The 56,151-nt window shown below is 73.4% G+C and carries 50 protein-coding genes and 1 pseudogene (2 of these 51 running past the window's edge); 20 read left to right on the top strand and 31 right to left on the bottom strand.

What is annotated here, in order from left to right:
• Both ACFVQG_RS31945 and ACFVQG_RS31950 read left to right on the top strand, forming a co-directional pair.
• A protein-coding gene (locus ACFVQG_RS31945; RefSeq protein WP_383390109.1) for a vanadium-dependent haloperoxidase crosses the window boundary here: on the top strand, positions 1-57 show its end. The gene continues 1,374 nt to the left of window position 1, outside the view; only the last 57 of its 1,431 coding nucleotides appear in the window; the start codon falls outside the window, past its left edge; the stop codon is at positions 55-57.
• A gap of 121 nt (positions 58-178) precedes the next feature.
• Positions 179-883: a hypothetical protein gene (locus ACFVQG_RS31950; protein ID WP_383390110.1), complete on the top strand. Its 705-nt coding sequence runs from the start codon at positions 179-181 to the stop codon at positions 881-883.
• A 4-nt stretch (positions 884-887) separates the two neighbouring features.
• Here the strand turns inward: ACFVQG_RS31950 and ACFVQG_RS31955 are convergent, their stop codons facing one another.
• A complete protein-coding gene (locus tag ACFVQG_RS31955) occupies positions 888-1,349 on the bottom strand; it encodes a flavodoxin family protein (protein WP_383390113.1) in 462 nt (153 codons plus the stop codon).
• Between the two features lie 150 nt (positions 1,350-1,499).
• Between ACFVQG_RS31955 and ACFVQG_RS31960 the strand changes: the two genes are divergently transcribed.
• From ACFVQG_RS31960 to ACFVQG_RS31975, 4 genes are all read left to right on the top strand, one after another.
• Positions 1,500-2,102: a hypothetical protein gene (locus ACFVQG_RS31960; RefSeq protein ID WP_383390115.1), complete on the top strand. Its 603-nt coding sequence runs from the start codon at positions 1,500-1,502 to the stop codon at positions 2,100-2,102.
• 246 nt (positions 2,103-2,348) lie between these two features.
• Positions 2,349-3,500 (top strand): hypothetical protein, encoded by a 1,152-nt coding sequence (locus ACFVQG_RS31965; protein ID WP_383390116.1) that lies wholly within the window; start codon positions 2,349-2,351, stop codon positions 3,498-3,500.
• A 235-nt stretch (positions 3,501-3,735) separates the two neighbouring features.
• Positions 3,736-4,629: an ion transporter gene (locus ACFVQG_RS31970; RefSeq protein WP_383390119.1), complete on the top strand. Its 894-nt coding sequence runs from the start codon at positions 3,736-3,738 to the stop codon at positions 4,627-4,629.
• A 105-nt stretch (positions 4,630-4,734) separates the two neighbouring features.
• Positions 4,735-6,099, top strand: coding sequence for an FAD-dependent oxidoreductase (locus ACFVQG_RS31975; RefSeq protein WP_383390121.1), 1,365 nt, complete (start codon positions 4,735-4,737; stop codon positions 6,097-6,099).
• A gap of 66 nt (positions 6,100-6,165) precedes the next feature.
• Here ACFVQG_RS31975 and ACFVQG_RS31980 read toward each other — a convergent pair whose 3' ends face one another.
• The 4 genes from ACFVQG_RS31980 to ACFVQG_RS31995 all read right to left on the bottom strand — a co-directional run bounded on the left by ACFVQG_RS31980 (position 6,166) and on the right by ACFVQG_RS31995 (position 8,400).
• Positions 6,166-6,540: a hypothetical protein gene (locus ACFVQG_RS31980; protein WP_383390124.1), complete on the bottom strand. Its 375-nt coding sequence runs from the start codon at positions 6,538-6,540 to the stop codon at positions 6,166-6,168.
• A gap of 128 nt (positions 6,541-6,668) precedes the next feature.
• On the bottom strand, positions 6,669-7,181 hold the full coding sequence (locus tag ACFVQG_RS31985) for a roadblock/LC7 domain-containing protein (RefSeq protein WP_383390126.1): 513 nt from the start codon (positions 7,179-7,181) through the stop codon (positions 6,669-6,671).
• Between the two features lie 38 nt (positions 7,182-7,219).
• Complete coding sequence (locus tag ACFVQG_RS31990) at positions 7,220-7,999, bottom strand: hypothetical protein (RefSeq protein ID WP_383390129.1); 780 nt, start codon at positions 7,997-7,999, stop codon at positions 7,220-7,222.
• A complete protein-coding gene (locus tag ACFVQG_RS31995) occupies positions 7,996-8,400 on the bottom strand; it encodes a hypothetical protein (protein WP_383390131.1) in 405 nt (134 codons plus the stop codon). Before ACFVQG_RS31995 ends, ACFVQG_RS31990 begins: the two co-directional genes overlap by 4 nt.
• A 245-nt stretch (positions 8,401-8,645) precedes the next feature.
• Between ACFVQG_RS31995 and ACFVQG_RS32000 the strand changes: the two genes are divergently transcribed.
• From ACFVQG_RS32000 to tgmB, 4 genes are all read left to right on the top strand, one after another.
• Positions 8,646-9,725 (top strand): hypothetical protein, encoded by a 1,080-nt coding sequence (locus tag ACFVQG_RS32000; RefSeq protein WP_383390133.1) that lies wholly within the window; start codon positions 8,646-8,648, stop codon positions 9,723-9,725.
• Positions 9,726-9,838: 113 nt separating this feature from the next.
• Positions 9,839-10,165 (top strand): DUF1232 domain-containing protein, encoded by a 327-nt coding sequence (locus tag ACFVQG_RS32005; protein WP_383390134.1) that lies wholly within the window; start codon positions 9,839-9,841, stop codon positions 10,163-10,165.
• A 276-nt stretch (positions 10,166-10,441) separates the two neighbouring features.
• Positions 10,442-10,633 carry a putative ATP-grasp-modified RiPP gene (gene tgmA / locus ACFVQG_RS32010; RefSeq protein WP_376733294.1) on the top strand — a complete coding sequence of 64 codons (192 nt, stop codon included), beginning with the start codon at positions 10,442-10,444 and terminating at the stop codon, positions 10,631-10,633.
• A 16-nt stretch (positions 10,634-10,649) separates the two neighbouring features.
• Positions 10,650-11,633 carry an ATP-grasp ribosomal peptide maturase gene (gene tgmB, locus ACFVQG_RS32015; RefSeq protein WP_383390136.1) on the top strand — a complete coding sequence of 328 codons (984 nt, stop codon included), beginning with the start codon at positions 10,650-10,652 and terminating at the stop codon, positions 11,631-11,633.
• A gap of 37 nt (positions 11,634-11,670) precedes the next feature.
• Here the strand turns inward: tgmB and ACFVQG_RS32020 are convergent, their stop codons facing one another.
• From ACFVQG_RS32020 to ACFVQG_RS32035, 4 genes are all read right to left on the bottom strand, one after another.
• Positions 11,671-11,889 carry a hypothetical protein gene (locus ACFVQG_RS32020; protein ID WP_383390138.1) on the bottom strand — a complete coding sequence of 73 codons (219 nt, stop codon included), beginning with the start codon at positions 11,887-11,889 and terminating at the stop codon, positions 11,671-11,673.
• 165 nt (positions 11,890-12,054) lie between these two features.
• Positions 12,055-12,303: a DUF5133 domain-containing protein gene (locus ACFVQG_RS32025; protein ID WP_383390141.1), complete on the bottom strand. Its 249-nt coding sequence runs from the start codon at positions 12,301-12,303 to the stop codon at positions 12,055-12,057.
• Between the two features lie 183 nt (positions 12,304-12,486).
• Positions 12,487-14,253, bottom strand: a complete 1,767-nt coding sequence (locus ACFVQG_RS32030) for an ABC transporter ATP-binding protein (protein ID WP_383390144.1) — start codon at positions 14,251-14,253, stop codon at positions 12,487-12,489.
• Between the two features lie 142 nt (positions 14,254-14,395).
• Positions 14,396-14,944, bottom strand: a complete 549-nt coding sequence (locus ACFVQG_RS32035) for a hypothetical protein (protein WP_383390146.1) — start codon at positions 14,942-14,944, stop codon at positions 14,396-14,398.
• A 329-nt stretch (positions 14,945-15,273) separates the two neighbouring features.
• Here ACFVQG_RS32035 and ACFVQG_RS32040 point away from each other — a divergent pair, with 329 nt between their 5' ends.
• Positions 15,274-15,504, top strand: coding sequence for a DUF397 domain-containing protein (locus tag ACFVQG_RS32040; protein WP_383390149.1), 231 nt, complete (start codon positions 15,274-15,276; stop codon positions 15,502-15,504).
• A 120-nt stretch (positions 15,505-15,624) separates the two neighbouring features.
• Entirely contained in the window at positions 15,625-16,545 is a 921-nt protein-coding gene (locus tag ACFVQG_RS32045; protein ID WP_383390152.1) for a helix-turn-helix domain-containing protein, read from the top strand.
• Positions 16,546-16,593: 48 nt separating this feature from the next.
• Here ACFVQG_RS32045 and ACFVQG_RS32050 read toward each other — a convergent pair whose 3' ends face one another.
• The 10 genes from ACFVQG_RS32050 to ACFVQG_RS32095 form a co-directional block, all read right to left on the bottom strand.
• Positions 16,594-17,451 (bottom strand): aldo/keto reductase, encoded by an 858-nt coding sequence (locus tag ACFVQG_RS32050; RefSeq protein ID WP_383390154.1) that lies wholly within the window; start codon positions 17,449-17,451, stop codon positions 16,594-16,596.
• Positions 17,452-17,602: 151 nt separating this feature from the next.
• Positions 17,603-19,003 carry a condensation domain-containing protein gene (locus tag ACFVQG_RS32055; protein WP_383390156.1) on the bottom strand — a complete coding sequence of 467 codons (1,401 nt, stop codon included), beginning with the start codon at positions 19,001-19,003 and terminating at the stop codon, positions 17,603-17,605.
• A gap of 179 nt (positions 19,004-19,182) precedes the next feature.
• Entirely contained in the window at positions 19,183-20,466 is a 1,284-nt protein-coding gene (locus tag ACFVQG_RS32060; RefSeq protein WP_383390159.1) for an ABC transporter substrate-binding protein, read from the bottom strand.
• The gene (locus ACFVQG_RS32065; protein WP_383390727.1) at positions 20,463-21,536 is read right to left on the bottom strand and encodes a branched-chain amino acid ABC transporter permease; all 1,074 of its coding nucleotides are present in this window, start codon (positions 21,534-21,536) and stop codon (positions 20,463-20,465) included. Before ACFVQG_RS32065 ends, ACFVQG_RS32060 begins: the two co-directional genes overlap by 4 nt.
• A gap of 40 nt (positions 21,537-21,576) precedes the next feature.
• Positions 21,577-22,476, bottom strand: a complete 900-nt coding sequence (locus ACFVQG_RS32070) for a branched-chain amino acid ABC transporter permease (RefSeq protein WP_383390162.1) — start codon at positions 22,474-22,476, stop codon at positions 21,577-21,579.
• Positions 22,473-23,303, bottom strand: a complete 831-nt coding sequence (locus tag ACFVQG_RS32075; RefSeq protein ID WP_383390165.1) for an ABC transporter ATP-binding protein — start codon at positions 23,301-23,303, stop codon at positions 22,473-22,475. Before ACFVQG_RS32075 ends, ACFVQG_RS32070 begins: the two co-directional genes overlap by 4 nt.
• A complete protein-coding gene (locus tag ACFVQG_RS32080) occupies positions 23,300-24,085 on the bottom strand; it encodes an ABC transporter ATP-binding protein (RefSeq protein ID WP_383390168.1) in 786 nt (261 codons plus the stop codon). Before ACFVQG_RS32080 ends, ACFVQG_RS32075 begins: the two co-directional genes overlap by 4 nt.
• A gap of 452 nt (positions 24,086-24,537) precedes the next feature.
• Positions 24,538-25,812, bottom strand: a complete 1,275-nt coding sequence (locus tag ACFVQG_RS32085; protein WP_383390169.1) for a PucR family transcriptional regulator — start codon at positions 25,810-25,812, stop codon at positions 24,538-24,540.
• A 143-nt stretch (positions 25,813-25,955) separates the two neighbouring features.
• Positions 25,956-28,997, bottom strand: coding sequence for a LuxR C-terminal-related transcriptional regulator (locus ACFVQG_RS32090; protein ID WP_383390172.1), 3,042 nt, complete (start codon positions 28,995-28,997; stop codon positions 25,956-25,958).
• 216 nt (positions 28,998-29,213) lie between these two features.
• Positions 29,214-30,146: a serine aminopeptidase domain-containing protein gene (locus ACFVQG_RS32095; RefSeq protein ID WP_383390174.1), complete on the bottom strand. Its 933-nt coding sequence runs from the start codon at positions 30,144-30,146 to the stop codon at positions 29,214-29,216.
• Positions 30,147-30,403: 257 nt separating this feature from the next.
• On the opposite strand from ACFVQG_RS32095, the gene ACFVQG_RS32100 reads away from it, so the two are divergent.
• Positions 30,404-31,291: a Gfo/Idh/MocA family protein gene (locus tag ACFVQG_RS32100; RefSeq protein ID WP_383390177.1), complete on the top strand. Its 888-nt coding sequence runs from the start codon at positions 30,404-30,406 to the stop codon at positions 31,289-31,291.
• 16 nt (positions 31,292-31,307) lie between these two features.
• Here the strand turns inward: ACFVQG_RS32100 and ACFVQG_RS32105 are convergent, their stop codons facing one another.
• Positions 31,308-32,192 carry a GNAT family N-acetyltransferase gene (locus tag ACFVQG_RS32105; protein ID WP_383390179.1) on the bottom strand — a complete coding sequence of 295 codons (885 nt, stop codon included), beginning with the start codon at positions 32,190-32,192 and terminating at the stop codon, positions 31,308-31,310.
• 347 nt (positions 32,193-32,539) lie between these two features.
• On the opposite strand from ACFVQG_RS32105, the gene ACFVQG_RS32110 reads away from it, so the two are divergent.
• The gene (locus ACFVQG_RS32110) at positions 32,540-32,746 is read left to right on the top strand and encodes a hypothetical protein (RefSeq protein WP_383390184.1); all 207 of its coding nucleotides are present in this window, start codon (positions 32,540-32,542) and stop codon (positions 32,744-32,746) included.
• Positions 32,747-32,940: 194 nt separating this feature from the next.
• Here ACFVQG_RS32110 and ACFVQG_RS32115 read toward each other — a convergent pair whose 3' ends face one another.
• From ACFVQG_RS32115 to ACFVQG_RS32135, 5 genes and pseudogenes are all read right to left on the bottom strand, one after another.
• Positions 32,941-33,432 (bottom strand): DUF5709 domain-containing protein, encoded by a 492-nt coding sequence (locus tag ACFVQG_RS32115; protein WP_383390185.1) that lies wholly within the window; start codon positions 33,430-33,432, stop codon positions 32,941-32,943.
• Positions 33,433-33,518: 86 nt separating this feature from the next.
• Complete coding sequence (gene prcB, locus ACFVQG_RS32120) at positions 33,519-34,376, bottom strand: proteasome subunit beta (RefSeq protein ID WP_383390188.1); 858 nt, start codon at positions 34,374-34,376, stop codon at positions 33,519-33,521.
• Between the two features lie 138 nt (positions 34,377-34,514).
• Positions 34,515-35,187 (bottom strand): annotated as a pseudogene (locus tag ACFVQG_RS32125) (hypothetical protein); the annotation flags it as partial.
• A 21-nt stretch (positions 35,188-35,208) separates the two neighbouring features.
• Positions 35,209-37,554 carry a glycoside hydrolase family 65 protein gene (locus tag ACFVQG_RS32130; protein ID WP_383390191.1) on the bottom strand — a complete coding sequence of 782 codons (2,346 nt, stop codon included), beginning with the start codon at positions 37,552-37,554 and terminating at the stop codon, positions 35,209-35,211.
• On the bottom strand, positions 37,551-38,291 hold the full coding sequence (locus ACFVQG_RS32135; RefSeq protein WP_383390193.1) for a beta-phosphoglucomutase family hydrolase: 741 nt from the start codon (positions 38,289-38,291) through the stop codon (positions 37,551-37,553). Before ACFVQG_RS32135 ends, ACFVQG_RS32130 begins: the two co-directional genes overlap by 4 nt.
• A 111-nt stretch (positions 38,292-38,402) precedes the next feature.
• Here ACFVQG_RS32135 and ACFVQG_RS32140 point away from each other — a divergent pair, with 111 nt between their 5' ends.
• The gene (locus ACFVQG_RS32140; protein WP_383390196.1) at positions 38,403-39,089 is read left to right on the top strand and encodes a nucleoside/nucleotide kinase family protein; all 687 of its coding nucleotides are present in this window, start codon (positions 38,403-38,405) and stop codon (positions 39,087-39,089) included.
• A gap of 12 nt (positions 39,090-39,101) precedes the next feature.
• Here ACFVQG_RS32140 and ppdK read toward each other — a convergent pair whose 3' ends face one another.
• From ppdK to ACFVQG_RS32155, 3 genes are all read right to left on the bottom strand, one after another.
• Positions 39,102-41,786 (bottom strand): pyruvate, phosphate dikinase, encoded by a 2,685-nt coding sequence (gene ppdK, locus ACFVQG_RS32145; protein WP_383390199.1) that lies wholly within the window; start codon positions 41,784-41,786, stop codon positions 39,102-39,104.
• 13 nt (positions 41,787-41,799) lie between these two features.
• The gene (locus tag ACFVQG_RS32150) at positions 41,800-42,696 is read right to left on the bottom strand and encodes a universal stress protein (RefSeq protein WP_383390202.1); all 897 of its coding nucleotides are present in this window, start codon (positions 42,694-42,696) and stop codon (positions 41,800-41,802) included.
• Between the two features lie 185 nt (positions 42,697-42,881).
• Complete coding sequence (locus tag ACFVQG_RS32155) at positions 42,882-45,599, bottom strand: cation-translocating P-type ATPase (RefSeq protein ID WP_383390203.1); 2,718 nt, start codon at positions 45,597-45,599, stop codon at positions 42,882-42,884.
• 197 nt (positions 45,600-45,796) lie between these two features.
• Between ACFVQG_RS32155 and ACFVQG_RS32160 the strand changes: the two genes are divergently transcribed.
• The 3 genes from ACFVQG_RS32160 (at position 45,797) to adhE (ending at position 49,947) form a co-directional block, all read left to right on the top strand.
• Positions 45,797-46,624 carry a universal stress protein gene (locus ACFVQG_RS32160; protein WP_383390205.1) on the top strand — a complete coding sequence of 276 codons (828 nt, stop codon included), beginning with the start codon at positions 45,797-45,799 and terminating at the stop codon, positions 46,622-46,624.
• 22 nt (positions 46,625-46,646) lie between these two features.
• On the top strand, positions 46,647-47,012 hold the full coding sequence (locus ACFVQG_RS32165) for a hypothetical protein (protein WP_383390208.1): 366 nt from the start codon (positions 46,647-46,649) through the stop codon (positions 47,010-47,012).
• Positions 47,013-47,298: 286 nt separating this feature from the next.
• A complete protein-coding gene (gene adhE, locus ACFVQG_RS32170) occupies positions 47,299-49,947 on the top strand; it encodes a bifunctional acetaldehyde-CoA/alcohol dehydrogenase (protein ID WP_383390211.1) in 2,649 nt (882 codons plus the stop codon).
• 80 nt (positions 49,948-50,027) lie between these two features.
• Here the strand turns inward: adhE and ACFVQG_RS32175 are convergent, their stop codons facing one another.
• The 3 genes from ACFVQG_RS32175 to pflB form a co-directional block, all read right to left on the bottom strand.
• Positions 50,028-50,708 (bottom strand): helix-turn-helix domain-containing protein, encoded by a 681-nt coding sequence (locus ACFVQG_RS32175; protein WP_383390213.1) that lies wholly within the window; start codon positions 50,706-50,708, stop codon positions 50,028-50,030.
• Positions 50,709-50,804: 96 nt separating this feature from the next.
• Positions 50,805-51,554: a pyruvate formate-lyase-activating protein gene (pflA, locus tag ACFVQG_RS32180; protein WP_383390730.1), complete on the bottom strand. Its 750-nt coding sequence runs from the start codon at positions 51,552-51,554 to the stop codon at positions 50,805-50,807.
• A 5-nt stretch (positions 51,555-51,559) separates the two neighbouring features.
• Positions 51,560-53,812 carry a formate C-acetyltransferase gene (gene pflB / locus ACFVQG_RS32185; protein ID WP_383390216.1) on the bottom strand — a complete coding sequence of 751 codons (2,253 nt, stop codon included), beginning with the start codon at positions 53,810-53,812 and terminating at the stop codon, positions 51,560-51,562.
• A 165-nt stretch (positions 53,813-53,977) separates the two neighbouring features.
• Between pflB and ACFVQG_RS32190 the strand changes: the two genes are divergently transcribed.
• Together ACFVQG_RS32190 and ACFVQG_RS32195 are read left to right on the top strand one after the other, a co-directional pair.
• Positions 53,978-55,588: a phospholipid carrier-dependent glycosyltransferase gene (locus ACFVQG_RS32190; RefSeq protein WP_383390219.1), complete on the top strand. Its 1,611-nt coding sequence runs from the start codon at positions 53,978-53,980 to the stop codon at positions 55,586-55,588.
• A 90-nt stretch (positions 55,589-55,678) separates the two neighbouring features.
• Positions 55,679-56,151: the 5' portion of a MurR/RpiR family transcriptional regulator gene (locus ACFVQG_RS32195; RefSeq protein ID WP_383390221.1), read on the top strand. It continues 451 nt past the right edge of the window; the window shows 473 of its 924 coding nt (coding positions 1-473); the start codon lies at positions 55,679-55,681; the stop codon falls past the right edge of the window.

A 56,151-nucleotide genomic window follows, 5' to 3' on the forward strand; every position in this document is an offset into this window, starting at 1 on the left:
CTGGAGGACGCGTACTTCAGCCTCACCCGCTTCGACGGCACCACGATCTCCATCTAGTCGCGGGGCCCTGCGCACGCGGACGACCGTCCCGGCCGGTCAGGTCCCCCGGCCGGGACGGCCGTCCGCGCCCTGACGGGCAGTAAGGTGCCGGTGATTCCGGCGCACTTCGGGGGACGACATGGATCCACTCATCAGCTTCACCACCCTGGCCGCCTCCAGCCTGGCCTCGGCCGCGGGCAGCGACGCCTGGCGGGCGGCCGTCGAGCGGTTCCGCTCCCGCCAGTCGGAGGGGCAGCAGCCGGGTCAGACGGGGGAACCCGGTCAGGAAACCCCGATCGGCCTCCCCGGCACGCCTTCCGGCGCCTCCGCCGACCCCGCCGCGACGGCGGCGCCCAACCCCAGCCAGGCCGCCCTGTCGGACGTACTGGAGAAGTACTACAAGAAGGTCGGCCGACGCGCCGACATCAGCTTCTTCGCCGCGATCGCCGCGGCGGTCCTCGGCTATCTCATCATCGCCGCGGGCATTCTCGTCGGCGTCTACCACTCCGACGACCTGGCCCTGGCGGTGGTCATCACCGCGTCCGGCATCTTCTCCCAGGTGCTGTCGTTCTTCTTCTTCCGCAACCGGGCCGAGGAACGCAGGATGATGATCCAGGCTCTCGGGGACCTGCGCCAGGACGCCGAGCGCAACGCGCGCGCCACCCGCGCCCTGGACCTGATCTCCCAGGTCCAGCAGCCGCTGCTGCGGGACAACCTCGCCGCCGCCATCGCCCTGGAGCTGAGCGGTGTCGCCCCCGACCTGAAGAACCTGCACGGCTCGCTCCAGCTGTTCGCCACACCGACCGTGTCCCCGGCGCAGCGCAACGGAGAGCAGCCGGTCTGACGCCTCAGACGCCCTCGCCCATCAGCCCGGCGGCGAGCGTCGCCCCCAGCTCCCAGCACGCCTCCACATCGGACTTGGCCGGTTCACCCGTGACGGTCACGGGATCCGCCGCACGCCGCCAGCCGAGGCCCGTGGTGATCGACTCGATGGCCCGGACGGCGCCCGTGACGTCGTTGCCGCCGTGCACGTAGTAGCCGAACGGCCTGCCCCGGGTGGCGTCCAGGCAGGGGTAGTACACCTGGTCGAAGAAGTGCTTGAGGGCACCGGACACATAGCCCAGGTTCGCCGGGGTGCCCAGCAGGAACCCGTCGGCGGCGAGCACATCGGACGCCGTCGCGCCCAGCGCGGCCCGCCGCACCACCCGCACCCCCTCGATCTCCGGCGCGCTCGCCCCGGAGACGACGGCCTCGAGGAGCGTCTGACAGTTCGGCGAGGGCGTGTGATGCACGATCAGCAAGGTGGCCACGGTCGAACCCTGCCGCCTCGCCGCCACCGGTCGCAAGCCGCCTCCGCTGTGACAAAGCTGTGGCACGGGCGGAGCACAACGAAACCGGCCCACGGCGGGTCGTACGAGATGCAGGACCCAAACCCGCACCAACGCCCCAGGGGGATCACCATGAACGTCCGTACCCGAGGTGCCCGGCTCGCCGTCGCCGCGCTGGCCACCGGAGCCGCTGTCGCCGTGGCCGCGGCACCGGCCACCGCCTCCGCGCCCCGCTTCCTGAAGCCGGCCGAGCTGCCGCCGCACCCGTCCTCGCCCTGGTACGCCGGACCGGTCACCGCCGGTCAGCCGGACCCGCTCCCGATGTGCGTCGGCCAATCCCTGCCGTCGATCGCCAGTCACCGCGCCTACTGGACCGAGATGGACACCAACGCGCTCCAGGTGACGGTCGTCGAGCGGGACGCGCGCCGGGCCAAGACGTTCGCGGCACAGCTCCGCAAGGACCTCGCGACCTGCGCGCAGAAGCTGGAAAAGGAGTACCCCGACATCACCGCGTCCCAGAAGTACTACGGACGCCTCAAGGTCGAGGAGGGCGCCCATGTGTACGGCGTCCACACCGAGGCGTCCTGGGGTGCCTCCGACATCGCGCTGTTCTCGGTCGGCCGGGACGGCAGGACGGTGACCGTCGTGCGGTGGGCGCAGCTGGGCGACTTCCGGCACGCCCAGGTCGCCGACTTCAAGGCCACCACGGTGACGGCGGTCAACAAGCTGTACTGAGCCGGGGGCGCGCGGGTGTCATACGTGCGCCTCACCCGAGTGGCGCTGCCTCGGCGGGGGGCCTAGTAATGGGCAGGGAAAGCACCACGTGCCGCCTTCGGAGGGGCAGGGGGCGGCCGGACCACTCCCCCTGGAGCGCGCATGACCACGCCCTCGACACCCAACCCTTCGAACCCGACCGCCACGGCCCCCACGGAACCGGTCCCCGGCACGCAACCGGTAGCCAGCACGGAACCGGTGCCCACCATGGAACCGGTCCCCGCGGCCGAACCGCCGCCGCGCCCCGCCCACGCCCCGGCCATGGGCGAGGGCGAGGGCGGGGCGGAGCGGCCGGACAGCAGGGCGGCGGTACCGGAGAAACCCGTGGCGCCGCCGACCCTGGTCCCCCTCGAACCGCTGTCTCCCCAGCCCGAAGACCCGACGGCCAGGGCGACGGAGGCCGACTACGGCGGCGCGGTCGGCGAGTTGGTGCACGCGGCCGTCAGCGACCGGCCGCTGGAGGAGGTCGTACGGCTCGTCACCCTGCTGGAGGCGTCGCCCGAGCACGCGGCGGCCGTCGTCGACGTCCTGCGGGCGGTCGCGGTCGACCGGTCCGTGGACGACGTCGCCCTGCTGATCACCGAACTGACCCGCCCGCCCCGCAAGCCCGACAGCGCGGACGTCGCGATCCGTACGGCGGTCGAGACCCGCACGGTCGAGGAGGTGTCGCGGCTGATGGAGCTGCTGCACCAGACGCCCGTGCAGCCGCACTGCGGACAGGAGGCGGTGCACGCCGCCGCCACCGGCCGCCCCGTCGAGGAACTCGTGGAGCTGATCGGACGGCTGGCCCGGGAGAAGCACGCGGACACGACCGGAACGGACCAGGGACCCGGATCCTCCACCCCGGTCGGCATGCCGGACCTCACCGCGTCCCCGCCGACGGCCGGTCACCGACCGGTGCGGGTGCTGCGCGAACGCAACCGCGAGCGGACCGGCAGGCCCGCCTTCTGGCCGAGCTGGCTCGCCGCCGCGGCCCTGCTGGTGTGCGGCGCGGCGCACTTCCCGCTGCACAGGGCGGGCGTCTCCCTCAGCGTCTACACGGCGACCCTCGCGGTGTCGGGACTGTGCGTCGTACTGGCCGTCGTCGTGGCCTGCCGGGCCACCGCCACGGTGCTGCTGGCAGGCGTGCTCGTGCCCGCCGCGCTGGCCGCCGCGGTGATGTCCGAGGAGTGGTTCCGCGCACCCCAACTCACCCAGGCCCTCGGCATCATGGTCGCCCCGCCATGGAGCGCGGGCCTGACCGCGGTGTGCGCCTCGCTCGCCTCACTCGCCGCGCTGCTCCTGCTGCTGATGGTGCAGGTGGCGGACCGGCATCCGGGGGCACGACGGACGTACGAGGCGGGCCGGACGGCCGACTGAGCCGGTCCCGGCGCGGCGCCTCCCGTGGGGGCGGGGGCGCGGAGACCCTGGCCGGGAGTATTCGAACGGTCGACCAGAGGAACGCCCGGCGATCTTCGTGGACGGCCGCAGCCCCGGGGCCGGTTCGCACGTTAGGCGGGGCGACCGGCGGTCGTGGTGACCGCCGCCGGTCCGTTCCGCCGGGGTCCGGTCCCCGGTCCCCGGCGGGAGGTTCCCCTACGCGCCGAGGACGACCATGACCCCCCATTCCGCCGCCGTACGCGCCCGGTTCGCCGTCCGCTGTCGTACGGTCGTCGACGCCCGTCCCTTCTCGCTGGCCGTACTGGCCGTGATCCTGTTCAACGCCGTCCTGTTGGGCCTGGAGACGTACGACAGCCTCGCCCACTCGCTCACCGGCCCGTTGCGCTGGGCGGAGCACGGCTGTCTGGCCGTCTTCAGCGTGGAGCTGCTGCTCCGGCTGGGCGCGCACGCCGACCGCCCGGCCCGGTTCTGGCGCGACCCCTGGAACGTCTTCGACGTGCTGGTCGTCGTCAGCGCGCTGCTGCCGCTGGTCCGCGAGAACGCCACCGTGCTGCGGCTGCTGCGGCTGGCCCGGGTGCTGCGCACCGCGCGGTTCCTGCCGCAGCTGCGGATCCTGCTGCTCGCCGTCTCCCGCAGCCTGCCCGGCACTGCGAGCTTCCTGTTCGTCGGCGGGATCATCCTCTACGTCTACGCCATGGTCGGCTGGATGTGCTTCGCGGCCAGTGATCCCGGTCACTTCGGCTCGATCGGCCGGGCCATGCTCACCCTGTTCCTGCTGACGACCCTGGACGGGCTGGGCGAGACCGTGCACAGCGGTCTTGAGGTCTCCCGGCTGAGCATCGTCTACTACGGCTCGTATGTGCTGCTGGCCTCGTTCGTGCTGGTGAACGTGCTCATCGGGGTGGTGCTCAACAGCCTTGACGAGGCACGGGAGATGGAGGCGGCCGAGCGGGCCGGGGCCGTCCCCGCGCAACGCGGCGGCCCCGCGCGGCCCGAGGACGCGCACGGCGTCCACGACCGGATCACCGCGATGCGCGAGGCGTTGGACGCCCTGGAGCGGCAGTTGCCCGAGCGGACCGCCCGGCCGGGTCCACGCGGCCACTCATAAATCCCTCTTATGTGTCCATAGATCGAACCCGCGTACCGACTTAGGCTTGCCTCAGTTTAGGCTTCCCGATCGAGTCGCCTGTCACCGCTCGAAGGGAACCTGATCATGCCCCGCCCTCTGCGGGTAGCCATCGTCGGAGCCGGCCCCGCCGGGATCTACGCCGCCGACGCCCTGCTCAAGTCCGACGTGGCCGCCGACCCCGGTGTGTCCATCGACCTCTTCGAGCGGATGCCGGCGCCGTTCGGACTGATCCGCTACGGCGTCGCTCCCGACCACCCCCGGATCAAGGGCATCATCACGGCCCTGCACCAGGTGCTGGACAAACCGCAGGTCCGTCTCTTCGGCAATGTCGACTACGGCACCGACGTCCACCTGGACGACCTGCGCGAGTTCTACGACGCGGTGGTCTTCTCGACCGGTGCCATGGCCGACCGCGAGCTGCGCATCCCCGGCGTCGAACTCGACGGCTCCTACGGCGCCGCCGACTTCGCGTCCTGGTACGACGGCCACCCGGACGTGCCGCGCACCTGGCCGCTGCACGCGGAGAAGGTCGCCGTGCTGGGCGTGGGCAACGTGGCGCTCGACATCTCCCGGATCCTCGCGAAGACGGCGGACGAACTGCTGCCCACCGAGATCCCGCCGAACGTCTACGAGGGCCTGAAGGCCAACAAGGCCGTCGAGATCCACGTCTTCGGCCGCCGTGGCCCGGCGCAGGCGAAGTTCAGCCCGATGGAGCTGCGCGAGCTGGACCACTCCCCCACCATCGAGGTCATCGTCAACCCCGAGGACATCGACTACGACGAGGGCTCGATCGCCGACCGCCGGGGCAACAAGCAGACCGACATGGTCGCCAAGACCCTGGAGAACTGGGCGATCCGCGACATCGGCGACCGCCCGCACAAGCTCTACCTGCACTTCTTCGAGTCGCCGGTGGAGATCCTCGGCGCGGACGGCAAGGTCGTCGGCCTGCGCACCGAGCGCACGGAGCTGGACGGCACCGGCAACGTCAAGGGCACCGGCCAGTTCACCGACTGGGACGTGGACGCGGTCTACCGCGCGGTGGGCTACCTCTCCGACAAGCTGCCCAAGCTGCCCTGGGACATCGGCTCGGGCACCGTCCCCGACAAGGGCGGCCGGGTCATCCAGGAGTCCGGCGAGCACCTGCAGTCGACGTATGTCACCGGCTGGATCCGGCGTGGTCCGGTGGGCCTGATCGGGCACACCAAGGGCGACGCCAACGAGACGGTCGCGAACCTGCTGGACGACTTCGCGGGCGGGCGTCTCCAGACGCCCGCCTCGCCCGCGCCGGAGGCCGTCGAGGCGTTCCTCGCCGAGCGCGGGATCCGCTTCACCACCTGGGAGGGCTGGTACAGGCTGGACGCCGCGGAGAAGGCGCTCGGCGAGCCGCAGGGCCGCGAGCGGGTGAAGATCGTGGAGCGTGAGGACATGCTCCGCGAGAGCGGCGCGTAAGGACGGCGCACGATCCGGCGTGGGCTCCTCGGTGACGGGCCCGCGCCGGATCGCCTTGCGCCGGTGTCACACCTCCAGGTCGGCCTCGATCTTGCGGAGCTGGTGGCGGGCCATCGCCAGGTTGGCGCGGCCGGAGTCGAGCACGAGGTAGAGGAACAGGCCTTTGCCGCCGCGGCCCTTGATCAGGCGGATCAGGTGGTACTGGCTGCTGAGGGTGATGAGGATGTCCTCGATCTCCTCCTTGATGCCGAGGTGTTCCATCGTGCGCAGCTTGGACCGTACGACGTCGGTGTTCCCGGCCGCCGCGACGTCCAGGTCGAAGGTCTTGGTGCCGCCGAGGGTGCCGAGGGCCATGCCGCTCGTGTAGTCGACGAGCGCGGCGGCGGTCGCCCCCTCGATGGAGCTGAGGCATTCCTTGAGCGAGGTTTCCAGGTTGGCCATGGGTTCGCGTCCTTTCGGGCGGTGGTGATGGTCGGGCCGGTGCCCCGGCCCTTTCGGGCGGTGGTGATGGTCGGGCCGGTGCCCCGGGGATGGAGCCGTGCGGCCGGGAGAGAGGTCGTGAGCGGGGTTCAGCCGCCGGTGTCGGGCCGCGGCCGGGCCCGGGTGCTGGTCTGGGACGGGGACCGCCGTGGGGTGCGGACCGGGAGGGTGCCGATGGGGCGGCCGGGGTCCACGGCCGGGGCCGACCGCGGTGCCTCTTCGTGCGGGCCGATCCGGGCGGCGACCAGCTCACCGATGCGGGCACCGCTGCGACGCCCCTCCAGATGCAGCCGCCCCACGTTGACGCGGTCGTCGGCGAGCAGGGTGAGCACCGCGGTGGGGCCCGCCGTATAGGTGGCGACGTAGCCGTGCGCGCCGCGCAGGAGCAGTTCGCGGAAGGCGCCGCGGGCGGTGGCGTCGGCCATGCGCTGGGCGACTCCGAGGGCGGCGGCGGTGAGCGCCGCGAGTCCCTCCGGTTCGGTGTCCGGCGCGTCCTGGGCGAGGACGAGGCCGTCGACGCTGGCCGCCAGGGAGCCGGTGAGCTGGGGCAGGCGGGAGCGCAGTCGGCGCAGTTCGTCCAGGACGTCGGCCTCGACGGCCATGAGCAGTCTCCTTTCGGCACGCTGTCGGCGCGCGCGGATCACAGGGCCTCCAAGGCGTCTCGAAGCCGTCGCAGCAGCGCCGTGTCGGGGTCCTGCACCGGCGGCGCGAGCCAGTCGGCCGGGGGCGCGTCCGGCGCGGCCCGCGGCGGTGCCGGGATGACGAGGCCCTCGGCGGCCAGCCGTCGCAGCTCGACCAGGGTGTGGAAGGTGCGCCAGGCCAGGGCGGACGCGATCTGGGCCGCCGTACGCTCGCCGTCGATCTCGGCGAGGATCCGCTGACGGCGCGCGGGCAGCGCCCGGGGGTGGGCGCCGGTGACCCGGGCGAGCGGGGCGGTGTCGGTCTCCGGCCGGGGCCAGATCCGGTCCAGCAGCACGCGGCGGCGGGCGCACTCGCGGACCAGGACGTCCACCGGCACCGGGCGCACCGTGCCGATCCAGTGCGCGGCGCCCGTGCGGAACCGGGGCTCGTGGCCGTCGCCGGGCCCGAGGACGAAGTACGCGGCGTCGAAGAGGGCGCCGAGGTGGCACAGCTCCAGGGCACCGGCGGCGAGGCGGCCGGTGTCGACGAGGTGACGGCCGACGTGGCGGCGGGCGCCCGCCCGGTCCAGCGCGTCCTGCCAGCCCTCGGGGTCGACGGCGGCGCTGCGGGTGAGCAGGGCGCCGAGGTCGGGGGCGGACGGCGACTCGGCGTGCGCGACCCGGCCCGCCTCCAGGTAGACGGCGCCGGTGGCGCCGAGGAGGACGCCGGTGGCGTGCCGGTCGGCGAGTGCGGCGAGGGAGGCCACGGTCGTCGTGCGGAGGTCGGCGACGGTGGTCATCCGAGCACCAGCCGCTCGGCGAGTTCGGCGAGGCGGATCCGGGCCAGGGCGAGATTGCCCTCGGCGCGGCCCAGCCACAGGTGGAGCACGGCGCTGCTGTCGAACGTCGTGGTGACGAACCGCAGGACGTGGTAGTCGTCCGGGGTGGTGATGATCACGTCCTGGACGGGTGGTTCCTTGCCCGGTTCGGCGGCGTCGCCCGCGGCGGCCAGGCGGAAGGCGCCGCTCTCGGCGGCGAGCCGGGCCAGTTCGGCGGTCTCGGCGGCGGCGGTCTCCAAGTCGCCGCCGGGCGCCTCGCCCACGGCTCCCAGCGCGAGACCGCTGATCCAGTCGATGACCGAGGCGCCCCGCGCACCCGGCAGGCGCATGGCGTCCAGCAGACTCTCGTCGATTCCGGGCACGCTGGATCCCCTCCCCCTGTACGGCCGTACGGCGAACGTGGGAGCGACGCTACGGACCGTGTGGGCACCCCGGAGCGCTTCCGCACTTTCGTTCGGAATATGCCGAGGACTGACTCTTTCTGACCGGCGCGGGATCGATCACCGTACCCACGGGTGGCTCCCGCCGCACGGACCCCGGGTGATCTCCGGCCGCCCGGAGCGGCAATACTGGGCGATACCCGACGCCCCCGTTCCCAGCTGGAGCCATGCCGAGTTCCGCCACCGACCGACCCGCGACCTCCCCCACCCTGTGGCTGGCCCGTGGCCGCCACCGCGGTCCCGACGCGCCCGCCACGGTCCGGCGCACCCTGCGCTCACTGACCGACCGCGAGATCATCGACAGCCATCTGGAACCGTCCGAGCGGGTCTTCGAGGCCCGCTGGCGGGTGGCCGGGGAGGTGACGGTGCGCGCCCGGCTGGCGGTCGACGGCCAGGAGTGGGTGCTGGCGGCCGAGGCCGAGCGGCCCTGGGACCTGCGCTGGCCGTCCCCGGCGGCGATGTTCTGGCCGCAGGACGACGCCGAAGCGGACTGGGAGACGGTCCTGGGACTGCGGCTGCGGGACATCAACCCCCTGCCCTCCGACGAGAAGGACCTGCGGCGGCTGCTGCGGAGCGCGGCCCGCGACAGCTGGGCGGTCCACGTCGTCGTCCATGAGGCGATGACCCCGGACGAGCGGGGCCGCCGCCCGCTGGCCGCGCTGCTGCCGCCGGGCCTCGCCCACCGGGTGGTGGAGCACCGCGCCGCGCCCCACCAGCTGCGCCCGGTGAACTGGGCGCTGCGGGAGTCCGGTGTCCAGGTGCCGCGCGGTGGCGCCGTCGTGCTGCCGGGCGATCCCGCGCCGGACGGCTGGAACGCCGAGGACTTCGCCGTCCGTACGGTGTTCCTGGACGGCTCGGAGCCCACCGAACTGCTCGACGCCCTCACCCGCTTCGCCGCGCTGCCCCGGCCACTGCCCGAGGACGCCGACGCGGCGGTCACCGCCCTGCGCGAGGACTGGCATCTGCTCACCCTGGAGGAGGAGCTGGCCCGCGAGCGGCAATTGGTGGCCATGTACGCCGAGGCGCTGGAGGCGATGACGAAGTCCCGGGACCTGTACCGGGAGGCCGCCGAGCGCGCCAACGAGGCGCTCGCCGCCTACCGCGACGCCGTGCCCCCGCCCGATCCCGGGCAACAGGCCTCCCCCACGCCCCTCCAGCACCTCACCCGCACCTTCGAGCGCCTCAGGGGCGTGACCGGCAACCGGCGCCCCGCCCCTCACCCGGACGACGGACCGGCACCGGAATAGCACTCCACCCGTTCGGGTGTGTGGCCGCATTCCGTCGGCCATACCAGCGCCGTATCCGGGAATCCAGAAAGACGGGGCCCGCGTCGAGCGGTGCACCGGACTGAGGAGGGCCCGTGGATTCGACCACAGCAGTACTCGCCGTCGTCGCGCTGGTCCTCGCGGCGCTCGTGCTCGCGGCGGCCGTGGCACTCCTGGTGCGGCTGGTGCGGGCGCGGCGCGGGTTGCGGCGCGCCGGACTGCCGACCGGGCCGCGCTGGGTGTTCTGGGGGGCGGTCCTGTACTTCGTACTACCGGCGGACGTACTGCCGGACCCGGTCTATCTGGACGACGTCGGCGTACTGCTGCTGGCCCTGCGGAGCATGCGCGCCCCGTTGGCCGGGAAGCCCCGGCGTACCGTACGGGCGCCGTCGGCGGCCGGTCGGCCCACCGACGCCGTCTGAGCGCTCACCGCGCGCATGCGCGTGGCCACCACCCGTGCGCCCCCACCCCCAGCCACGCGCCCCCGCAGTGCTCCATGTCACAAACAGTCAACCGACAAGAGGGCTCAACCGTCTCAGGTTCAGGGTGGTTCAACTCGCCCATGACTACAGAGCGTAGGGAAACCATTCACCCGTTCGAATCGTATAAGTCCATGGAAAGCCTGGAGATCCAGCGGGCCAAGCGACAGCACGGCATGCCGTCGCCTTGACCGGGGGAGCACCGAAAAGGGAGAGACGATGCAACCGTTCGCGCTCAACTACGCACGCCCAGCGGCGGATTTGGACGTGACCACTCCGTACGCCTACGACCCCGGACTGCAGTTGAACGTACTCATGGACGGCCGGATCGCCGCCACCGACCACGCCCTGCTCAGGGAACTCGGCACCACCACCTCCACCGCCGGTTCGAAGACGCACTTCGACGACTGACCACGGACAGTCGACAATGACCGTACTGATCCTGACCTCCGAGCAGGATGTGACCGCGGACATGGTGGTCGTGCACCTGAACGCGTCCGGGGTCCCGGTGGTCCGGCTCGACCCCGCCGATCTCACCGGCGGGGTGGCGCTCTCGGGCGAGTACGTGCACGGCTCGTTCCGCGGTCACCTCTGGTCCGCGGGCCGTCTGTTGACCATGGACGGCCTGCGGTCGGTGTGGGTGCGCAGACCGGGGACCCCGGCCGCTCGCGTGCCCCGGCCGTCCCCGTGGCTGACGGAGGAGTCCGCCCAGGCGCTGTACGGCATGCTGCGCAGCTCGGGGGCGCGGTGGATGAACCACCCCGACGCCGCCCGCCGGGCCCGGCACAAACCGTGGCAGCTCCGCCTGGCCCAGCACAGCGGGCTGCCCGTCCCGGCCACCCTGATCACGACCTTCCCGCAGGCCGCCCGCGACTTCGCCGCACGCTTCCCGGACCTGGTGGTCAAGCCCGTCTCGGGCGCGCACCCCCAGGAACCGCCCCGGGCGGTGCCGACCAGCCGGGTGGCGCCGGACACCGACTTCGCGGCGGTGGCGTTCGGCCCCACGCTGCTGCAACGGCGCATCGCCAAGCGGGCCGACATCCGGCTCACCGTCGTCGGCGAGCGACTGCTGGCCGCCCGCAAGGACGCGACGGCGGGCGCCGACCCCGAGGAGGTGGACGTCCGTTTCGACCGCTCCGCGACCCCCTGGCGACCGGTCGAGGTACCCCCACGTATCGCCGAGTCCGTGCGCACGTACATGCGGGAGGCCGAACTGGCGTACGGCGCCTTCGACTTCGTGGCGGACGCCGACGACGTGTGGTGGTTCCTGGAGTGCAACCAGTCGGGCCAGTTCGGCTTCATCGAGGTGGACACCGGGCAGCCCATCGCCCGCGCCATCGCGGAGTGGCTGTCCGGCCCACCCGAACAGCGACCGCCATGGATCAAGGACGTGAACAGCAGGGTCCCTTGACCGGAACCGCCGAAGCCGGGAGCCCGCCCCCGCCCCGTCAGTGCGGGCGCGGGCCCGGCAGCATGCCCTGGCGTTGCCAGCCCGCGCCCGGGGCGGGCTGGCGATCGGGGCCTGGTGGATGGTGGCCCGGGGTGCGCAGGGGGCGCATGACCAGCTCCAGTTCCCTGCCGACGCGTTCGGCCTCGCTGCGTACGTGGGCGGGAACGTCTCCGCGCTCCGCCACGAGTCGGTCGTAGATCGGGGAATCCTGGAACACCCGGCAACGCGCCTTTCCTGTCGATGACCCATGAACATGGGCATGACTGCCGAGTGTAGGCGACCGGACACACCTCGGTGCGGATGACGTCAAACCGTCGGAGCCGCCCGGAGCCCGCACGGCTCCCCGCGCGCCCTCCCGCACGGCTCACACGGCTCACGCGGCTCACACGGCGAGCGACAGGTCGCCCTCCCCGTCGGACTCCTTCGACCGCCGCCCCTCGGCCAGCAGCAGGGCGTCCGCCCGGGCGATGGCCTCCTGGACGCTGGTGGTGCCCATCATCACGCACAACGTGTAGCTGACGTCCTCCAACTCCCGCGCCACCGCGGGCTCCTCCCGCTCCGACTGCGCGATCCGCAGCGATGCGTAGGTGGTGAGCAGACCTCTGACGACCTTCGGGTCAGGAACGATCACGACGCGCCCCTCTCTCGATCTTCGGCTGGCGTATGCCCGGGAAGCACCGGAACATTCCTGCCCTCCGGTCCATGTCTCCCAAGTGACCAGATACCGTGGGTCATTCGCGCCGGGAGCGCGACGCGCTGAGCCGACGGCGCGCTCCCCCGCCGACGGCCCACACCGGGGCGCGGTCGTGGCCCGTCAGACGGCCTGCCCGCTGTGCAGTTCCGTGTAGGCGCCACCGCGGCGCAGCAGCTCGTCGTGGGTGCCGGTCTCCAGGATCCGGCCGTCGCCCATCACCACGATCCGGTCCGCGCCCCGCACGGTGGACAGCCGGTGCGCCACCACGAACGTGGTCCGGCCGTGCAGCAGCCGCGCCAGCGCCTGCTGCACCAGCGCCTCGGACCGGGTGTCGAGCGCCGAGGTCGCCTCGTCCAGGATCAGCACCTTGGGGTCCCTGATCAGCGCCCGGGCGATGGCGAGCCGCTGCCGCTGGCCACCGGAGAGCCGGGCGCCCCGCTCGCCGACGAGGGTGTCCAGGCCCTGCGGCAGCCGGTCGACGAACTCGAGCGCGTTGGCGTCCCGCAGCGCGGCCCGTACGGCGTCCTCGTCGGCCTCGTCCATGCCGTAGGCGACGTTCTCCCGGATCGTGCCGTCGAAGAGGATCGACTCCTGCGGTACGACGGACACGAACCGCCGGTACGTGCGCAGGTCCAGGGTGTTCATGTCGGTGCCGTCGAGCAGCAGCCGCCCGGAGGTCGGCCGGATGAACCCGATGACCAGGTTGAGCACCGTGGACTTGCCCGCCCCCGAGGCGCCGACGAGCGCGACGGTCTCGCCCGGGGCGACGGAGAGGCTGAAGTCGCGTACGGCGGCCCGCCCGCCGTCGTACGCGTACCCCACGTCGTGGAAGGTGACCGCGCCGCGCAGGGCGGTGAGTTCCGCCTTGCCCTCGTTGTCCTCCAGTTCGGGCGCCTGGAGCACCTCGCCGACCGAGCGGACCGACTCGAGGCCCTTGGTGATCACCGGCGCCAGGCCCGCCAGCGTCGTGGTGGAGTTGGTGAGGGTGGTCAGGAAGGCGCTGAGCATGACGACGTCGCCCGCGGTGACGCCCCAGACGTCGTAGTACGAGATCAGCGCGGCGCCCGCGAGCACCAGCACGCCGACCACGTTGAGCACCACCCAGGCCAGCGAGCCGAACCGGCCGTTGACCAGGTCCAGGCGCATCCCGGAGGTGAGCAGCCGCCGCAGGGTGCCGTCCATGCGGTGCAGGGCCTTGCCCTCCAGGCCGTGGGCGCGGGTGACGGGTATCAGCCGGGTCATCTCCGTGACCCGCGAGGAGAGGGTCTCCACCTCGTGCCGGAAGTGTTCGTTGTGGGTGCGCAGCCGGGCCCGCAGACGGGCCACCACGAGGGCGGCGGCGGGCACGATGACGAGGAAGACGGGGAGGAACTCGGGGGTGCGGATCCCGATGATCACCAGGCCGCCGATCAGGACGGTGCCCGCGCCGAGGCCGGTCTCGGCGGTCTGCTGCACCATCTGCTCGACCGTCTCGACGTCGCGCACCACCTTGGCCTGGAGCACCCCGGCGCTGACCCGGGAGTGGTAGCCGATGGACAGCTGCTGCATCCGGGTGCAGAGCGCGGAGCGCAGGGCGGTGCCCATGCGGCGGACGCTGCCGTAGAGGAGACGGACGTAGAGCACGTGCAGGGGGTAGTTGACGAGCAGGATGAACATGATGACGCCGGTGCTCGTCCAGAGTCTGCTGATCGGCTGGTGCTGGACGACGGTGTCGATGATGGACGCGGTGATCAGCGGCAGCAGCCAGACGGGGCTGTGCTTGACGGTGAACACTCCCACGGCGGCGGCGAGTCGCCAGCGGTCGGCGCGGAACAGATAGGCGAGCGTGCGTATCGGGTGCTCGCCGCGGTAGCGGTGGTCGAGTGGTCTCTCCTGCGTCGGCGCCATCGGCGGTGTTCCTCCCAGTGCCCTGACGGAAGCGGATCGCCGTCCCTGCGGACAGCAAGCGCTTCCCTTCCCTTGCGGGCGAGGAGTACACCAGAGCGGGGGCCGACGGCCGGGGCGTCCAGGTGGTGGGACCGGCGCCCGCTCAGCCGTCGAGGCCGCGGGCCAGTTCGGTGGCGGCGCGACCGAGTTCGGTGTCGGTGTCGGTCGGCAGGTGGCACAGCAGCCCGCGGCGGTCGTGCACGGCCTGACGGGCGGCACGCTCCCAGGCGACCGGGTTCTCGCGGTGGTTGAGGAGCTTGGGGTAGGCGGACGCGGTGCGCTCCCACTGGCGGGCCTCGGCGATGTTCCCCAGCAGCCGGAGGAGCTGCGGGCGGCAGGTCACGTGCGGCAGCTGGGCGAGTTCCCAGAGGAAGGGGACCGTGGCCGCGGTGGCCTGCTCGACCACGAAGCCGTACTGGCAGATCCGGTCCCGGAGTTCGCCGACCGCCGCGGCGGCCGTCTGGGCGTTGCCCCAGGCGATCTTGTTGAGCAGCAGCGGGATCGCCGACGCGCTGCCGGTGGAGTCCTGGATGTCCGGCCAGGGCACCTCCCCCAGGCCGCGCAGCGGCTCCACCGGCGAGGTCTCACGATCGGCGCGCTGGCTGTGCTGGTTGCGCTCGGTGCTCGGCTGGTGCGTCGAAGCGGTGCGCATGGCATGGGGCCTTTCCGCGGCGGTCAGGTCAAGGAAGGGGGCGGCGGTGCCGCCGGGTGGGGGCGGGTTCGCCACCGGAGGTGGGGTGCTGGCGCTCGGTGCACACCGGTGCTGGCACGTCGTCTCCCTGATGCGACGTCAGGCGTCGGCGGAACCGTGGGGGGTTGACGCCGAGGCTATTATCCACCCCGACAGCGCCCGCGTGCAATTGCACGAGAAATTGCGCGAAATCGGGGTAGGAAGAGAGGGGCCCCGAGCAACATGAGTCCCCCGGGGCCCCGGTGGGCGCACAGTCCCCGGCAGAGCGCGAGAACAGCAAGGAGAGGCCAGTGTCACCAACACCCAACGGAGTGCGGGCCAGTTCGCTGGATGCCGCGTGGATCAAGAGCCTGCACAGCAACGCCGAGGGCAACTGCGTGGAGGTCGCCCACCTGACCGACGGGGGCGTCGCGATGCGCAACTCCCGCGATCCCGAAGGGCCCGCGCTCATCTACACGGCGTCCGAGATGGCGGCGTTCCTCGCCGGGGCGAAGGACGGGGAGTTCGACCACCTGGTGTGACCCCGCCGGGCACCCGGAGGCCGCTCGCGTGCGGGGCTGTCGGCCGCGCGGGAGGTGCGGTGCGGGCGGGCCGACTGCGATAACCTGGTTCCCACTTCTGCCGGTTTGCTGGGAGCCAGGATGTCCGCCGAGTCGCAGCGCATCTCCCGTCTCGAACCCTATCTACAGCGGACCGAGCCGGCGCCCACTTTGCTCAAGATGCTGGTCGGCGTCCAACTGGCCGGTTTCCGCGAGGACGCGGGCCTCGCCCAGGACCAGGCGGCCCGCGCCCTCGGCTTCAGCGCGGCGAAGCTGTCCCGCATCGAGTCGGGCAAAGGGCGCAGGCCGCCCTCGGAGGGCGATGTCCGCGCCCTGCTGACGTTGTACGGCACCGATGAGTACGAGGGCTCGGTGCTGCTGAAGCTGCTGCGGCGGGCCGGTGATCCGGGCTGGTGGCAGCGGTACGACAAGCGGCTGATGCCGGAGTGGTTCGACCGGCTGGTGGGCCTCCAGGAGGCCGCCGCCGCGATCCGTACCTTCGAGTTGCAGTACGTCCCGGGCCTGCTCCAGATCCCGCCGTACACCCAGGCCGTGGTGGAGCGCGGTCTGCCCGCGGCGCCCGCGCACGAGGTACGGCGCAGGGTCGAACTGCGCACCAAGCGCACCGAGTTGCTGCACCGGGCGGACCCGCCCCAGCTGTGGGCGATCATCGACGAGTCGGTCCTGCTGCGCGTCCTCGGCAGTACGGACATCATGCGGGACCAGTTGACGCATCTGCTGGAGATGGCCAGGCGCCCCCATGTCACCGTGCAGGTGGTGCCGTTGGACGTGACGAACGCGTCGGCGCCCTCGATCCCGGTCACCTATCTGCGCTTCGGCGGCCTCGACCTGCCCGACGTCGTCTATCTGGAGCACATCCGGAGCGCGCACTTCCTGGAGGACCAGGACGAGACCGAGGAGTACCGGCTCGTCCTGGACCGGCTGGCGGACGAGGCGCTGGAGCCGCAGGAGTCGCTGGAGCGGATACGGCAGACACTGAAGACGCGGTACGCGGCCGGGTGACCGCCGCCCCCGCTCGGGCGGCCCGAACGAAGAACGCGCGGTACGAGGTCAGGCCGCGTCCAGCTCCGCGAGTTCACCGGGCGTGAGCACGAGGTCCACCGCCGCCGCGGAGTCGCGGATCGTCTCCGGTCGGCTGGCACCCGGGATGGGCACGACCGTCTCCGACTTCGCGAGCATCCAGGCCAGACAGACGCGCTGCGGGCTCACTCCGTGCGCCTCGGCGATCCGGGCGAAGGGGGCGTGTGCGGAGCCCAGTTCACCGGCGCGGGAGATGCCGCCGAGCGGGCTCCAGGGCAGGAAGGCGATGCCGAGGTCGTGGCACAGGCGCAGCTCCGGCTCGCTGGAGCGGAAGGCGGGCGAGAACTGGTTCTGCACGGCGGCCAGGCGTCCGTCCAGGATGTCGTTGGCCAGCTTGATCTGCTCCGGGTCGGCGTTGGAGATCCCGGCCAGCCGGATCTTGCCCTCGTCCAGCAGGTCACGCAGCGCCCCGACGGACTCCTCGTACGGCACCCGGGGGTCGGGCCGGTGGAACTGGTACAGGCCGATGGCCTCCACCCCGAGCCTGCGCAGCGACGCCTCGCAGGCCTCCTTGAGGTGGCGGGCGCTGCCGTCCCGCGTCCAGCTGCCGTCGCCGGGCCGCAGATGGCCGCCCTTGGTGGCGACGAGGACGTCGGCGCCGCGCTCATGACCGGCGAGGGCCTTGGCGATCAGCGTCTCGTTGTGACCGACCTCGTCGGCACCGACGTGGTAGGCGTCGGCGGTGTCGATCAGGGTGAGGCCCGCGTCCAGCGCGGCATGGATCGTGGCGAGGGAACGCGCCTCGTCCGGACGTCCCTCGATCGACATGGGCATGGCACCCAGTCCGATGGCACTGACTTCGACGGCCCCGATACGGCGAGTGTGCATCTGCTCGTGACCTCTTTCGGCTGTCGCACGGACGATGGCTCCCGGCATGCCGTGGTCTCACGGTGGTGACCGTGTGTCCCGCCGCGGTGCCGGATGTGATCCAGCCTGACGGTCCTGTCGCCGCAGGTCCAATAGAAGAAGGTGAACGGATTCAGCAGCGCGGCAGCTCAATGCCCGCCCGCGTCACCGAGAGGACCAGCTCCCGCAGCATCTCGACGTACCGCCGCATGTTCTTGTAGGCGACGTCGGTGCTCGGATACCGGCTCGCGAACTGGAGCCCCTCGTGGACCCGGGTGACCCACACGCAGACCTGATCGCCGTACGACACCCTGATGAGCCCGTACGCCTTCAGCTCCTGCCACCGCTCCGAACCCGCGGTGCCCCGCGCGTCGACGTACGAGACGATCGAGTACAGGTCGGGGGACGTGGGCCGGAAGTCGGAGCCCAGCAGGCGCAGCACCCGGGCGATCGGCATCTGGGCCAGCGGCCGGTTCTCCCGCAGCGCGGCGCGCACCATCCGTACCGCGCTGTCGAAGTCCACCGCCCGGGCCACCGGGATCTCGATCGGCGCCCCGCCCACGTACCAGCCCACGGAGTCCGACCACCGGGACTTCATCCGGGTGTGGAACGGCACCACGGTGCGGTACACCGGCTCCCCGGTCAGCTCACCGACGATCAGCGCGGTGGCCGCGAGCACGCCGACCAGCGTGCCGCCGTGCGGACGGCAGTACGCCTCGAAGGCGGCGGCGTCGGCGGGGTCGACGAGCATCTCGTGCATGAGCTTCTGCGGCGGCAGGGGGCCGTCCGCGTCGAGCCCGAGGTCGACGGGGAAGTTGGGCAGCCTCCCGCCGCACCGCGCGACGAACTCCCGCCAGCGGCCGACGACCGCGTGCGTGCCGTCGATCCGGTCGGCGTCGGTGCGCTCGCTGGCACAGAAGTCGATGTAGCTGGCGGCCGGTGCGGCGGGCACCGTGCCGCCGCGGAGAGCGGCCTCGTAGAGTTCATGGATCTCGGCCGGGATGCGGTGCAGTGAGTAGGCGTCGACATTGCTGTGGTCGAAGGCCATGTACACACTCGCGCCGCCCTCCCGCACGACCGCCGTGTACAGGAAGTTCGGCCAGCCGAGGGCGTCGGCCGCCACGTCGAAGCGGTCCTGGAGGTACCGGCTCAGCGTCGTCGCGTCGGAGAAGTCGCCCCGGTCCTCGCGGTGCAGCCGGACCGCGCCCGGGTCCAGGGTGAACCGCCGCATGTCGTCGCCGACCCAGCGGAAACCACTGCGCAGCGTCTCGTGCCGCAGCGTCCACGCCCGCAGGGCGCGCTGCAGCACCTCGAGGTCGACCTCTCCGGGGATGTCGAACGCGGCCCCCAGCCAGGTCGGCACGAACAGGCCGTCCTCACGTACCGACCTGGCCGTTCGAAGATGGGACTCCTGTACGTACGCGGGTGGACGCGCGTCCTCCGCCAGACCGGTCGCCGTCTCGACGGTCGCCGGATGCAACGTCCATTCCACGAGCCGTCCGGGCCGGATCTCGCAACGCTGGAGGTCGGTCATTCGCACAGGGCACTCCATTCGCCTGCCCTCGAGGTGCGGGGCGGCAAGGGGTCGGCAAAGGCACAACCAGGCCAACGATTCGAATGATCCGAAGGAAACGCCCGACGCGACTGCCGCCCGGCCGGGAAGCGACTCCGGGCGGCAGTCAGTTCATGGGTACTGCCGGGTCGGGGCGGGCGTCAGGCGCCCTTGCCCTTCAGGTACTCCGCGACGCCCGGGGCCTCGTGCGCGTCCTCCACGCCGACGACCGCGCCCACGGCCTTGGCGTCCGGCTTGAGGATGTACGTCGAGAGGCTGGCGGGGCTGTTGACGTCGGAGAAGTTCTGCGGGGTGCCGAGGCCGGTGTCGGCCTTGGTCTGGGCCCGGTGCGCCTTCACCACGTCCTCACGGGCGAGGCTGCCCGCCTCGCAGGCGTTCTCCAGGTCCGCGCCGATGAGCTTGGCGGCGTTGTAGCCGGACAGGACGCCGGAGTCGACCTGGGAGCCGGGGTACTTCTTCTCGTAGGCGGCGACCATGCTCTTGACGCCGGGCAGGTTGGAGCTGACGGCCGGGGCGGCGCTGGCGATGTGGACCATGGCCTCCAGGGCCTTGGCCGCGGGGGTCTTCATCAGCTGCGGGGCGTAGCCGGGGGCGCTGGTGACGATCGGGACCTGAAGGCCCCGGGAGGCCGCGACGCCCGCGAGGGACGCCGTCTGGGCCGGGCCCGCGCTGATCAGGATGGCCTTGACGCCCGCCTTGCGCAGGGCCGAGACCTGGGCCGTGAGATCCGTGTCGGTGGCCTTGATCTTCTGGTCGACCACCTTGATGCCCGCCTGTTCGGCCGCCCACGTGGAGCCTTCCAGGGCGTTGGCGCCGTAGTCGCCCTCGAAGTAGACGTGGCCGATCGAGTCGCCCTTCTTCAGCTTCGCGGTGCGGGTGAGGAAGTCGACGGCGGCGATCATGTCGAGGTCGTAGGTGGTGCCGAGCACCTGGACGGCGTCCTTGCCGAGCAGGGAGGCCGCCCACGCCTGCGGGAAGGTCAGCATCTGGTCGCGTTCGATGTCGTCGATCAGGGCCGCCACCACCGGGGAGCCGATGACCTGGGGCAGTGCCACCACGTCCGAGGAGATGTCGGCGTAGGCCGTCACCGCCTTCTGGACGTCGTAGCCGTGGTCCTCGACGACGATCTGCACCTTGCGGTCGCAGATGCCGCCCTCGGCGTTGACCTCGTCGGCCCACATCTGCTGGGCCTGCACGATGGACTTGCCGAGGGTGGCGTACGGGCCGGTCAGGTCGGTGAGGGCGCCCAGCTTGATGGTCTTGTCGGTGACGCCCGGCCCGGCCTTCACGCCGTCCGCGCCGCTGCCCGCGTCGTCGTTGTCCGCCTTGGAGCTGCATGCGGTGCCCGCGAGCAGGAGCGCCGACACGGCCGAGGCGAGGAGGATTCTGGAGGTGGTGCGGTGCCTGCGGTGCTTGACGTTCACGGGGTGTGCTCCTTGGCTCGTGCGGCTGTGGCGGGTGGAGGAGTGGCAGTGGGGTTCGTGGTGTCCGGGGGCGTGTGCTTCCGGGAGCGGATCCGGGCCCGGACGCGGCGGGTCAGCCCGTGCAGGCCGTCCGGTGCGTACAGGAGGACCACGACGATGGCGGCGCCGTAGAGGTAGCGGGCGGCCTCTGTCGGGCCGACCCCGCCCTCGCCGGTGCCGGGTGCGGTGACCAGGGGAAGGTGGTCGGCGTAACGGGTCATCAGCAGGGGCAGCGCGGTGACGAACGCGGCTCCCGCGACGGCTCCGGCGACGGAGCCGAGGCCGCCGATGACGATCATGGCGAGGTAGTCGACGGAGAGGACCAGGCCGAAGTAGTCGGGGACGATGCGGCGGAAGCCCAGCGCCAGGAGGGCGCCCGCCAGGCCCGCGTACATGGACGAGACGATGAACGCCGCCGAGCGGTAGCGGGCCACGTTGACGCCCATCACCGAGGCCGCGGTCTCGCTGTCGCGCAGCGCCACCAGGGCGCGGCCGGGGCGGCCCCGGAGCATGCCGCGGGCGGTGAAGCAGGTGACGGCGAACAGCAGCAGGCCCAGGTACCACAGCCGTTCCTCGGTGCCGAACGGCACCCCGAGGACCGTCAGTTCGGTGTCGTCGCCGAAGCTGAAGCCGCCCACGGTCAGCGGGGGCACCGAGCGGCCGTTGAAGCCGCCGGTGATGGAGTCGGCGGTGAGCAGGACGTGGTGGCCGAGGAAGACCAGCGCGAGGGTGGCGACGCCGAGGTAGATGCCGCGCACCCGGCCCGCGACGGGGCTGAACAGGCCGCCCGCGGCTCCGGCGAGCAGTACCGCGAGGACCAGGGCGAGGACGGGCGGCAGTCCGGGGCCGGGTTCCCCGGCCAGCCAGGCGTAGCCGTAGGCGCCGACGGCGAGGAAGAAGGCGTGGCCCAGGGAGAGCTGGCCCGCGGTGCCCGACAGCAGGCTGAGGCCGACGGCGCCGATGGCGGCGGCCATGGCGAACAGGCCGATCCGCAGCCAGAAGGCGTCCAGGTAGAAGGGCAGGACGCACATCAGCAGGACGGGCAGACCCCAGCGGGCCCACTTGGCGAGGTCAGACACGTGCCGCTCCCTTCGCGCCGAACAGCCCGGTGGGCCGGACCAGGAGGACCAGCACCATCACGGCGTACGGGGCGACGTCGCCGAAGCCCTCGCCGAGGACGTGCAGTTCGGACTGGTAGCCCGCGACGAGCGCCTCGGTCAGGCCGATGAGCAGGCTGCCCGCGAGGGCGCCGGGCGGGGAGGCGAGGCCGCCGAGGATCGCGGCGGGGAAGGCCTTGAGGGCGATCTGGCCGGTGGTGCGCTCCAGGCCGGGCGCCGGGAAGGCGACCAGGAAGACGGCGGCGAGCGCGGCGAGGCCGCCCGCCAGGCACCAGGCGAGGGTGCGCACCCGGGTCAGCCGTACGCCCATCAGGGCCGCCGCCTCCACGTCCTCGGCCGCCGCGCGCAGCGACAGGCCCCAGGTGCTGAAGCGGAACAGGGCGAAGACCCCGGCGATGACGAGGGCGGACACGACGATCGCCGCGATCCGGCTGTCCGCGACCGTGACCGAGCCGACGCTGGTCACCGAGTCGCCCCACGGGTCGCCGAGGGTGAGCAGGTCGCCGCCGATGCGCCGGGCGAGGTCGGTGACCAGGACGATGTCGATGCCGATGGTGACGATGGTCTGGACGTGCGCGGCGTGCGCGTCCTGTCCGCCGGTGCGTTGCAGCACGAACCGGTCCAGCAGGCCCGCCACGGTCGCCGTGGCCAGGATGGCCAGGGCGAGCGCTCCGGCGAAGCCGAGGTCGTCGTGGAGTACGGCGGTGAGGTAGCCGCCGAGCAGCAGGAGTGAGCCGTGGGCGAAGTTGAGGACGCCGGACGCCTTGAAGATGATGACGAAGCCGAGGGCGACCAGGGCGTAGACCGAGCCGAGGGCGAGGCCGCTGAGGGCGTTGTCCAGGAAGGTGGTCATGCCGGGACCTCCTCGGTGCCGTCGGCGGCGCCCGTGGCGTCGTCCGCCTCGGTGCCGAGGTAGGCGCGCAGCACTTCGGGGTCGCGCTGGACCTCTTCGGGGGTGCCGTGGGCGATGGCCTTGCCGAAGTCGAGGACGGTGACCTCGTCGGCGAGGCGCATGACCAGGCCCATGTCGTGTTCGACGAGCAGCACGGAGAGTCCGAGTTCCTCTCGTACGGTGCGGATGACCTCGGCGGTCCGGGCGCGTTCGGCGGCGTTCATGCCGGCGACCGGTTCGTCGAGGAGCAGCACGCGTGGTTCCAGGCAGAGGGCGCGGGCGAACTCGACGCGCTTGCGGTCGCCGTAGGAGAGCGCGGCGACGGGGGCGTCGAAGTGTTCGGCCAGGCCGGTGAGTTCGGCGAGTTCGCGGGCGCGGGCGAGGTGGTCGCGCTGTTCGCGGCGGGCCTGCGGCAGGCGCAGGGCGCTGGCGGCGAAGCCCGCGTGGGACAGGGCGTGGCGGCCGAGCATGAGGTTGTCGGCGACGGTGCCCTGGGTGGTGACGATGTTCTGGAAGGTGCGGGCGACGCCCAGTGCGGCGATCTTGTGCGGGGCGAGCCGGGTCAGCTCGGTGTCACCGAGGCGGACCGTGCCGCTCGCGGGCCGGTACAGGCCCGACAGGACGTTGAAGCAGGTGGACTTGCCCGCCCCGTTGGGTCCGATCACGGCGTGCGCCGAGCCCGGCGCGACGGTGAAGGAGACGTCGTCGAGGGCGGTCAGACCGGCGAACCGGACGGTGACGCCGCGGACCTCCAGCGGGAGCGGCGGTGCGGTGGTGCGGGTGGTCACGCGGCCCCCTGACCGTCGGCGGCGGTCTCGCCCAGGTAGAGGCGGCGCACCGCGTCCGTGCGGGCGAGTTCGTCGGCGGGCCCGGACAGCCCGACCTCGCCGACCTCCAGGACGTACGCGTGGTCCGCGAGCGACAGCGCCATACCGGCGTTCTGTTCGACCAGCAGTACGGCGGTGCCCTGGGCGTTGATCTCCCGGATCACCTCGGCGATGCGGTGCACCATGCGCGGCGCGAGACCGAGGGAGGGTTCGTCGAGGAGGAGCAGCCGGGGGGCGGCCATCAGGGCGCGGCCGATGGCGAGCATCTGCTGCTCCCCGCCGGAGAGCAGCCCCGCGGCCTGCTGGGTGCGCTCGGCGAGCCGGGGAAAGAGCGCGAAGACACGGTCGCGGGCCTCCTTGACCTGGGCGGGCCTGCGGCGGCCGAGGCCGAGGCCGCCCGCGCGCAGGTTCTCCTCGACGCTGAGCCCGGCGAACACCCGTCGGCCCTCGGGAACCTGGACGACTCCGGCGCGGACGGCGACGACCGGGTCCTGGCCGTCGAGGACGGTGTCGCCGTAGCGGATCCGGCCCGCCGTGACGGCGCCGCGATGCAGTCGCAGCGTGCCCGAGACCGCGCGCAGCAGGGTCGTCTTCCCGGCGCCGTTGGCACCGAGGAGGGTGACGACACCGCCGGGCGGGACGGTCAGGGACACGGAACGGAGTGCGGACAGGGCGCGGCCGTACGTCACATCGAGGTTCTCGACGTGCAGGGCGGCCGCGTCGTCCGGTGGTGCTTCGGGCATCACGGCTCCTCGGGTCCGTGCCGAGGGGCACGGGCTGTCGTGGGAAGGGGCAGCTCACGACAGCACGCACGCCGTACACCGGTACAGGTTTCGGGGCCCGGACGCTGCGCCTTCCCAACCCGGGTGCGGTGCCCTTGTGCGGGTGCCCAGAGGTCCGTGAGCCGTGTCACAGGAGTGGTGTGACCTTCTTGTACGGTCTGCGTGGGGCACGGCGCCGCGTGCGAGAACGTTCCGGTGCGTTCGTTGGGCACGCTGAGGGACCACCTGGGCGTGGGGAGCGGCACGGACGCCGAGCGGGTGCGGGCCGTGTACGTCCGGCACGGGATCCTTGGACCGCGCGGCAGGGAGCGAGGCGTTGTTGCGGCGGGACCGCTGACGGGAGCTGGTCGCGCGGCTGGCCCGGGCCGACGAGGACGTGGCCCGGGCTGTCGCCGTGGAGGGGTGAGCGCCCCTCAGGGCCGGAGCAACCGCCGTGCCGTCAGGGCCAGGGTGATCTCGGCGAGGTCGGAGGGCTTCGCCAGGGAGCGGGCCGTGAGCTGTTCGAAGCGGCGGAGGCGGTTGAGGACGGTGTTGCGGTGGCAGTAGAGGCGGCGGGCCGCGCGCTGGGCGGAGCCGTCGCAGGCCAGCCAGGCGGCGAGGGTGTCCAGGAGGACCTCGCGGTCGGCGGGGTCCATCTGGGCCAGGGGGCCGAGCACGCGGTGGGAGAGGGCGGCGCCCAGTTCGGGTGAGGTGACGATCAGGGCGGCGGGCAGGTGGTCGGCGAGGCGGACGGCGCCGCCGTCCGGGGGGCAGATGGTCAGCGCGGTGTCGGCGAGGCGGCGGGCGTCGCCCACGGCGGCCAGCCCCTCGACGACGCCGCCGATGCCGATCCGCACGCCCGCGGTCGGACCGGTCGGCTCGATCACCGGCTCGGGCAGGTCGCCGTCGCCGACCAGGACGATGCCGTAGTCCGCGTCGGCGCCGGAGTACCAGTGCACGGGCAGGCCCGGCGGTACGGCCGCGGCGCGGGCGTCGGCGCACTGCGCGGGGTGCGCGCCCGCGACGGCCACGACCACGTACCGCCCGCTCTCCGGCAGGTCGAGCACCTCGGCGGCCTCGGGCAGGTCGGCGATGCGGCTGGTGCCGTCGAGCAGGGCGGCGGCCAGCAGCCGTACCCGGTTCTCTCTGCGCCAGGCCAGTTGCCGCTCCACCTGCCGGTAGGACTCGGCGACCAGGGAGCAGTGCTCGTCGACGAAGTTCCACACGTCGGACGCCACATGGACCAGCAGCCGGACGTCCTCGGGCGCGGCCCGGGAGGTCTCCTCGACCAGCCCCTGCCACACCAGGGAGCCGCCCAGCCGGAAGGCGTGCAGCAGGGCGTCGAGCGGTATGCCCTGTTCGGCGCGGCGGGCGCCGATCTTCCAGGTGCAGCGGCGGGCGCCGTCGCGGGCGCCGCGCGGGTCGAGCAGTGAGGCGATGCTGTGCCGCAGCGAGCGGTGCACCTCCTGCCAGGTGTCGACGGGCTCGGTCTCCATGGCGGACCGGTAGGACGGTTCCTCTTCCTGGAGGACCGCCACCAGCCGGTCCGTGAGGTCGGGCAGGCTGTCCTGCAGCACGCGGGCGGCGCGGTGCAGGACGCGGATGGCGTCGGCGTCGATCAGTGACCGGACGGGACGCCCGGCGCGCGGTGGCGGAACGGCGGTCGGTCGAAGGCGGGTCGCCGTTCGTGGCCGTAGTGCTTGTTGCATCGCGGTCCTCCCCCAGGGTCGGTTGCCCGGCGGTGCGGTCGCTCTGGGCCTCCGACCGGTTCCCGGTCGGCCGGGGTGCCCATCACGGTGGCCGGCATCTGACTCTTGCTGCCCCGAAGGATGGCATACCGTCCGGTCGGTCCCTAGGGTTGTGCACCGGTCTTTTCGGACTGCTCCACCAGCCGGGCCAACTCCACCCGGGAACGTACGCCCAGCGCGGCGAAGACATTGCGGAGGTGGTAGTCGACGGTTCGGGTGCTGACGGACAGGGTCCGGGCCACCTCCCGGTTGGTGGCGCCCTCGGCGACGCAGCGCGCGATGCGCCACTGCTGGGGGGTGAGCCGGGACAGTGATCCGCCGCCCGTCCCGCTGGGCGCGGCCCCGTTGGCGCGCAGCTCCTGGCGGGCCTGTTCGGCCCAGACCCCGGCGCCGCAGTGGTCGAAGCCCGCGAGGGCGGCGCCCAGCCGGTCGCGGGCCTCGCGCAGCCTGCGCCGCCGCCGCAGCCACTTGCCGTACAGCAGCTGGGTACGGGCCCGCTCGAAGTCACCGGTCGCCGTCTCGTGCAGGTCGAGGGCGCGCAGGTACAGCTCGTCGGCGTGCTCGGGGGCCGCGAGCAGGGCGTGGCAGCGGGCCAGCTGGGCGGGGGCCTGCGCGTCGGCGCCGAGGGCCGCCCAGAGCGCGAGGTCGGCGACCACGCCCCGGGCGTCGTCCGGGCGTCCGGCGAGCACGGCGGCCTCGACGAAGCAGGGCACGGCGAGCATCCACACCGCGAAGTGGCCGCGCCGGGGGCCGGGCCTGACCAGCGGCCCGAGCCGGTCGGCGGCCTCCAGCGGGCGGCCCCGGCCGAGGTCGGCGCGGGCGGCGGCCCAGTGCGCCAGGGTGGCGGCCTGTGCCAGGCCGTGTCGCCGGGCCGTCGCCAGCGCGGCCGACACATGCCCGGTGACGACGGCCGTCTCGTCCACGATCGACGCCGCCAGGGCGAGTACGGCGTGATGGTGGGCGGCCGTGTTGCGCTGCCCGGCGCGCTGGGCGGCGCGCAGCCCCTCCTCGGCGTGGGTACGGGCCAGGGCGTGGCGTCCGACGCGGAGTTCGGCGTAGGCGAGGTACTCCAGGGCGCGCGGCACGAGCACGTCGGAGCCCCGGGCACGGGCCACCGCCAGCGCCCGCGCCCCCGCCCGGACCGCCGCGGACATGTCACCCAACAGCAGCGCGGCCACCGCCGGTCGCAGCAGCGCCTCGGGCTCCCCGTCGACCGGCGCGAGCGCCACCACACGCCGCAGCGGGGCGGCGGCGAGGTCGAATCGGGCCTCGAGCACGGCACGCATGCCGAGGCGGTAGTCGGAGGCGAGGCTGGCCCCGTCCGCCGCGCCGGGCACGCGCCGCCCCTCACCGGGCGCTTCCGGGCGAGGCCCGGCGTCGGGCTGAGGATGCGGCCGGGCGGCGGTGACCGGCGAGCGCCGCCCCTCGCCAAGCGTCTCAGGACGGGCCTCCGCGCCGGACGCGGGACCAGATGCCGCCACCACATCCGACCACTGCCGCCCCCCACCAAACGCCTCAGCACAGGCCTCCGCGCCGGACGCGGGACCAGACCCCGCCACCACATCCGACCCCTGCCGCCCCTCGCCAAGCGTCTCGGGACGGGCCGCTCCGCCCGGCGCGTGCCGCTCCTCCTCCAACGCCTCCGCACACCCCTCCGCGTCCCCCGCCGCCCAAGCCGCGTCCGCGGCGGACAGTGCGGCGGATGTGGCGAGGGCGGGGTCGGTGCGGGACAGGAGGTCCGCGGCGGACAGCAGGGACTCGCGGGCGTCGGCGACGGGGCCGTCGTAGCGTTCGGCCATGCCGCGGACCAGTTCGGCCCGGCCGCGGACGGCCGCGGGGGCGGCGCCGTGGGGGGCGTCGGCGAGGAGGCGCAGGGCCCAGCGGGGGCGGCCCGCGTGCAGGGCCTGTTCGGCGGCGGCCGTGCAGCTCGCCGCGCGGTGGGCGGCGTCCGCCGTGAGCTGGGCGGCGCGGGTGTGGGCGAGGGCGCGCAGCCGTGGGGAGGCCGGGTCGGCCGCGGCGGACGACAGCTCGGCGGCGATCAGCGGCGCGGGGCCGGTGGTGGCCCAGGCCCGGTGCAGCAGCGCCGGGAGCCGCTGGCCGTCGGCCTCCAGGACCTGGGCGAGCGCCCGGTGCGCGGCGCGCCGCCGGTCCGGCGCGGCCCCGGCCCAGGCGGCCCGGCGCAGCAGGGTCCCGGTGAACCGGAACCGGCCGTCGGCCAGGCCGATCGCGTCGGGCAGCGGGTCGGCGGGCGCGGAGGCGGCGGGCCGTAGGCGCCGTACCGCTCTGATGACCAGGTCGGCGTCCACGGACACGTCGTCGGACTGGTGCAGGGCCGCCGCCGCGGTCAGCAGCAGGTCGGCCGCGGCCGGGGGGAGGCCGCCCAGCACGTCTCCCGCCACCCCGGTCAGCACGGCCGCGTCGGCGAGCGGTCGGGGCAGCGGGCGCCCGCCCACCAGTTCGGCGGGGGCGAGGCGGCGGACCAGGGCCAGCAGCAGCGCGGGGTTGCCCTCGGCCGCCTCCAGGAGTTCCTCACGCACCACGGGATCGACGCCCCCGCCGGTCACCTCGTCCAGCAGCGCCCCGGCGTCCTGCGGTGCCAGCGGGTGCAGTCCCGTCACCGGCAGCCCGGCGAGGTCCCGCTCGGCCGCGCGGTGTCCGGCGATGCCGAGGAGCAGTCCGACCCGGCCCGCGAGGTGCAGTTGCCGGGCGGCGTGGCCGAGGGCGGCGCGTGAGGCGGCGTCCCACAGGTGCGCGTCGTCGACGCAGACCAGCAGCGGGGCGTCGGCGGCGGCGGACGCGAGCGTGTCGAGGAGCGCGCGCACCGGCCGGGCGCCCCCCGCCCCGGCCGCCCCGACCGCGGCCCCCGCGTCCGCCGCCAGGGCCGCCGCCGCGCGGCACAGGGCGTGGGCGGCGGCGTACGACGTGCGGGTGTCGGCCGGGTTCGCGCGGGCGGTGAGGACCCGGCCCGCGTCGAAGGTGCGGGCCGCGTGGTCGAGCAGTGCCGTGCGGCCGAGTCCCGGCTCGCCGGTCACCACGAGGACCGCGCTGTCCGTACGCAGCCGCTCCAACAGCGCGGCCACGGCCCGCCCTTGGGTGCCACGCCCGTACAGCCGGTGGGGCGCTTGCACGGTCGTCGATACGGTCATTCCCGGGAGGTTACGTACAAGTAACCGGGTCCGGAAGCGTCGCGTCCGGGCGCTCGGGCCGCTCATCCCCCGCCCCACCTGCCGTTTTGTACGGCGTCGGCGGAGCAGGTCTGTGCCGCTGCCCAGCCCGGTGGCGCCCCCGCCGGGCTCCGGCACAACGCCGACGGCGGTCGCGCACCGGGCGCGACCGCCGCCGAGGCGACACCGTGGCGGATGTCAGGAGGTGTGCGGGCAGTTGCCCCGGTACTCCTCGATGGTCAGGCTGGGCCGCGGCAGCGGGCACAGGAACTGCTCGTAGCGGGTGTCGTTGTCGATGAACCGCTTCAGCCACGAAATGCTGTACTTCGCGATCGTCGTGTTGTTCGAGTTCGGGGTGAAGTGCGTGGCGCTGTTCAGCTCCAGGTAGGCCTTGTCGAGGGACGACGGCAGGGAGCTGTAGAACGGCTCGGAGTGGCTGGACACCGGGGCGATGGTGTCACCGTCGGCGCCGATGATCAGGGTGGGGGTGCGCACCTCGGGCCAGGTCTTGTCGAGGTTCCACGGGGTGAGCGGGATCGCCGCCTGGAGCGACGGCCGGTCCTTCGCGGCCTCCAGGCTGCCGCCGCCGCCCATGGAGTGGCCCATCACGCCGAGCCTGCTGCTGTCGACGCGGGTGCGCACCGAGCTGCGCTGGGTGAGGTAGTCCAGCGCGGCGAGCAGCTGGTCCCCGCGGGAGTCGGGCTGGTCCACGGTGGTGTTGGTGTCGATGGTGAAGACCACGAAGCCCTGGGAGGCGAGGCGCGGGCCGAGCCATGCGATGGACGACTCGTAGGCGGTGAAGCCGGGCGAGATCACCACGGCGCCGAAGGTGCCGTCGGCGGTGCTGGTCGGGTAGTAGATCGTGCCCCCGCCGAAGCCGGTGACGAGCAGGGACGACACGCTGGTGTCGGAGACGGCGTACGGGCCGCGCAGGGCCTCGATGCTGGAGTTCGTCGGGGCCGGGCCGCGCTCGTAGGGGTTGTCCGCGGCGTGCGCCCCGGGGCTGGTGAGGGTGGAGAGCCCGACGACGGCGGCGATCGCCGCGGCGGCTCCCGCGAGACGGCCCGTCCTGCGGCGGGCGCGGCCGGTGCCGGTGGGGGGTGTGACGCTGGTGTGCGGGTGCTCCTGCACGACTGGTGGTCCTCTCGGTCATTGGCGGGTCGCCCTGCCGCGCGGTCCACTGGGCGTGGAGGGTGCGTGGACCGCGTCCGGCGGGCGCCGCCGACTGGCTGGCCGTGCCAGAGTCGGGGCGGACCGCTCGTGCGGGGACCGGCGAAATCACCGGTGTTGTGCGGGGAGGGTGGTTGCGGACGCGTCCGCCGTGTGTGACACGCTCGCGCTCGGCCGGTGCGGTGGGCGCCGGTGCGGGACCGTGGAGAGGCGACGGCATGCGTATCGGACTGCTGGGCACCGGACCGTGGGCACGGACGGCGCACGCACCGGCCCTGAGCGGGCACGACGGGGTGGAGTTCGCGGGGGTCTGGGGGCGCCGCCCGGAGGCCGCGCGGGAGCTGGCCGACCAGTACGGGGTGCGGGCGTACGACGACGTGGACGAGCTGATCGCCGGGGTGGACGCGGTCGCGGTGGCGCTGCCGCCGGAGGTGCAGGCGGACCTCGCGGCGCGGGCGGCGCGGGCGGGCCGTCATCTGCTGCTGGACAAGCCGCTGGCGCCGACGGTGGCCGAGGGGCGGGCGGTGGTGGAGGCCGTGCGGGAGGCCGGGGTCGCCTCGGTGGTCTTCTTCACCACGCGCTTCCAGCGGGAACCGCGGGCGTGGATCGACGAGCAGGCGGCGGCCGGGGGCTGGTTCACGGCCCGCGCGCAGTGGATGGGCGCGGTGTTCACCACCGACAGCCCCTTCGCCGCGTCGCCGTGGCGGCGGGAGAAGGGGGCGCTGTGGGACGTCGGGCCGCACGCGCTGAGCGTGCTGCTGCCGGTACTCGGCGAGGCCCGCCGCGTGACGGCCGCCGCCCGCGGCCCCCGGGACACCGTCCACCTGGTCCTCGACCACGAGAGCGGCGCCTCCAGCACCCTCACCCTCAGCCTGACCGCCCCGCCCGCCGCGGCGGGCGCCACCGTCGAACTCCGCGGCACGACCGGCGTGACCCAGCTCCCGACCGCCACCGAGTCCCCGGTGGACGCCCTGACCCACGCGGCCGACGCCCTGCGCACCGCCGCCGACACCGGCACCCCACACCCCTGCGACGCGGCGTTCGCACTGCGGGTGACCGAGATACTCGCTGAGGCGGAGAACCTGCTGGAGGAGGCGTCGGCCTAGTCAGGTGAGTCCTCCGTCAGGGACGGAAGTGCACCCTTTCCCGCACCACCGGGAACCCCGCCTTCGTGAAGTGCGCCGCCATCGGGAAGTTCCCCCGGTCGGTCGCCCCGGCGATGAAGGTCGCTCCGTGGTCGGCGAGGAAGTGGGTGCACTCGGCGAGGAGGTCGTAGGCGTAGCCGTGGCCGCGCTGTTCCGGGAGGACGCCGATGAAGCCGATGCAGGGGCCCGAGGGGTTGTGGGCGGGGATGTGGATGCCCACGGGTGCGCCGTCGGGGGTGCGGGCGACCTGCCACCACTCGCGCGGGGACGGGCACCAGTGGAAGAAGTCGAGTTCCTCCCGTGCCGCCAGGTCGACGCCGCCCTTCTCGATGGCGAGCAGGGCGTGGGCGTCGAGGGTGGCGGAGTGGATGCGGCGCAGGGCGTCGAGGAAGACCTCGTCGTCCGGTTCGGCCTCGTAGACGAGGCGGGTGGGCCGGGCGGGCAGGCCGTGCTCCGGTGTCCAGCGGTACAGGAAGCGTTCGACGAGGAGTTCGTACCCCGCCGACCGGGCGGCGGCGAAGCGGGTCTCGGCGGCGGCGCGGGTCTCGGGGCGCTCGCGCCAGCCGCTGGGCAGCGTCAGTTCCAGCTCGACCCGCCAGGGGACGCCGCGCAGCAGTTCCGCGCCCGCCTCCGCCTCGCCCTCGGCGACGTCGAACCAGTTGACGTTGACGGGCTCGGTGTCGTCGGGGCCGCCCCACCAGGCGGCGCGGGCGACCACCCGGCCGTCGCGCAGGGCGACGCGCCGCCAGTCGGGGCGGTACCGGGTCCTGCGGTGGGTCTCCTGGTGGCCCAGGGGGTCGGGAAGCGCGTCGAACAGGGTCGCGTCACTGTCGTCGAGTGCGCGGATGACCAGGTCGGTCATGGATCCTCCGGGATGCGGGGAGCGCTCCCGGGTCAGAGACGGTACGCCGGGGCAACGGGAAGGGAGCGCTGGGAAGGTGTCAAAGGCGTCAAGTGTGTTGCTCGCACGGCGCTGCCCTCCCTTCGTGATCTCGGGGCGTGGAGGGGACGTTACGCGGCGTCCCGTTGGCCGTCCAGCGGTTTTTTTCGGGCCCGCAGCGGTACTCCTGCCTGCACCGGAACCCGTCCCGGCGAGCGGCACCCCGGGGTGCGGGATTGCAGGGCGGGCTCACGGGGTGAATCGTGAGTTAACGGACCCGATGACAGCAGCGGGACCGAAGCAGCGACCCGGACCGAGGAGCACAGATCATGTCTACGTCACAGTCCGGCGCGTCCCAGCCCTCCCAGGACCGCGCCACCCCCGACGCCCTGCTCCACATCCGCCCCGGCACCGATGTGTCGGCCGAGGACGTGGTGCTCGCGTCCGGCAAGGACCTGACCCCGCGCACCCTGGAGTGGGCCGAGCGGAAGCTGGCGGCCGAAGGCCCCGCGGCGCTGGACAAGCTGCTGCCGTAGCGGCGTACACAAACCATGGGCCTGCCGCCGTAGCGGCGTACACCAAGCACGGGCCCGCCGCCGCACCGGCGTACACCGACCACGGGCCCGCCGCCGCAGCCGCGTACACCAACCACGGGCCCGCCGCCGCAGCCGCGTACACAAAGCAAGCGCGGGGACGCCGCACGGGCGGCGCCCCCGCGGCGGAGGGTGGTTCAGTCGCGCGGGGACGTCATGTCGTCGTCGGTGACGTGGACGGCGGCCTCCTCGGCGCCCGCCGCGCCCCCGTCGACACCCACGTCCTCGGCGACCTCTTCCTTGGTGGTGTCGGAGCGCAGGCCCTCGTCCGGGGCGACCAGGCGTCCGGCACGCTCGCCGCCCGCCTCCGGATCGACGGGCTCCCCCTCGCCGTCCGGCAGATCACCGATGCCGTCACCGGCGGGCCCGCCCACGTCGGGGACCTCCTGGGCGAGCCGTTCGTCGAGGGTCTCGCCGTCGTGCTGCTCGGCGGCGGTGGTGCCGTGCTTGGTGACACCGAGCGGCTTCTCCGGCGGGGAGTAGCCCTCGTCCAGGATCTCGTCGTAGTCCCGTTCGTCGACGGCGTCCTGGAGGTCCAGGGGCGCGGCGTCCTGCTGTTCCTCGTTGGTCCCTGTGGGCTGGTACACGTCGTCCCCCATCGGTTCGGGGTTCGTGCGGTCCGTGCCCATGGCTGCCTCCCTGTGGCGTCGCGTCCCGGTGATCCCCTTCCGCGTATCCCGTTCCGTGACGGCCAACCTCCCGGGCGGCCGGGTGCTCAGGGTGCGGCGTTCGGACCGTCCGGGCGGCTGCGGCGCTGCGCGACCATCTCCTGGCTGAGCTGGGCCGTCTCCGGCTCGGGCAGCCGCTCGAAGCCGTCCTCGGTGATCACGGAGACGATGGGGAAGATCCGCCGGGAGAGGTCCGGGCCGCCGGTGGCGGAGTCGTCGTCGGCGGCGTCGTACAGGGCGTGCAGCGCGGCGAGGGCCGCCTCGCGCCGGGGCATGCCCGCCCGGTACAGCTTCTTCAGCGCGCCACGGGCGTACGGGGAGCCGGAGCCCTCGGCGTGGAAGGCCGACTTCTCGTAGGCGCCGCCCGCCACGTCGTAGGCGAAGATGCGGCCCCTCCTGCCCTCGGGGGCCTTGGGGTCGTATCCGGCGAGCAGCGGGACGACGGCGAGGCCCTGCATGGCCTGGCCGAGGTTCTGCCGCAGCAGGCCCGCCAGCCGGGTCGCCTTGGCGCCGAAGGTCATCGGGGTGCCCTCGATCTTCTCGAAGTGCGCCAGCTCGACCTGGTAGAGCTTCACCATGTCGAGGGCGAGACCGACGCTCCCGGCGAAGGCGACGGCCGTGTGGTCGTCGGCGGGGTGGACCTTCTCCAGGTCGCGTTGGGCTATGAGGTTGCCCATGGTGGCCCTGCGGTCCCCGGCGATCAGTACGCCGTCCCGGTAGGCGAGGGCGAGGACGGTGGTGCCGTGCGGGAACCGGCCGGGCTCGGCGCGGACGCCGTCGGGGAACGGGCGCCGGGTGGGCAGCAGTTCGGGGCGGTGCGCCGCGAGGAAGTCGGTGAAGGACGAGGTGCCGGGGGTGAAGAACTCCTCCCCCAGTCGGCCGCCGTCGCGCTCGTCGCCCGCCATCGTGTTCCCCCTCTGCTCCGGTCCGACATCCGAGTCCTACCTGAGGCGGCGGGACGCGAAACGCCCCGCGCGTCACTCGGGTGCGGCCGGGGCGACGTACGCGCGCAGTCCGTCCAGGTCGTGGGCGGGCCAGGTACGGGCGTAGGCGGGCGGCAGGAAGCGGGGGGCCGCGTAGCCGATCAGGAACAGGTACGGCACGGCGGCCGTGGTGGCGCAGGCCAGCGGGAGGAGGGTGCGCTCGGTGCGGTGGGCCCGGGCCGCGATCAGCAGGCCGAGCGCGGCCAGTGGGGGCAGGGGCGTACCACCAGAGGGTGACCGGCGGATGGGGCGCCGGAACGTCGCAGGGCCAGCACCGCGGCGCCTCCCGCGGCGCCTCCCGCGACGCCCCACGGGCGGGCCCACAGGAAGCTGCCGACGCAGAGCGGGGTGGCCACGGCGACCCAGTGGTTGGGCATGGCCTGGGGGCCGTGGAAGAGGGTGATCCACAAGGTGGCGAGGAGGGCGCCCGCGGTGGCGAGGACGCGGGGTGGGAAGAGGCCGCCCCCCAGGCGCGCAGGGCGAGGTAGAGGGAGAGGTGGAAGAGGACGGCGAGGTAGACGCGCAGGAGGGCGGTGGACGACGACCAGGACGCGACCGGCGCCGCCAGGAGGAGTCGGGCGGCGGTGAACGCGGCGGCCACGGCGGCGGGCGCGCTGCCGGTGGCGCTGGCGGCGTGGGCCATGGTCCGGTCGCCTCCCCTGCCGTTCGCGGGTCTCCGGTGCCTCCACGGCTGTCCGGGCCGGGGAGGCTGAAGCCGGAGAAAGCAGGTCAGAACTACCCCGGTCGACCGGGTTCAGCGGACGGTGGGGCCGCGGTGTGGGGGCTGTTCCGGCGCCGGACGGTAGGCCGGTGGCGGGACGTCGCGGACGGCGGGGTCGTCGGGGCGTACGGTCACGGGCGTGCCGTGGTGCTGGATGGTCAGGGGGTCGCCGGTCAGCAGGGTGTACGTGGCCTTGTCCGGGGCGATCTCCACGCGCAGCCGTCGGCCGAGGAACTGGAGGGTGAAGGCGAGACGGCTGATCCGCTCCGGCAGCCGGGGCGCGAAGCCGAGGGCGGCGCCCTCGCGGCGCATGCCGCCGAACCCGGCGACCAGGGCCATCCAGGTCCCGGCCAGTGAGGCGATGTGCAGTCCGTCGCGGGTGTTGTGCTCCAGGTCCTCCAGGTCCATCAACGCGGCCTCGGCCGTGTAGTCGTGGGCGAGGCGCAGATGTCCGGCCTGGGCGGCGACGACGGCCTGGACGCATGCCGACAGGGAGGAGTCGCGGACGGTCAGCGGCTCGTAGTAGGCGAAGTTGCGGGCGATGTGCTCCTCGTCGAAGTGGGTGTGGCAGGTGTACATGGCGAGGACCAGGTCGGCCTGTTTGACGACCTGCTTGCGGTAGAGGTCGAAGTACGGGAAGTGCAGCATCAGCGGGTACTGCTCGGCCCGGGTGCCCTCGAAGTCCCAGCGCTGGTAGCGGGTGAAGCCCGCGTGCTGCTCGTGGACGCCGAGTTCGTGGTTGTAGGGGATGTGCACGGCCTTGGCCGCGTCCCGCCAGGCGGCGCTCTCCTCGTCGTCGGCGCCGAGCCGGGCCGCCTGTTCCGGGTACCGCTCGACGGCGTCGGCGGCGGCGAGCAGGTTCGCCCGGGCCATCAGGTTGGTGTAGGTGTTGTCGTCGGCGATCGCGCTGTACTCGTCGGGGCCGGTGACGCCGTTGACGTGGAAGACGCCGTGGTGGTCGTGGTGGCCCAGCGAGCGCCACAGCCGGGCCGTCTCGACGAGCAGTTCCACGCCCGTGTCGCGTTCGAAGTCGGTGTCGCCGGTCGCCGTGACGTAGCGCACCACCGCGTCCGCGATGTCGGCGTTGACGTGGAAGGCGGCGGTGCCCGCGGGCCAGTACGCCGAGCCCTCCGAGCCCTCGATGGTGCGCCAGGGGAACGCGGCGCCGCGCAGCCCGAGTTGGGCGGCGCGCTCGCGGGCGGCGGGCAGGGTGGACTGCCGCCAGCGCAGCGCCTCGGCGACCGCGCCCGGGGAGATGTGGGTGAGCAGGGGCAGGACGAAGGTCTCGGTGTCCCAGAAGGCGTGGCCGTCGTAGCCGGAGCCGGTCAGGCCCTTCGCGGGGATGGCGCGGCCCTCGGCGCGGGCGCCCGCCTGGAGGACGTGGAAGAGGGCGAAGCGGACGGCCTGCTGGATCTCCTCGTCGCCGTCGACCTCGACGTCCGCGCGCGCCCAGAAGTCGTCGAGGTAGGCGCGCTGTTCGTCCAGCAGTCCCGGCCAGCCGCTGTGCGCCGCCGCCGCGAGCGCCGCCTCGGCCTGGTCGCTCATCGCGGGCCGGGACCGGTTGGCGGACCAGCCGTGCGCGACGAGCTTCTCCACCCGCAGCCGCTGACCGGGCTCCAGCACCGAGGTGACGGTCAGCCGGGCCACGTCCACGTTGCTCTCGCTGCTGGTCGTGGTGCGGTCGGGGCCGGTGACGACGTGGTCGGCGGCGACCGCGACCCGCAGTCCGCTGTGCCGGGTGCGGTGCACCAGGCGCAGCCGGGGGCCCGCGGTGTGGTGCTCCTCGGGTTCCAGGGGTGACTTCAGGGCGCGGGCCTGACGGGGGTCGCCGTTGTTCGGTTCGGGCAGCGACTCGTTGGTGACCAGCTCCGACTGGATGACCACGCGGGCCGGGCGGCCGACGGGTTCCACCTCGTACGCCACCGCGGCGATCGCCCGCTGGGTGAGCGAGACCAGCCGGGTGGAGCGGACCCGGACCGTCGTTCCGGCCGGGGAGGTCCACTCGCAGACCCGTTCCAGGACGCCCCGGCGCAGGTCGAGGACGCGTTCGTGGCTGACGAGACGCCCGTAGCGCAGGTCGAAGGGCTCGTCGTCGACGAGGAGCCGCAGCACCTTGCCGTTGGTGACGTTGATGACGGTCTGCCCGGACTCCGGATAGCCGTACCCGGCCTCGGCGTACGGCAGCGGGTGCACCTCGTGGACGCCGTTGAGGTAGCTGCCGGGCAGCCCGTGGGGTTCGCCCTCGTCGAGGTTGCCGCGCCAGCCGACGTGGCCGTTGGAGAGGGCGAACACGGACTCGCTCTGGGCGAGGACGTCGAGGTTGAGGGAGGTCTCGCGCACCGTCCAGGGCTCGACGGCGTACGACCGCTGCGTTATCACTCCTCGCCTCCCAGCTCGGCGAGGTCCGTGACGACGACGTCGGCGCCGTGCGCGTAGAGCGCGTCGGACTGTCCCGCGCGGTCGACGCCGACGACGTAGCCGAAGCCGCCCGCGCGGCCCGCGTCCATGCCCGCGAGGGCGTCCTCGAAGACGGCCGACTGCCGTGCGGTGACGCCGAGGTCGTGGGCGGCGGCGAGGAAGGTGTCGGGGCGCGGCTTGCCCGGCAGGTTCCGCTCCCGGGCGGTCACCCCGTCGACGCGTACGTCGAAGAGGTGCTCGGCGTCGATGGAGCGCAGCACGTCGAGGGTGTTGGCGCTGGAGGAGACGATCGCGGTGCGCAGGCCCCGGGCGCGGGCGGCGTCGATGTAGCGCAGGGTGCCGTCGTAGGGCTCGGCGCCCTGGGTGCGGAGCTTCGCCAGGAGCAGTTCGTTCTTGCGGTTGCCGACGCCGTGGACGGTCGCCGCGTCGGGTGGGTCGTCGGGGGCGCCGTCCGGCAGGTGGATGCCGCGGGAGGCGAGGAAGGTGCGTACGCCGTCGGCGCGCGGGCGCCCGTCGACGTACTCGTCGTAGTCGTGGTGCGCGTCGAACGGCCGGAACTCCGCGCCGTCGCGGGCCCGCAGGAACGCGTCGAACGTCTCCTTCCAGGCGGCGGCGTGGACGACGGCCGTCTTGGTGACGACGCCGTCCAGATCGAAGAGACAGGCCAGGATGCCTTCGGGCAGACCGAGATCCTTCATAGAGGACACCGTTCCCCGCGAGTGGGCCTTCAGTAAATGGTGCAGGCCACATGGGGCGCACTTGTGGACATACGCGCCCGGGGGCGCGCGGCGGCTGAGACACTCGGCCGTGTGCACGGTGACGACCAGGGCGCGCCCCTGACCTCGGAGGATCTGCTGGACCGGGCCCGCGCGCTCACCGGGGGCGGGCGGCGTCGGGCGCTCCTCGGCATCGCGGGCAGCCCCGGCGCGGGCAAGTCGACGCTCGCGGAGCATCTGGTGCGGGAGCTGAACGGCGGCGGTGAGCCCTGGGTGGCGCACGTGCCGATGGACGGTTTCCATCTGGCCGACGCCGAGTTGGCGCGGCTCGGCCGCCTCGGCCGCAAGGGCGCGCCGGACACCTTCGACGCGGGCGGGTACGCGGCGCTGCTGCGGCGGCTGCGCGAGGAGCCCGCAGAGCCCGGGGAGACGGTGTACGCGCCCGGCTTCGAGCGGGTGCTCGAACAGCCGCTCGCCGGGGCGATCCCGGTGGCGCCGTCGGTGCGGCTGGTGGTGACGGAGGGCAACTACCTGCTGCTGGACACGGGCGCGTGGCGGCGGGTACGGGCGTCGCTGGACGAGGTGTGGTTCTGCGAGCTGGCGGAGGACGAACGCGTCCGCCGCCTCGTCGCCCGGCACGAGGAGTTCGGCAAGGCGCGCGAGGCGGCGGTCGCGTGGGTGCTCGGCAGCGACCAGCGCAACGCCGAGTTGGTCGCGACGACGCGGGAGCGGGCGGATCTGGTGGTGCCGGTGCGGGCGATGCCCGCACCGGCACCCTAGGGACCACCCGGGTCAGCGGGTGTCGCTCGTCTCCGTCCCGGTGAGGGAGGCGCGGCCCGCCTCCAGCCGGGCCGCGGGGATCCGGAAGGGCGAGCAGGACACGTAGTCGAGCCCTGCCCGGTGGAAGAAGTGGATCGACTCGGGGTCTCCGCCGTGCTCGCCGCACACGCCGGTCTCCAGGCCGGGGTTGGCGGCGCGGCCGGACTCGACGCCCATCTCGACCAGCCTGCCCACGCCTTCCTGGTCGATCGTCTCGAACGGCGAGCTGTCGAAGACGCCCTCCTCCAGGTAGAGCGGGACGAAGGAGGCCTCGGCGTCGTCGCGGGACAGGCCCCAGGTGGTCTGGGTGAGGTCGTTGGTGCCGAAGGAGAAGAAGTCGGCGACCTCGGCGATGCGCCCGGCGGTGAGCGCGGCGCGCGGCAGCTCGATCATGGTGCCGATCGGCAGGTCCATCCGCTCACCGGTCTCGGCCGCGACCTCGGCGAGCACCCGCTCGGTCTCCGTGCGCACCAGCCGCAGCTCGCCGACCGTCCCTACCAGCGGGATCATGATCTCGGCCCGCGGGTCGCCGCCGTCGCGCCGCCGCTGGGCGACGGCCTCGGCGATCGCCCTGACCTGCATGGCCACCAGGCCCGGCACCGCGAGGGCGAGGCGCACCCCGCGCAGGCCCAGCATCGGGTTCTGCTCGTGCATCCGCTCGACGGCCGCGAGGAGTGCCCGGTCGTGCGGGTCGGGGTGCACGGCGGTGGCCAGCCGTACGGCCAGCTCGGTGCGGTCGGGCAGGAACTCGTGCAGCGGCGGGTCGAGCAGCCGGATCGTCACCGGCAGCCCGTCCATCGCGGCCAGGATGCCGGTGAAGTCGTCCCGCTGCAGGGGCAGCAGGGCGCTCAGCGCGGCCTCCCGGGCGGCGTCGTCGCGGGCCAGGATCATCGCCTCGACCAGCGTCCTGCGCTCGCCGAGGAACATGTGCTCGGTGCGGCACAGCCCGATGCCCTGGGCGCCCAGGGCGCGGGCGCGGACGGCGTCCTCGGGGGTGTCGGCGTTGGCGCGAACTTCCATGCGGCGTACGGAGTCGGCGTGCCGGAGGGCGTCCAGGACGGCCTCCGTCACCGCGCTGGCGGCCTCGCCGGTCTCCAGCGCCTGGCCCACCTCGGAGGCGGTCAGCGGGAGCGCGCCGAGGTGCACGGTGCCCGCGGTGCCGTCGACGGAGACGGTGTCGCCCTCGTGCACGACCATGCCGGAGGCGGTGGTGAGGCGGCGGGCGACGGGGTCGACGGTGAGCGACTCGGCGCCGCACACACAGACCTTGCCCATGCCGCGGGCGACGACGGCGGCGTGGCTGGTCTTGCCGCCGCGGCTGGTCAGCACGGCCTGCGCGGCGATCATGCCGGGCAGGTCGTCGGGGGTGGTCTCCCGGCGCACCAGGACGACCTGCTCACCGGCCGCCGCGCGCTGCTGTGCCGTGGCGGAGTCGAAGACGACGGCGCCGACGGCGGCGCCGGGTGAGGCGGGCACGCCGCGGGCCAGCGGCACGTCGTCGGGGCGGACCTCGAAGCGCGGGAACATCAGCCGGGTCAGGGCCTCGCCGTCGACCCGGACCAGCGCCTCGTCGGCGCTGATCGCACCCTCGTCGCGCAGGTCGTGGGCGATGCGGAAGGCGGCCTGCGCGGTGCGCTTGCCGACGCGGGTCTGGAGGATCCACAGCCTGCCGCGCTCGACGGTGAACTCTACGTCGCACAGGTCGCGGTAGTGGTTCTCCAGGGTGCGCAGGTGGTCGCCGAGTTCCAGGTACGACTTCGCGTCGAGCCGCTTCAGCTCCGCGAGCGGGACGGCGTCGCGGACGCCGGAGACGACGTCCTCGCCCTGCGCGTCGGGCAGGTAGTCGCCGTACATGCCGCGGTCGCCGGTGGCCGGGTCGCGGGTGAAGGCCACTCCGGTGCCGGAGTCGGCGCCGAGGTTGCCGAAGACCATCGCCTGGACGTTGACGGCGGTGCCGAGGTCCTCGGAGATGTGCTCCCGGTGGCGGTAGACGCGGGCGCGTTCGCCGTTCCAGGAGTCGAAGACCGCGCGGACGGCGCGGCCCAGCTGCTCGGCCGGGTCCTGCGGGAACTCCTCGCCGGTCTCGCGGCGGATGATCTCCTTGAACTCCTCGGTGAGGGTGTGCAGTTCACCGACGTCGAGGTCCTGGTCGGCGGCGACGGCGAGCTTCTCGCGGTGGGCGGCGATGGCGTCCTGGAAGAGGTCGCCGTCCACACCCATCACCGTATGGCCGAACATCTGCACGAGCCTGCGGTAGGAGTCCCAGGCGAACCGCTCCCGCCCGGAGGCCTTGGCCAGCCCGGTGACCGAGTCGTCGTTGAGGCCGATGTCGAGGATCGTCTCCATCATCCCCGGCATGGAGAAGCGGGCGCCGGAGCGCACGGACACCAGCAGCGGGTCGTCGGGGGCGCCGAGCGTGCGGCCCATCGCCCGCTCCAGACCGGCCAGCGCGTCGGCGATCTGCGCGGCCAGCTCCGGGGGCTCCTCGCCGGTGGTCAGGAAGGTGCGGCACGCCTCGGTGGTGACGGTGAACCCGGGGGGCACCGGCAGTCCGAGGCGGGTCATCTCGCCGAGCCCGGCGCCCTTCCCGCCGAGCAGGGCGGCCATGTCCCGGCCACCCTCGCCGAATGCGTACACGTACTTGAGCGGTGCGTTCATCTCCGGTGGCCTCTCACTTGTGCGGGACGACGGCGACGGGGCAGCTGACGTGGTGGACGGCGGCGTGGGTGACGGGGCCGGTGCGCGGGCCTATCGGGCGGTCGGTGAGCCGGTGGCCGACGACCAGCAGGCTCGCCTCGGAGGCGGCGCGCACCAGGGCGGTCGCGGGCTTCTCCCGGACCACCGTCTCCAGCACGGGTACCTCGGAATACTTGTCCCGCCACACGCGCAGTACGGCGGACAGGAAGCCCTGCCACTCCTCGGCCCGGTAGGGGTCGTCGACCAGCGCGACGTCGCCCGGCCCGAGGCCGAACGCGGAGGGCTGCTGCCAGGCGTGCACCACGCGCAGCCGGGCGTCGCGCAGCCGGGCGGCCTCGAAGGCGAACTCGATCACCTCGTCGCAGGCCTCCCTGACGTCGAGGCCGAGGACCACGTCCCGATAGGGGGTACGGGTGCTGGCGCTGCCGTCGGGGGCCGGGACGTGCGAGTCCCCGGCCTGCTCGTCGGCCCGCACCAGGACGACGGGGGTGGTCGCGCGGGCGATCACGCCGAGGGCGACCGAGCCGACCAGGAAGCCGGTGAAGCCGCTCAGCCCGCGCGAGCCGAGGACCAGCAGGTCCGCCCGGTCCGACGCCGTCAGCAGCGCCCCGGTCGCCGGTCCCGGCACTTGTTCGTCGTCATGGCGCACTTCGGGGCAGGTCTCGACGACGCGTTCCTCCGCGCGGCGCAGCGCGCGCCGGGCGAGATGACGCAGCGCCGCGTCGGACGACTCACCTCGGCGGGGGAACCCGTCCCGGGCGTGGACGAGCCTGAGCCCGCACCCACGGCGCTCGGCCTCCCTCGCGGCCCACTCGGCCGCGGCCAGGCTCTCCGGGGATCCGTCGACTCCGGCGACTACGGGCGGAAGCATGCGGCACACCTCCTGTGCTCGGTCCGCTCTCTCCCCCACAGCCTCCCGCCCGGAAACGGCCCGGGGCATGGGTCGGCCGGGGTGTCCGGGGGGACCGTTCGGCCCCGTTAATCCCGGCCCCGGAACGCCGGGGAGCCGGGCCCCTGGGGGACCCGGCTCATCGGGTACGGCGGTGCGGGCGGCCGTCAGCCGTCCCGCCCCCGCACCCGCCGCAGCGCCGGACCGGCCCACCTCCACAGCAGCTCGGCCAGCACCACCGTGGACGCCGTGCCGAGGCACGCCAGCCACTGGGCGGCCGTCAGCGGCACGGTGCCGAAGACCGTGCGGGCCCACGGCAGATGGACGGCGGCCACCTGGACGGCCAGCACCCCGGCGAGGCACAGCCACAGGGTGCGGTTGCGCAGCTGGTGGCGGCCGAGGACGGGGCCGTCGTCGGCGCGGGCGTTGAGGGCGTTGAAGAGCTGGAACAGCACGAAGGTGGTGAACGCCATGGTCAGGGCGGTCTCCGCGCCGGTCCGCTCGCGGGCCAGGGCGAGCAGGGCCACGGTGCCGAGGGCCATGACCGCACCGGCCCGGCCGATGGCGAGCATGCGCCGCATGTCCAGGATGCGTTCGCGCGGGTCGCGGGGCGGATGGCGCATCACGTCGTCGCGGGCCGGGTCGACGGCCAGCGCCATGGCGGGCGGCCCGTCCATGATGATGTTGATCCACAGCAGTTGGGCGGCGGTGAGCGGCGCGGGCAGCCCGGCGAGCGAGGCGACCAGCAGGGTCAGGATGGCGCCGATGTTGGTGGCCAGCTGGAAGCGGACGAACTTCACGATGTTGGCGTAGATGGCCCGCCCCTCGCGCACCGCCCGCACGATCGTCGCGAAGTCGTCGTCGGTGAGGACCATGTCGGCGGCCTCCTTGGCCACGTCGGTCCCGGTGACGCCCATGGCCACCCCGATGTGCGCGGCGCGCAGCGCGGCGGCGTCGTTCACCCCGTCGCCGGTCATCGCGACGATGTGGCCGCGCCCGGAGAGGGCGCGGACGATGGCGGCCTTGTGCTCGGGGGCGACCCGGGCGAAGACGCCGATGCCGTCGACGCGCTCGGCGAGTTCCGCCTCCGTCATCCGGTCCAGGTCGGCGCCGGTCACCACCTCGCCGGGGATGTCCAGCTCCCGGGCGATGGCCGCCGCGGTGTCCGCGTGGTCGCCGGTGATCATCTTCACGGCCACCCCCGCCGACCGGCACAGCGCCATGGCCTCCTTCGCCGCCGGGCGGGGCGGGTCCGCGATCCCGGCGACCGCGGTCAGGGTCAGCGGGGGAAGACGGGGCGGATCGGCGACCGCCCCGTCCAGCACGGCGGTGGCAGCGCCCAGGACGCGCAGCCCGGCGCCGCCCAGCCGCGCGGTCACCCCGACGACCTCCGCGCGGCGCCGCTCGTCCAGCGGCTGGGTGCCGTCCTCGGTGCGGACGCTGCCGCACAGGTCGAGCAGGACGTCCACGGCGCCCTTCACCTGGACGTGGGTCCGGCCGTCGGCGGCGGTGTGGAAGGTGGCCATGTACTTGGTCGCGGCGTCGAACGGCAGCTCGGCCGTGCGCGGCGACCGGGCGCGCAGCCCGTCGGCGTCCAGCCCTGCCTTGGCGGCCAGCACCACCAGCGCGGCCTCCGTGGGGTCGCCGAGGAAGCCGTCGCCGGTGAGGCGGGCGTCGTTGCACAGCGCGAACGGCAGCAGCGCCTCGCCCAGTTCCGCGCCCTCGGGGCGGACGGCGCCCGCCGTGCCGTAGCCCTCGCCGGTGACGTCGTAGTGCCGTCCGCCCGCCCACAGGGAGCGCGCCGTCATCTCGTTGAGGGTGAGGGTGCCGGTCTTGTCGCTGCACACGACGGTCGCCGCGCCGAGCGACTCCACCGAGGCGAGCCGCTTGACGACGGCCCCGCGGCGGGCCATCCGGTACACGCCGAGCGCCAGGGTCAGCGCCAGTACGGCGGGCAGGCCCTCGGGGATGGCGGCGACGGCGAGGGCGACGGCCCGCAGCGCGATGTCCGCCAGCGACTCGCCGCGCACCAGGGCGCTGAGGGCGTAGAGGACGACCGCGACGCCGCTGAGCAGGGCGAGACGGCGGCCGAGGCTGTCGAGCTGGACCTGGAGCGGGCTCGGCGGTTCGGCGCCGGTGCGCAGGGCCTCGGCGATGGTGCCGAGTTCGGTGCGCATCCCGGTGGCGGTGACGACCATCTCGGCACGGCCCCGGGTCAGCGCGGTGTTCATGAGCAGCATGCCGGTGCGCTCGGCGAGCGGGGCCGGACCGTCACCGGCCGGTGCGACCGCGGCCGTGCTCTTGGCGACGGGCTGGGACTCGCCGGTCAGGGCCGCCTCCGCGACCTCCACCGACTCGGCGACGGTCAGCCGCCCGTCGGCCGGTACCCGGTCTCCGGCCTCCAGCAGCACCACGTCGCCGGGGACCAGCGTGTCCGCCTCGGTCTCCTGCTCCACGCCGTCGCGGCGGACCCGGGCGGTCGGTACGAGCATCCGGCGCAGCGCCTCCAGGCTGCGCTCGGCGCGCCGCTCCTGCGCGTAGCCGAGTACGGCGTTGATCTGGACGACGACGAGGATCACCGCGGCGTCCTTGAGGTCGCCGATGGCGCCCGCGACCACGGCGGCCAGCAGCAGGATGCCGATGAGCCAGTTGCGGAACTGGTCGAGGAACCGCAGCCACTCGGGCCGCCGGGCGGGTTCGGCGAGCCGGTTCGGCCCGTGCACGGCCGCGCGTTCGGCGGCCTGGCGGGTGCCGAGGCCCACCGCCGGGTCGACGCCGAGGCCGTCCGCGACCCGGTCGGGCGGCAGCCGGTAGGCGTCCGGGACCGGCGGTGCGGTCTGGTCGCGCGTCGGCGCCTGGGCGCCCACCACAGCCGGGCCACTCATCGCTGTTCTCCCCTCCGCGGGCCGGGGCGCCCGGCACCGCACACCTTCCACCTCACCCCCGCCGCGATACGGGGCGCAGGGGCCGGACGGTCCCCAGGGACACACCGAACGGCCCTGCCCCGGGGGCGGCGCGGCGACGACGCTGGAGGGGAAGAGGAGAGCAGGGCGCCTCGGACTTACGGACTCGGAGGTGGGCCATGACCGCACCCGTAGTCGTCGGGCTCGACGGCTCCCCCGCGAGTGTCACCGCCGCGTGGTGGGCCGCACGGGCGGCCCTGGACCGGCACCGCCCGCTCCTGTTGCTGCACTCCTGGACCACGCAGCCCCTGGAGGTGCCGATCCCGCAGGAGGCGCGGAGCAAACAGCGGTACGGCCGTGCGGTGCTGCACCGCATGGAGGCGGAGCTGCTGCACCGGCACGCCGGGCTGACCGTCGCCACCGAGCTGGTGTCCGCGCCCGCCGCCGACGCCCTGCTGGAGCGCGGCGACGGCTGCGACCTGCTGGTGCTGGGCAGCAGGGGGCACGGCTCGGTCGCGAGCTTCCTGCTCGGCTCGATCAGCCTGCACGTCCTCGGCCTGGCGCGCTGCCCGGCCGTGACCGTCCGCGCCGGTGACGCCGCCGTGGAGACCGGCTGGGGGCACCCGGCGGCCCCGGACCACGACGACATCGTGGTCGGGGTGCGGCATCCCGGGCCGGACTCGGAACCGCTGCTGGAGCTGGCCTTCGCGGAGGCCCAGTCGCAGGGCGGCCGGGTGCGCGCGGTGCGGGCCACGTCGCAGCCGTCGGAGAGCGAGCGGCTCACCGCCGTACTGGAGCCGTTCCGCCACAAGTACCCGGACGTCCCCGTGGTCGAGGAGACGCCCGCGGGTGCCGCGGCGCCGGTGCTGCTCTCCGCGTCGGCGCACGGACGGCTCGTCGTCGTCGGACGCCGCCGCCGTCCGCACCAGCCGTGGCGGCTCGGCCCCGTCGCCCACGCGGCCCTGCACCACGCGCCGTGCCCCGTGGCCGTCGTCCCGCACGACTGACCCCGACAACCAGGAGAACCACATGACCATCAGGAACAGCGCCGGTGTCCAGGTGCGCACGCGCGGTGAGGTGCCCGAGGCCGAACTCGCCTACCTCCGCACCAAGGTCGGCGCGGCCCTCGACCGGCCGGGCCTGCCCACGGCCACCGGCGAGGTCCGCATCGTCCGCGCGGCGGCACCCCACACGGCCCCACCGTGGTCCGGGGGCGGGGAGATCCGCGTCGGCACCGACCTCGTCGTCGTCCACGGCGAGGCGCCGTCCGCCCATGAACTCGCGGACCGGCTGCACGACCTCCTCCGCGCCCGCGTCGACCGCCTGACCCACCGCACCGACGCGGCCCGCCGGGCCGCCACCCCACCGCCCTGGCGCGGCGGCCCGACGACGTGACGCACGGGCGCTCGGGCTGAGCGCCACCCCGGGGGCCGGGTCCTGAGGGACCCGGCCCTCACCCGTGTCCGCGTGCCGAATGCGGCCAAAGCCGACCAACCCCCGGGGCCCGTTAGGCCCAAAACCGGACGGGACGGTCAGGCCGCGGCGAGGACCATCGGCACCAGCGGTGCGGGGTCCCGGCAGGAGACAGTGGAGTTGGGAGGGCGTCGTTCCCCCGCGGTGTCCTCCCACCCGTACGCCGCCGGCGGTTCCGGCGGCCACGAAGTGGAGCAGCGGAGGCATCATGACCCGGCACGACGTCGGCACCCCTGACGAAGCCACGCCCGGCGGCCCGACCGACATCGCCGTCGCCGTCGACCAGCTCGTCAGCGCGGGGCTCAAGGCCCTTGCCGACTACGAGGAGTTCGACCAGGAGCGGATCGACCGGATCGTCAAGAAGGCCTCCGTGGCCGCCCTTGACCGGCACACCGCGCTGGCCCAGCTCGCCGTCGAGGAGACCGGCCGTGGGGTCTTCGAGGACAAGGCGGCGAAGAACATGTTCGCCTGCGAGCACGTCACCCACAGCATGGGCCCGATGAAGACGGTCGGCGTCATCGCCCGCGACGACATCGAGGACATGGTCGAGATAGCGGAGCCGGTGGGCGTGGTGTGCGCGATCACCCCGGTCACCAACCCGACCTCGACCACGATCTTCAAGGCGCTGATGGCGCTGAAGACCCGTAACCCCGTGATCTTCGCCTTCCACCCGTCCGCCCAGCGGTGCAGCGCCGAGGCCGCCCGCGTCGTGCGGGACGCGGCCATCGCGGCGGGCGCGCCCGAGAACTGTGTGCAGTGGATCGAGACCCCGTCCCTGGAGGCCACGAACACCCTGATGCACCACCCGGGCGTCGCCCTGATCCTCGCCACCGGCGGCAACGCCATGGTGCAGGCCGCCTACTCGGCTGGCAAGCCCGCCCTGGGCGTCGGCGCGGGCAACGTGCCCGCCTATGTGCACCGCGGCGCCAAGGTGCGCCGGGCCGTCAACGACCTGGTGCTGTCGAAGTCGTTCGACAACGGCATGATCTGCGCCTCCGAGCAGGCGGTGATCCTCGACACCGAGATCTACGACCAGGCGCTCACCGAGTTCCGCACCCTGCACGCCCACGTCGCGAGCCCCGAGGAGAAGGCCAAGCTGGAGGCCTACCTCTTCCCGGTCGACAAGAAGAAGGGCGGCGGCTGCGAGCCCAAGGTCAACGCCGCCGCGGTGGGCCACAGCCCGGCGTGGATCGCCGAGCAGGCCGGGTTCACCGTGCCGCCGACCACCTCGGTCATCCTCGTCGAGGCCGCCCACGTCGGCCCCGACGAGCCGCTCACCCGGGAGAAGCTCTGCCCGGTGCTGGCCGTGCTGCGCGCCGAGAACGAACAGCACGGTTTCGACCTGGCCGCCAACATGATCGCCTTCCACGGCCAGGGACACACCGCGGTGATCCACACCGAGGACCGCGCCCTCGCGGAGGCGTACGGCGGCCGGATGAAGACCGTCCGTGTGATCGTCAACGCCCCGTCCTCGCAGGGCGCGATCGGCGGGATCTACAACGGCCTGCTGCCCTCGCTGACGCTGGGCTGCGGGTCCTGGGGAGGAACCTCGGTGTCGAACAACGTCTCGGCGGCGCAGCTGCTGAACGTCAAGCGGGTCTCCACCCGCCGCAACAACCTGCAGTGGTTCAAGGTGCCGCCGAAGATCTACTTCGAGCCGCAGGCGATCCGCTATCTGACCTCCATGCCGGAGGTGAGCCGCGTCACCATCGTCACCGACGCGACCATGACCAACCTCGGCTACGTCGACCGGATCAACCGCGTCCTTCAGCGCCGCCGCGAGCCGGTCACCATCCAGGTCATCGACAACGTCGAGCCGGAGCCGAGCATCGACTCGGTGCGCCGGGGCGCCCGCCTGATGGGCGACTTCCGCCCGGACACGATCATCGCGCTCGGCGGCGGTTCGCCGATGGACGCGGCGAAGGTGATGTGGCTGCTGTACGAGCAGCAGGCCGCGGGCAACGACGTCGACTTCGCGGACATGCGGCAGAAGTTCTCCGACATCCGCAAGCGCGCCTTCCGCTTCCCGGAGCTGGGCAAGCTGGCCCGCCTGGTGTGCGTGCCGACCACGTCGGGCACCGGCGCCGAGGTCACGCCGTTCGCGGTCATCTCCGACCCGGCGACCGGCAAGAAGTACCCGCTGGCCGACTACGCGCTCACGCCGAGTGTGGCCATCGTCGACCCGCTGCTGACCGCCAAGCTGCCCCCGGCGCTCGCCGCCGACAGCGGTTTCGACGCCCTGACCCACGCCATCGAGGCGTACGTCTCGGTGTACGCCAACGACTTCACCGACGGCCTGGCGCTGCACGCGATCCGGCTGATCTTCGGCAACATCGAGGCCGCGGTGAACGACCGGGCGAACAGCGCCGAGGCCCGGGAGAAGATGCACAACGCCGGGACCATCGCGGGCATGGCGTTCGGCAACGCCTTCCTGGGCATCGTGCACGCGATGTCGCACACCCTCGGCGCGACCTTCCACGTGGCGCACGGCCGCACCAACGCGATCCTGCTGCCGCACGTGATCCGCTACAACGGCACCGTGCCGACGAAGCTGACGGGCTGGCCCAAGTACGAGAGCTACCGGGCCCCGGAGCGCTTCCAGGAGATCGCCGTGGCGCTCGGCCTCAAGGCGGCCACCCCGCAGCAGGGCGTGGAGTCGCTCGCCGCGGCGGTGGAGAAGCTGCGGGACGCGGTCGGCATCGAGCCGTCCTTCGGAGCGGTCGGTGTGGACAAGAAGGCCTTCATGGCGGCCCTGCCGCAGCAGGCCCTGAACGCCTACGAGGACCAGTGCGCGCCCGCCAACCCGCGGATGCCGATGCTGGACGACATGCAGGGGATCATGCGAGCGGCGTACTGACCGCCGCCCGACGACGGAACCGCCCCGGTGGCCTGACCACCGGGGCGGTTCCCTTTGGCGTGCGCCGTGGCGCGCGTCGCTCAGGTGGTGATACGGCGCCCGGTGATGAGCCGGGGCTCGATCCGCACCCACAGCTCCCGCCCCCGCCCCGCCCACGGCAGGCTGTACGCCCGCTCGTCGAGCAGCCGCGCCACGGCCAGGTCCGCCACGGCCGCCGCGTCACCGCGCACCAGCACGCTCCAGCCCCGGCTGAACACCTCGTCGATGTGGTCGGTCTGGAAGGCGATCCGGCGGCCGACGGCCAGCGAGGGCGTGCTGCCCGGCGCGGTCCGGTAGACGATCGCGCCGTCCACGACGGCGTAGTTGACCGGCACCACGGCCGGGCCCTCCCAGGTGTTCACGGCGACCCGGCCCACGCCGTGGGTGGACAGCAGCTCCCGGCACTCCCGCTCGGTCAGCTCGGTGAACTCGGCGCGCGGCGACGCCTGCCCGAGGCCGGGCGGCAGTTCGGCGGCGCCGCCCGTCAGCTCGCTCAGGGTGGTCTCCAGCGCGCCCGCCAGCCTGAGCAGCACCCCCGCGTCCGGTGCCGCCCCGGGGCGTTCCTCCAGGTACCGCAGGTAGCTGGGCGCCACCCCGGCCCGCAGGGCGGCCTGTGTCCTGCTCAGCCCGACCTCCGCGCGCCGCCTGGCGAGACGGCGTCCGAGGTCCCCCAGCGGGCGGGACTGGGACTGTGTCCCCTGCGTCGGCGCCTGTGCGGTCATGGCCCGTCACCTCCGTACGACAAATGGGTGCGCACCGGCCGCCCTCGCGGACGCCGGTGCTGGAATGCCCCTTGTGTTCAGTTTTTCACCTGCCCCTCAGCAGGCGGTCAGCCCTCGCTCCCGGAACTGGTTGCGCACCCGCTCCACCAGCGCGGGGTCCGGCGACGAGGTGTCCTTCAGCGGGAACGGCAGCCCGAGGGCGTCGTACTTGCCCACGCCGAGCCGGTGGAACGGCAGGATGTCCACGCGCTCCACCGAGCTGAGGCCCGAGACGAAGCGGGCCAGGCCGTCGATCGCCTCCGGGTCGTCGGTCCAGCCGGGGACCAGGACGTAGCGGATCCACATCCGCACGCCGAGGCGGTCCAGGCGGGTGGCGAAGGACAGGGTGGGGGCGAGTTCGCCGCCGGTCAGCTTCCGGTAGGTGTCGACGTTGAAGGACTTGATGTCGAGCAGCACCAGATCGGTGTCGGCGAGCAGTTCGTCCGAGGCGCGGGCGCCCAGGAAACCGGAGGTGTCCAGGGCGGTGTGCAGTCCGGCCTCCTTGCACCGGCGCAGCAGGGCGCCGGTGAAGGCGGGCTGGAGCAGGGCCTCACCGCCGGTGACGGTGACCCCGCCACCGGCGGCGGTGATGAAGGCGCGGTACTTCTCGATCTGCGCCATCACCTCGTCGACGGTGGCCTCCTTGCCGTCCCGCATGTGCCAGGTGTCGGGGTTGGCACAGTACAGACAGCGCAGGGGGCAGCCGCTGACGAAGATCACGAACCGGGTCCCGGGGCCGTCCACTCCCGTGGAGAGGTCCCAGGAGTGGATCCGGCCGCGTACCGCCCGCGACTGCCCGTCGTCCATGTCGGTCACAGCGCTCCGTGGAAGGTGCGGCTGATCACGTCGAGCTGCTGCTCGCGGGTCAGGCGCACGAAGTTGACCGCGTATCCGGAGACCCGGATGGTCAGCTCGGGGTACTTCTCCGGGTGCTCCATGGCGTCCTCCAGGGTGGCCCGGTCCAGAACGTTGACGTTCATGTGGAAGCCGCCCGCGCCCATGTAGCCGTCGAGGATGCCGGTCAGGTGCTGGGCGCGGTCGCCGGGGTGGTGGCCGAGCCCCTCGGGGGTGATGGTCGTGGTCAGCGAGATGCCGTCCTTGGCCTGCTCGAAGGGCAGCTTCGCCACCGACAGCGCGGAGGCGGCGACACCGTGCTTGTCGCGGCCGTTCATCGGGTTGGCACCGGGGGCGAAGGGCGCTCCGGCGCGGCGGCCGTCCGGGGTGTTGCCGGTGTGCTTGCCGTAGACCACGTTCGAGGTGATGGTCAGCACGGACTGGCTGTGCTCGGCATCCCGGTAGGTCGGGTGCTTGCGCACCTTGGCCATGAAGGCTTCCACCAGGTCGACGGCGAGCGCGTCGGCGCGGTCGTCGTTGTTGCCGTAGGCCGGGTACTCGCCCTCGACCTCGTAGTCCACGGCGAGCCCCGTGTCGTCCCTGATCACCTTCACGCGTGCGTTGCGGACGGCGGACAGGCTGTCGACGGCGACGGAGAGCCCGGCGATGCCGCAGGCCATGAAGCGGTGCACGGGGTAGTCGTGCAGCGCCATCTCGACGCGCTCGTAGGCGTACTTGTCGTGCATGTAGTGGATGACGTTGAGCGCGTCGACATAGGTCTCGGCGAGCCAGTCAAGGACCTGGTCGTACGCCGCCGTCAGCTCGTCGTAGTCGAGGTACTCCCCGGTCAGCGCGGGCCGCTCGGGGGCGATCTGCTCGCCGGACATCTCGTCCCGGCCGCCGTTGACGGCGTAGAGGAGCGCCTTGGCGAGGTTGACGCGGGCGCCGAAGAACTGCATCTGCTTGCCGACCGCCATCGCCGAGACACAGCAGGCGATCGCGGTGTCGTCGCCGGTGTGCGGGCGCAGCAGTTCGTCGGACTCGTACTGGACGGCGCTGGTGTCGATGGACACCTGGGCGCAGTACTCCTTGAACCCGTCCGGCAGCCCGGACGACCAGAGTACGGTCAGGTTGGGCTCGGGGGCGGGGCCGAGGTTGTAGAGGGTCTGCAGGAAGCGGAACGAGGTGCGGGTGACCAGGGGGCGGCCGTCCGCGCCGATGCCGCCGATGGACTCGGTGACCCAGGTGGGGTCGCCGGAGAACAGGGCGTCGTACTCGGGGGTGCGCAGGAAGCGCACGATCCGCAGCTTGATCACGAAGTCGTCGATCAGCTCCTGGGCGCGCTCCTCGTCGATGGTGCCCTCGTCGAGGTCCCGCTGGAGGTAGACGTCCAGGAAGGTGGAGGTGCGGCCCAGCGACATCGCGGCGCCGTTCTGCTCCTTCACCGCGGCCAGATAGCCCAGGTACAGCCACTGCACGGCCTCGTGCGCGGTGGCGGCGGGCTGTGAGACGTCACAGCCGTATCCCGCCGCCATCTCCCGCAGCTCCTCGAGGGCCCGGATCTGCTCGGCGATCTCCTCGCGGTCGCGGATCACGTGCTCGGTGGAGGGGCGGGCGTCCAGCAGGGCGCGATCGGCGCGCTTGCCGGCGATCAGCCGGTCCGTGCCGTACAGCGCCACGCGCCGGTAGTCGCCGATGATCCGGCCGCGGCCGTAGGCGTCCGGGAGGCCGGTGATGATCCCGGCCTTGCGGGCCGCCCGCATGGCGGGGGTGTAGGCGTCGAAGACACCGGCGTTGTGGGTCTTGCGGTAGCTGCCGAAGACCTTCTGTACGAGCGGGTCGGGCTCGTAGCCGTAGGCGCGCAGTCCGTTCTCCACCATGCGCAGCCCGCCGTTGGGCATGATCGCGCGCTTGAGCGGGGCGTCCGTCTGGAGCCCGACGATCAGCTCGCGGTCCTTGTCGATGTAGCCCGGCGCGTGCGAGGTGATCGTGGACGGGGTCGCGGCGTCGACGTCGTAGATGCCCTTGCGCCGCTCCTCGGGGAAGAGGGAACTCACCTTCTCCCAGACCGTGCGGGTGCGCTCGGTGGGCCCGGCCAGGAACGCGGCGTCGCCTTCGTAGGGCGTGTAGTTGGCGTGGATGAAGTCACGTACGTCGATCTGCTCCCGCCACCGGGCTCCGGAGAAGCCGCGCCATGCCCCTGCCATCGGGTCCTTGGGTGCCGCCGTCATCGCAGGTTTTCCTCTCTCCTGACGTGGATGTGTCCCCACACCGTTGATGCTCGCGCCCGGCAGCCCGGCAAAGGAGGGCCAACCGGGGCAGGACGGCCCGCCATCGGTCCCCTCCGCTGGGCCGTTGGGCCCGCCCCCGCCGCCGGTGGGTGCGAGAGTGGGGGCATGTGGTGGCCCGGAGGCATCTCCTTGCGGCGGCGCGCCCCCGGGTGGCTGGTGCCGCTCGTCGTGGGGGTGCTGCTGGCCCAGATGGCGGTGGCGATGGTGACGGCCGCCGTCCAGCAGACGCCCACCATCGACGAGCCGGTGTACGTGGGTGCCGCCGCCGACTACCTCCATGGGTACGGGCTGCGTCACAACCCCGAGCACCCGCCGCTCGGCAAGCTGATCGTCGCGGCGGGGGTGGCGTTCTCGGGGGCACGGGTCGACGGGGCGGACTTCGCCGGTGGGCAGGGGGCGTGGGGGCGGCGGGTGCTGTACGGGTCCGGCAACGACGCCGGGCAGGTGCTGCTGGCCGCGCGGCTGCCGGTGATCGTGCTGACGCTGCTGTTCGGGCTGGTGGTCTTCGCCTTCGCCCGGGAACTTGCGGGCGTGTGGGGCGGGTTGGCGGCGCTGGCGCTGTACGCCTTCTCCCCCGATGTGATCGCGCACGGTTCGCTGGCCACCCTGGACGTGCCCGTGGCCGGGTTCCTGCTGACGTCGGTGTGGCTCCTGTGGCGGGCCCGGACGCGGCCCCGGTGGTGTCTGCCGCTGGCCGGGGTGGCGCTGGGGGCGGCGGTGGCCACGAAGATGAGCGCGCTGGCGGCGGTGCCGGTACTGCTGGGTCTCGCGGTGCTCTCGGTGGGGCCGCGCCGGTGGCGCCGGGCCGTGCTGGGCGCGGCGGTGGTGGCGGTGGCCGCGATCGCCGTGGTGTGGGCGGCGTACCTGCTGGCCGATCCCCGGCTGGGCTGGGAGCCCCGGCAGCGGGTGCCGGTGGTGGCCGGGCGGCGCGGGCTGCTGGTGGCGCTGCTGCCGTTCCCGGAGGCGTACCGGGACGGGATGCGCGTCCAGTTCGCGCTGGAGAACCATCCCTGGCAGGGCTTCCTGTTCGGCCGGGTCTACGACGGCTCGCGGTGGTACTACCTGCCCGCCGCGCTGCTGGTGAAGACCCCGCTGGGGCTGCTCGCGCTGGGGGCGGCCGGTGCGGTCGCGGTGCTGGCGGTACGGCGGCTGCGGCCGGTGGCGCCGTACCTGCTGCTGCCCGCCGCCGTGCTGCTGGCCGCGGCGATGGCGGGGGCACGGGACTTCGGCACCCGGTACGCCGTCTTCCTGCCGGTGTTCGCGGCCGTGGCGGCGGGCTGTGTGCTGGCGGTGCGGTGGCGCTGGGCGCCGTTGGCGGTCGGCGCGCTGGTGGTGTGGGTGGCGGTCAGTTCGCTGCGGACGTATCCCTACTACCTGCCGTACGCCAACGAGGCGTTCGGGGGTCCGGCGGCGACCCGGCGCCATCTGCACGACTCCAACGTGGACTGGGGCCAGGACCTGGGCCGCCTCGCCGACCGGCTGCGCGCGCGGTACCCGGGTGAGCGGGTCTGGCTGGTCTACAAGGGCAGCGGGGTGCCGTCGTACTACGGCATCGACGCGCGGGATCCGCGCGGGGTGCCGGTGGCCGCGGTGCGCGGGCTGCTGGTGGTGTCGGACTCGGCGGCGGCGAAGGCGCGCGGGCGGCTGGCGGAGCTGCTGGCGGGCAGCCGTGAGGTGGACCGGGTCGGCCACTCGATCACGCTCTACCGCCGCTGACCGGGGCCGTCTTGCGCCTTGCATCCGGCCCTGGTCAGCGCTGTGGGTGAGCTATGTTGAAAACTCCGTGAGGACCTAAGGAGGGCACCGGTGCCATCGCCGCAGCAGGCACGCGCACAGGCATCCGCGATCACCTCGGGGAAGACGGTGCCGGAGACGGAGGCCGCCCCGGCCTCCCGGCTCAGGGCGCTGTTCGACCGGCCCCGGCTGTCGCCCGGGCAGCGGCGCATCGCCCAGTACCTGATCGAGCACATCACCGAGGCGGCGTTCCTGTCGATCACCGATCTCGCGGAGCGGGCCGGGGTCAGCCAGCCGTCGGTGACCCGGTTCGCGGCGGCGGTCGGCTTCAGCGGCTACCCCGCGCTGCGCGAGCAGTTGCAGTCGATCGCGCTGGGCACCCTGGCCCAGGGCCCGGCGGCGGCCGAGGAGAACACCGGCAACGAACTGCAGGCGGCGGTGGACGCCGAGATCGAGAACCTGGAGAACCTGCGCCGGGACTTCGCCGACCCGGACCAGCTGATCGACATCGGGCGCAGGCTGTCGGCGTCGGCGCCGCTGACCGT

The sequence above is a fragment of the Streptomyces sp. NPDC057877 genome, from assembly GCF_042796855.1.
GTDB lineage: Bacteria > Actinomycetota > Actinomycetes > Streptomycetales > Streptomycetaceae > Streptomyces.

Bases quoted from the DNA above. Each gene is read 5' to 3' on its own strand.
- ACFVQG_RS31950 (WP_383390110.1), top strand. From the start codon at position 179: ATGGATCCACTCATCAGCTTCACCACCCTGGCCGCCTCCAGCCTGGCC.
- ACFVQG_RS31960 (WP_383390115.1), top strand. From the start codon at position 1,500: ATGAACGTCCGTACCCGAGGTGCCCGGCTCGCCGTCGCCGCGCTGGCC.
- ACFVQG_RS31965 (WP_383390116.1), top strand. From the start codon at position 2,349: ATGGAACCGGTCCCCGCGGCCGAACCGCCGCCGCGCCCCGCCCACGCC.
- ACFVQG_RS31970 (WP_383390119.1), top strand. From the start codon at position 3,736: ATGACCCCCCATTCCGCCGCCGTACGCGCCCGGTTCGCCGTCCGCTGT.
- ACFVQG_RS31975 (WP_383390121.1), top strand. From the start codon at position 4,735: ATGCCCCGCCCTCTGCGGGTAGCCATCGTCGGAGCCGGCCCCGCCGGG.
- ACFVQG_RS31980 (WP_383390124.1), bottom strand. From the start codon at position 6,540: ATGGCCAACCTGGAAACCTCGCTCAAGGAATGCCTCAGCTCCATCGAG.
- ACFVQG_RS31985 (WP_383390126.1), bottom strand. From the start codon at position 7,181: ATGGCCGTCGAGGCCGACGTCCTGGACGAACTGCGCCGACTGCGCTCC.
- ACFVQG_RS31990 (WP_383390129.1), bottom strand. From the start codon at position 7,999: ATGACCACCGTCGCCGACCTCCGCACGACGACCGTGGCCTCCCTCGCC.
- ACFVQG_RS32000 (WP_383390133.1), top strand. From the start codon at position 8,646: ATGCCGAGTTCCGCCACCGACCGACCCGCGACCTCCCCCACCCTGTGG.
- tgmA (WP_376733294.1), top strand. From the start codon at position 10,442: ATGCAACCGTTCGCGCTCAACTACGCACGCCCAGCGGCGGATTTGGAC.
- tgmB (WP_383390136.1), top strand. From the start codon at position 10,650: ATGACCGTACTGATCCTGACCTCCGAGCAGGATGTGACCGCGGACATG.
- ACFVQG_RS32030 (WP_383390144.1), bottom strand. From the start codon at position 14,253: ATGGCGCCGACGCAGGAGAGACCACTCGACCACCGCTACCGCGGCGAG.
- ACFVQG_RS32035 (WP_383390146.1), bottom strand. From the start codon at position 14,944: ATGCGCACCGCTTCGACGCACCAGCCGAGCACCGAGCGCAACCAGCAC.
- ACFVQG_RS32045 (WP_383390152.1), top strand. From the start codon at position 15,625: ATGTCCGCCGAGTCGCAGCGCATCTCCCGTCTCGAACCCTATCTACAG.
- ACFVQG_RS32050 (WP_383390154.1), bottom strand. From the start codon at position 17,451: ATGCACACTCGCCGTATCGGGGCCGTCGAAGTCAGTGCCATCGGACTG.
- ACFVQG_RS32055 (WP_383390156.1), bottom strand. From the start codon at position 19,003: ATGACCGACCTCCAGCGTTGCGAGATCCGGCCCGGACGGCTCGTGGAA.
- ACFVQG_RS32065 (WP_383390727.1), bottom strand. From the start codon at position 21,536: ATGTGCGTCCTGCCCTTCTACCTGGACGCCTTCTGGCTGCGGATCGGC.
- ACFVQG_RS32070 (WP_383390162.1), bottom strand. From the start codon at position 22,476: ATGACCACCTTCCTGGACAACGCCCTCAGCGGCCTCGCCCTCGGCTCG.
- ACFVQG_RS32080 (WP_383390168.1), bottom strand. From the start codon at position 24,085: ATGCCCGAAGCACCACCGGACGACGCGGCCGCCCTGCACGTCGAGAAC.
- ACFVQG_RS32085 (WP_383390169.1), bottom strand. From the start codon at position 25,812: ATGCAACAAGCACTACGGCCACGAACGGCGACCCGCCTTCGACCGACC.
- ACFVQG_RS32090 (WP_383390172.1), bottom strand. From the start codon at position 28,997: ATGACCGTATCGACGACCGTGCAAGCGCCCCACCGGCTGTACGGGCGT.
- ACFVQG_RS32100 (WP_383390177.1), top strand. From the start codon at position 30,404: ATGCGTATCGGACTGCTGGGCACCGGACCGTGGGCACGGACGGCGCAC.
- ACFVQG_RS32105 (WP_383390179.1), bottom strand. From the start codon at position 32,192: ATGACCGACCTGGTCATCCGCGCACTCGACGACAGTGACGCGACCCTG.
- ACFVQG_RS32110 (WP_383390184.1), top strand. From the start codon at position 32,540: ATGTCTACGTCACAGTCCGGCGCGTCCCAGCCCTCCCAGGACCGCGCC.
- ACFVQG_RS32115 (WP_383390185.1), bottom strand. From the start codon at position 33,432: ATGGGCACGGACCGCACGAACCCCGAACCGATGGGGGACGACGTGTAC.
- prcB (WP_383390188.1), bottom strand. From the start codon at position 34,376: ATGGCGGGCGACGAGCGCGACGGCGGCCGACTGGGGGAGGAGTTCTTC.
- ACFVQG_RS32135 (WP_383390193.1), bottom strand. From the start codon at position 38,291: ATGAAGGATCTCGGTCTGCCCGAAGGCATCCTGGCCTGTCTCTTCGAT.
- ppdK (WP_383390199.1), bottom strand. From the start codon at position 41,786: ATGAACGCACCGCTCAAGTACGTGTACGCATTCGGCGAGGGTGGCCGG.
- ACFVQG_RS32150 (WP_383390202.1), bottom strand. From the start codon at position 42,696: ATGCTTCCGCCCGTAGTCGCCGGAGTCGACGGATCCCCGGAGAGCCTG.
- ACFVQG_RS32155 (WP_383390203.1), bottom strand. From the start codon at position 45,599: ATGAGTGGCCCGGCTGTGGTGGGCGCCCAGGCGCCGACGCGCGACCAG.
- ACFVQG_RS32160 (WP_383390205.1), top strand. From the start codon at position 45,797: ATGACCGCACCCGTAGTCGTCGGGCTCGACGGCTCCCCCGCGAGTGTC.
- ACFVQG_RS32165 (WP_383390208.1), top strand. From the start codon at position 46,647: ATGACCATCAGGAACAGCGCCGGTGTCCAGGTGCGCACGCGCGGTGAG.
- adhE (WP_383390211.1), top strand. From the start codon at position 47,299: ATGACCCGGCACGACGTCGGCACCCCTGACGAAGCCACGCCCGGCGGC.
- ACFVQG_RS32175 (WP_383390213.1), bottom strand. From the start codon at position 50,708: ATGACCGCACAGGCGCCGACGCAGGGGACACAGTCCCAGTCCCGCCCG.
- pflA (WP_383390730.1), bottom strand. From the start codon at position 51,554: ATGGACGACGGGCAGTCGCGGGCGGTACGCGGCCGGATCCACTCCTGG.
- pflB (WP_383390216.1), bottom strand. From the start codon at position 53,812: ATGACGGCGGCACCCAAGGACCCGATGGCAGGGGCATGGCGCGGCTTC.
- ACFVQG_RS32190 (WP_383390219.1), top strand. From the start codon at position 53,978: ATGTGGTGGCCCGGAGGCATCTCCTTGCGGCGGCGCGCCCCCGGGTGG.